Origin of the sequence: Nitratireductor alexandrii, assembly GCF_004000215.1 — a bacterium.
Classification (GTDB): Bacteria; Pseudomonadota; Alphaproteobacteria; order Rhizobiales; family Rhizobiaceae; genus Mangrovimarina; species Mangrovimarina alexandrii.
In genome coordinates this window covers 57,672-114,618 of the sequence record NZ_RBVY01000007.1, presented here as the reverse complement: position 1 = coordinate 114,618, position 56,947 = coordinate 57,672, and the positions used below count along the sequence as shown (strand labels likewise).

Here is a 56,947-nt window from a genome sequence, read left to right as displayed (position 1 = left end):
ATCTCCGCCAATGGCGAGAAGGAAATCGGCGCGATGATCGCCGAAGCCATGCAGAAGGTCGGCAATGAGGGCGTGATCACGGTCGAGGAAGCCAAGACCGCCGAGACCGAGCTCGAAGTCGTCGAAGGCATGCAGTTCGACCGCGGTTATCTCTCGCCCTACTTCGTCACCAATCCGGACAAGATGGTGGCCGAGCTCGAGGATGCCTACATCCTCCTGCACGAGAAGAAGCTGTCCAACCTGCAGGCCATGCTCCCGGTTCTGGAATCGGTTGTGCAGTCGTCCAAGCCGCTGCTGATCATCGCCGAGGACGTGGAAGGCGAGGCGCTGGCGACCCTGGTCGTCAACAAGCTGCGCGGCGGCCTGAAGGTCGCGGCCGTCAAGGCGCCGGGCTTCGGCGATCGCCGCAAGGCCATGCTGGAGGACATCGCGATCCTCACCGGCGGCCAGGTGATCTCGGAAGATCTCGGCATCAAGCTTGAGAACGTCAACTTGAACATGCTCGGCCGCGCCAAGCGCGTGCGCATCGACAAGGAGAACACCACCATCGTCGACGGCGCCGGCAAGAAGGGCGAGATCCAGGGCCGCGTCGCCCAGATCAAGCAGCAGATCGAGGAGACCTCTTCGGACTACGACCGCGAAAAGCTGCAGGAGCGTCTGGCCAAGCTCGCCGGCGGCGTTGCCGTCATCCGCGTCGGCGGTGCGACCGAGGTCGAGGTCAAGGAAAAGAAGGACCGCGTTGACGACGCCCTCAACGCGACCCGCGCGGCCGTCGAGGAAGGCATCGTTCCGGGCGGCGGCGTGGCGCTGCTGCGCGCTTCGGCCTCCATCAAGGCCAAGGGCGAAAACGCCGACCAGGACGCCGGCATCAACATCGTGCGCCGTGCGCTCCAGTCTCCGGCCCGCCAGATCGCCGAGAACGCAGGCGACGAAGCCTCCATCGTCGCCGGCAAGATCCTCGAGAACAAGTCGGTGACCTTCGGCTACAACGCCCAGACCGGCGAGTATGGCGACCTGATCGCCATGGGCATCGTCGATCCGGTCAAGGTGGTGCGCACGGCCCTGCAGGACGCGGCCTCCGTCGCCGGCCTGCTGGTCACCACCGAAGCCATGATCGCCGAGAAGCCGCAGAAGGAAGCGGCCGCTCCGGCCATGCCCGGCGGCGGCATGGGTGGCATGGGCGGCATGGGTGGCATGGACTTCTAAGTCCGGCCCAACGCCGAAACAGTCTGAAAGGGCGGCAGCGATGCCGCCCTTTTTGTTGCTTCAGCCTTCGTTGCCAGACCGCAGCTTGCCCAGCAAATCCACTGCAGCCTTATAGTGACGATGGTTCTCGCCGCGCTTGGCGAGGATGAGCGGCGCAATGTCTTCCAATTCAGAGACTGCGCCTTCCTTGTCGACGTGCGCACATATCTTGGCCCTTAGCAACCGCGCACGAAGAGTATCCGGATGCTTTGATCCATTGACGCGCTCCAGGATGGCCAACAGCATCTCGACTTCTTGGAGGGCCGCGGCGGTGTCGCCCAAATCGTGACGCAACGACGCGCGCAATTGTCGCGACGCCAGCGTGCTGGGATGTTCGGGACCGTTGAGACGCTCCAGGATCGGCAGAATTGCCGCGACTTCCGCGAGCGCTTTCTTGGGCTCGCCGCTATCTTTCAGCAGCCAAGCGTGCAGTTGGCGCGTCGCCAGCGTGTCGGGGCGATCTTTTCCCTCGACACGTTCCGTAGCGGGCAACAGCACCGCGATCTCCGACAGCGCCTTCTCCGTCTCGCCAATCTCGCTCAGCAAAAGCGTACGCAGATGGCGATTGGCCAGGGTTTCGCGATCATCGCTCCCCCGCAATCGCGTCCATGCCTCGATATTCAGGTTGACGATCTCGAGCGCTTCGGAAAAGCGCCCGAGCGAATGCAGCGCCCGCGCTCGGTAAAAGTCTGCGGCGGCCCTCAAGACCGTCCCCGCCTGCAACCGACGGGAGAGGCTCGTGCTGAGGTCCAAGGTCTGATTGGCGAGATTCAAGACATCGAGGGCCTGCAGCCACGGCCAGGCAGCGCGAAGTGTTCGTTCGTCAAGTTCACCGTAGAGCCTCGCCCCGATCCGGCAGGCCCGTCTCAAGATGCGCTCGCCGCGCCGATGGTGGCCCGCCTCGTTGGCGGCAATCCCCTTAGCCAGCAATGCCTCGAAAACCGGGGCCGCTTCGTCCGTGGACCCTGAATACATAAAAAATCGCGCATCGTCCCATTTGGGATCGAGCGGGTCATACGCGCCGGCATTTTGTGCGGTTTCAGCATCGATTTCGACAAGTTGGTCGCGAATGTCGGCCGCTTCCGCATCACCGGGCGTAAGCAGCAGTGCGATGTCGGCCAGGCGGACGGCCTCGGCAAGATGATGATTGCCGAAATCTGCCGCAATCGACGCGTGGTGAAGGGAGAGATCCGCGCACACGCGTGTGAGGTCCGGTCGAACGGTCTCGAAGCTGTCGCGCAGCTTGGCTATCGCGCGCTCCTCGTTGCCGTCTCTGCGCTCTGCTTCGGCAAGCTTGCGCGCTTCCGACAGGACCGCAAAGGACAGCTCACGCAGCCTGGCGTCTCGTTCGGCTATTTCGGCCTTGTCCCGCTTGTTGGCAGATTCAAGCGCAAGATTTTGTATCTTCAATCCTTCTATCTGTTCTTCCAGATCCTGCTTCGCGCTTCGTAGGAACCGCCGCACGGTAAAGCCCCAGAGGACGGACACCGGCGCGAGAAGAGCCAATGCGTTGGTCAATTTCTCGACATCTGAAAGCTGCCAGAAACTTGCCCATACGCCTGGCCAGAAGCCGAAAAATTCAGACAGAAAGCTTGCCGAATCCTCCAAATGCCCTCCCCCCATAAGTCGAGACGACGTCATGTCCTTCGCCTACGCATGATAGGCCAGACCCAAACCAATACAACTGCTGGGAGAGATTTGCCCTTCGGGCCACCGGGCAAGAATTCGTCGAGGCAAGAAAGCATACCGCATGCCCAACGATACGCTGCAGTTAGACAGCGGCAGGGTTGCGCGACATGGCGCAAGCCGTAGCCCCCCCTACGTCCCGCTAGGCCTCGCGACTGGCCAACACCTTGTCGATGCGGCGGCCGTCGAGGTCCACGACCTCGAAGCGCCAGCCCTGAAGCTCCATGATCTCGCCGACCTCGGGAATCCGCTTCAGCCCGTGGAGTATGAATCCCGCCACGGTGTCGTAACCCGGCCGTTCCGGCAGTTCGAGATAAAGCAGTGCGGCCATTTCGTCGGCCGGCATTGCCCCGCTCAGCAGCCAGGAGCCATCCGCTCTTTGCTTTGCCTCCGGCTCGCCGCTGTCGAGGTCGGAGCGGAAGGCACCCGCAATGGCGTCGAGAATGTCGGCCGGCGTGACGACGCCCTCGAAATGACCGAACTCGTCATGCACCAACGCCATCGGCACATCGGCGTCGCGTAGGACGCGCAGGACGCCGAGCGCGCCGAGCGTGTCGGGGATCACCGGCGCGGCGAGCATGTGTTTTTTCAGGTCGAACTTGCGCTTCGAACTGATCGGTCCGACCAGGTCGCGCAGCCGAACCACGCCGACAGGCTGGTCGGTATCGCCTTCGTGAACCGGCATGATCGAGTGGGTCGCCGCCGAGGCCACAGCCTTGCGCAGCGCCGCTTCGCCCATCGCAACATTCAGCATCTCGACCTCGGTGCGCGGCGTCATCAGGGCGCGCACATTGCGGTCGCCGAGCCGCATCACGCCGGCGATCATCGCCTGCTCGGCGCTGTCGATCACGCCGGCGCTCTCGGCCTCCGCGACCAAGGTCTGGATTTCCTCGTCGGTGATGGCGCTCTGGGTCTCCGCCGACATGCCGAGCACGAACAGCACCCCCTTGGTGCATTTGTCGAGCAGCCATACCAGCGGCGCCGCGATCTTGGACAGAAGCGTCATCGCCGGCGCCATCGTGCAGGCGAAAGCCTCGGCATTCTTGAGCGCGAGATGCTTGGGAACGAGTTCGCCGATCAACAGCGAAAAGAAGGTGATGGCGGCGATCACGATCGCGTAGCCGGCAAGCCCCGCGCTGCTGGCCGGAACCCCCGCCTCCACCAGGATGACGCTCAGCCGCTCGCCGAGTGCGGCGCCGGAAAACGCGCCCGCAAGAATGCCGACCAGGGTGATGCCGATCTGGACGGTCGACAAGAACTTGCCCGGATCCTGCGAAAGCCTGAGCGCCGCCTTGGCGCCGCGCCGCCCCCGTGCCTCCAGGAGCTGCAGACGCGGCCGGCGCGCCGACACCACGGCCAGTTCCGACAGGGCGAAGACACCGTTGAGGACGATCAGGACGGCGGCGATGACGAGCTCGAGCATGCGGTCTCGACTAGCCCGGCATCGACGCACGGTCAATGTAAATGCCGCCCGGCACGCGCCGGCGGCGTTGACAGCGGCCCGGCAAGCCGCTACCTGCGCCGTCGGTCGAGGCACCTGCCGCTCGCTGGCCACTGGCCACGGTGAAGCCTCCTTCGGGCATGTGATCGATTTCCGACGCGCCGCCGACATGGCAATGCGAGCCCCATTCGTCGTCCTCCGGCGCCAGGAGACCGACTTATGACCACGCCCCCGACGTCCCAAAGCAATATGTTCCTGGACGGACCGCTGCCGGCGCTGTTCGTTCGCACCACGGCGCCGATCGTGCTGATCATGGCGATGAACGGCCTGCAGACGGTGATCGACGCCTATTTCTTGGGCGAATTCGTCGGCGCCGCCGCGCTATCGGCCGTCACGCTGATGTTTCCCGTCTATATGCTGCTCGTCGCGCTGGCCACGCTTGTCGCCGGCGGCATGGCGAGCGTTCTCGCGCGCCGCCTCGGCGCGGCCGATTTCGACGGCGCGCGCGCCGCCTTCGTCGGTGCGCACGCGCTCGCGCTGTTGGTCTGTGCGGGGCTCGTTGCCGGCTTCGCAGCCGGCGGCGCCGCCCTGGCCGGCTGGCTCGCCAACGGTTCGGCCGACCTGGCGCGCGACGGCTATCGCTACATCTCCATCCTGATCTGGTTCTCTCCGGTGCTGTTCGTGTTGTCGATCAATTCCGACGCGCTGCGCTGCGAGGGGCGCATGGGTCTGATGGCGGCGGTCAGCCTGGTGACCTCGAGCGCCAATATCGTCTTCAACTACCTGCTGATCGTCGTTTTCGAGTTCGGCGTCGCCGGCTCGGCCGCCGGCACGGTCGCGGCCATGGTGCTGGCCTTCGCCGCCGTGCTCGTCTTCCGGCTGCGCGCGGCAACGCCGCTGAAGCTGTCGCTTCTCCCGCTCGGGGCCTGGCGCCATGGCTGGCGTGCGTTCCTGGCGCTGGGCACGCCGCAGAGCCTGACATTTCTCGGCATTTCGCTGGGCTCCGGCGCGACGATCGCCATGATCCAGGCCTGGGGCGGCAACGGGTATGCCGAGACAGTCGCCGCCTACGGCATCGCCACCCGCGTGCTCACCTTCACCTATCTGCCGCTGCTCGGGTTGAGCATGGCCCTGCAGACGGTCGCCGGCAACAATTTCGGCGCCGGGCTGTGGCAGCGCTCCGACACGAGCCTGCGGCTGGCGGTGGTCGTGGCCTTCGCCTATTGCGCGAGCGTGCAGGTGAGCCTGCTCTTGGCACGCAGCACGATCGGCACGGTCTTCGTCGACGATCCGGCAACGGTGGCCGAACTGGCCCGTATCCTGCCGGTCGTCACCGCGGCCTATGCCGTCGCCGGCCCGCTGATGATGCTGGCGGGCTATTTCCAGGCGATCGGCGACGCGACCAGGACGGCGGTGCTCAACCTGTCGCGCACCTATCTGTTCGCGATCCCGCTGACCCTCGCCCTGCCGCCGCTGCTCGGCGAACCGGGCATATGGCTCGGCGCGCCGCTATCGGAACTGTTGGCATTGAGCCTGGCCGTCATGGTGCTCGCGCATCGCCAGGCCACGACGGGTCGGCGCTGGGGCGTCTTCCACCAGCAGGCCTGACGGAGGCGGCGCTCGCCCCTGTCGCACCTGGCTTTCAAAGCCGCGCGACGGGGGCAGCGCGCACCCGAACCCCGCCGCCGGCGGGACTACGCTACGCGCCGGAACGTGCTGAACTGGAATTTCTGCACCGCGCCCCAGGGCGTCTTGTGCGCGTGGCGACGGCTGTCGACCACGACATAGCCGGGACCGAAAAGGCGCGACAGGCTGTCGGCGTCGTGCCGGACGACCGGCAGTCCGCTGCATTTTTCCGGACCGTCGGGCGCAAATGTGCCGACGATCGCGTGGCCTCCGACTGCAAGGCCGCGATTGAGCCGCTCGACATAGGCCTGCTGATCGCCCGCGTCGGTCAGGAAATGGAAAGCGGCCCGGTCGTGCCAGATATCGTAGCTCTCGGGCGGCTCCCAGCTTCGCGCGTCGGCCGCGATCCAGTTTGCCGCCTTGGCCCGTTCGCCCAGGCGTGCCTGGGCGGCCGCCAGGGCCGCAGCCGACAGGTCGAGCACGCTGACACGGGTGAACCCCTTGTCCAGCAGACAATCGACCAGTCGCGACGCGCCGCCGCCAATATCAACGATCGCATCGTCGGGACGAGCGCCGACAAGTTCGAGCAGAGACAACGAGACCTCCGGTTCCTCCTGGAACCAGCTCACCTCGGCCTCGGCCTTACTGGTATAAACGTCGTCCCAATGCGTCTGGTCGCTGCCGCTCACGCCTGTCTCCATGGCTCGGAAATCTTGACCCCCATATCGGGTGCCGCGCTCGCGCCTGCAAGGTCTGCAAAACCATCCGCTCGGCCGCTACGGGTCGATGCCTCAGCGCGCCGGGCGCTCGCCGCGGGCGCAGGCTTGCGCGCGTTCGGTGAGAAGCGCCTTTTCCCGTTGATTGCGCGTCAGCGCGGCAGCCTGCTCGAATTCGGCCCGCGCCTCGGCGAAACGGTCGAGCTTGGCCAGAAAATCCCCGCGCACGCTCGGCAGAAGATGATAGGTCTTGAGCGCGTTTTCCGCGACCAGGCGGTCGACGATCTCCAGGCCCGCCGCCGGCCCCTGCGCCATCGACACCGCCACGGCCCGGTTGAGTTCGACCACCGGCGAGGGCGCCAACCGGGCGAGGTCGGCGTAAAGCCCGGCGATGCGGTCCCAATCGGTCTCGTCCGCTATCGCCGCGCGCGCGTGGCAGGCCGCGATCGCCGCCTGCAGCACATAGGCACCGCGCCCGCCGAGCGCCTCGGCGCGGTCGAGCCCGGCAAGGCCGCGCCGGATCAACAGCCGGTTCCAGCGGCCGCGATCCTGGTCGAGCAGCAGCACCGGCTCGCCCTTGTCGTCGGTGCGCGCGCCGATGCGCGAGGCCTGGATTTCCATCAGCGCCACCAGCCCGTGGACTTCCGGCTCGTCCGGCGCCAGTTCCGCCAGGATGCGTCCAAGCCGCATCGCCTCCTCGCAAAGCTGCGGCCGGGTCCAGTCATTGCCGGCGGTCGCCGAGTACCCTTCGTTGAAGATCAGATAGATCACCGCCAGCACCGAACCCAGCCGTTCCGCCATCTGCGCGCCGCGCGGCACCTCGAAGGCGACATCGGCTTCGGCCAGCGCCTTCTTGGCGCGCACGATGCGCTGCGCGACCGTCGGTTCGGGAACCAGAAAGGCGCGTGCGATCTCGGCGGTGGTCAGCCCGCCCACCAGCCGCAAGGTGAGCGCCGCGCGCGCCTCGGCCGACAGAACCGGATGGCACGCGACGAAGATCAGGCTCAGGAGATCGTCGCCGACCGGATCGTCCATCGTCGCCTCGATGTCGGCCGACGGGTCAAGCCCAACCTCCAGGTCACGGCCGATTTCGGCATGTTTGCGCGCGATCAGCTTGTTGCGACGAAAATGATCGATGGCACGGCGCTTGGCGGTGGCCATCAGCCAGGCCCCGGGCCGGTCGGGCACACCCATCTGCGGCCAGCTCTTCAGAGCGGCGACCAGCGCTTCCTGCGCGAACTCCTCCGCCAGGCCGACATCGCGCACCTGCCTTGTAAGGCCGGCGATCAGCTTGGCCTGTTCGATCCGCCAGACCGCCTCGATGGCGCGATGTGTGTCCGTGGCCGTCACGCTTCCCGAATAGATCGAGGGTCCCGACGACGCAAGTCACGCTTTGCACCCACGCCGACTGGTTTGCCGCCGACCGCTGAACGAACCACGATCCAATACCTTGGGGGTAATCGCAGCCGTAACGAACGCGGGCTCAGCGGTTCTGCATGTCGGCGAAGTCGGTGAGCGAACCCTGCATGTCTTCGGGAAAATCGTCCGTTTCCATCACCTGCCTGACCTCGATCATCTCGTCGGGCGCACCTGGGCAGCGCCTGGCCCATTCGATCGCCGCATCGCGCGAGGCGACGTCGATCACCCAGTAACCGCCCAGCACCTCCTTGGCCTCGGTGAAAGGTCCATCGGTAACCACCGGACGTCCGGTGTCGAAGCGCACCCGCGCGCCCATCGAGGGCGGATGAAGACCGTCGCATGCGACCAGCACGCCGGCCTGCTGCATCGCGCGATTATAGTTCATCATCGCGTCGAGCTGGTCCTTGTTGTCGGGCATGGTTCCCGGCGCGGCACTCTCGTAGCCGGCCGGGATCATCAGCATCATAAATCTCATCTGGTTCTCCTCAGGCGGTGAAGACGTACAAGTCGCTTTCGCCCTAAAATCAATTCCGACCCTCGATCCGCTCGCGCAGGCGCTGCTCGCGCTCGCGAACCTCCGGCGTGGCGGCGTCGCCGAAATCCTCCAGCTCGAAGATCGGCCTGATCTCGACCTGGCCGTCCCGGAACGGGGACCGCTTCAGCCATTCGACCGCCTCCTCCAGCGATTTGACCTGCAGGATCCAGAAACCGGCGACCAGTTCCTTCGTCTCGGCAAACGGCCCGTCGACGACCATGCGCTGTTCGCCGGAAAAGTCGATCCGCACCGCCTTTTTGGACGGATGCAGCCCCTCGCCGGCGAGCAGCACGCCCGCCTTCACCAATTCCTCGTTGAACCGGCCCATCTCGGTCAAAAGCTCCGTGCTCGGCATCGCGCCGGCTTCCGACTCCGCCGACGCCTTGACCAGAACCATCACGCGCATCGCGTTCTCCTTCGTTTCCCAGCCTTACCGGCCCGCTGTGGGACGGTTTCGTCAACACGACGTACGACCCCGCGCAAGATCGACACGGGGAGCGTTATTTCCTGCGGAAAAGTCCTGCATGGTGGCGAGGGCGGCCGCGCGCGCCTATCTTCGCCGGCATGCAGCAGCCAGGACGAGACGCCATGACCGACACACGCACCGAAACCGACACGTTCGGCCCGACCGAGGTTCCCGCAGACCGCTACTGGGGCGCGCAGGCACAACGCTCGCTGGAGAATTTCGCCATCGGTTGGGAAAAGCAGCCTTTGTCGATCGTGCGCGCGCTCGGCATCGTCAAGCGCGCCGCCGCCGAGACCAATCAGGCGCTCGGGCGCCTCGACGCCGAACGCGCCGACGCAATCGCGGCCGCCGCGCAGGAAGTGATCGACGGCCGCCTCGACGACCATTTTCCGCTTTCCGTGTGGCAGACCGGGTCCGGCACCCAGTCCAACATGAACGCCAACGAGGTGATCGCCAATCGGGCGATCGAGATACTCGGCGGCACCGTCGGATCGAAGGACCCGGTCCATCCCAACGACCACGTCAATATGAGCCAGTCGTCCAACGACACCTATCCCACCGCCATGCACATCGCCTGCGCGGAGCGTATCGTGCACGACCTTTTGCCGGCGCTCGCCCGTCTGCACACGGCGCTCGACGCCAAGGCAAAAACGTTCGCAGACATCGTCAAGATCGGCCGCACCCACACCCAGGACGCCACGCCCCTGACGCTCGGCCAGGAATTTTCGGGCTACGCCGCGCAGGTCGCCTCGGCGATCGCCCGCATCGAAACCACCCTGCCCGGCCTGATGGAACTCGCCCAGGGCGGCACCGCGGTCGGCACCGGGCTCAACGCGCCGGTCGGTTTCGCAGAAAAGATCGCCGAGCGGATCGCGGCCCTCACCGGCCTGCCCTTTACCACCGCGCCGAACAAGTTCGAAGCGCTCGCCGCGCACGACGCGATGGTGTTCGCGCACGGCGCGATCAACGCCGCCGCCGCCGCGCTCTACAAGATCGCCAACGACATACGCTTTCTCGGCTCGGGCCCGCGTTCCGGCCTCGGCGAACTTGCCCTGCCGGAAAACGAACCCGGGTCCTCGATCATGCCCGGCAAGGTCAACCCGACCCAGTGCGAGGCGCTGACCCAGGTCTGCGTCCAGGTTTTCGGCAACAACGGAGCACTGACCTTCGCCGGCAGCCAGGGCCATTTCGAGCTCAATGTCTACAACCCGGTGATGGCCTATAATTTCCTGCAATCGGTGCAATTGATGGCCGACGCGGCGCGCTCCTTCACCGACCGCTGCGTGGTCGGCATCGAGGCGCGCGAGGACAATATCAAGGCCGCGCTGGAACGCTCGCTGATGCTGGTCACCGCGCTCGCGCCGACGATCGGCTACGACAACGCCGCCAAGATCGCCAAGAGCGCCCACAAGAACGGCACCACCTTGCGCGAGGAGGCACTGGCGACGGGGCTGGTGGATGAAAAGGACTACGACCGTCTCGTGCGGCCCCGGGAAATGACGAAGCCGGGATAGGATGGAGGCGTTACCGTCTGCCGTTCAACGATTGTGAACGAACAGTCCCGCGACAGATGTCTTTTTGTCGTGAAGACATGGCCTTAACTGTGCGCCATTGAAAAACCCTGCGGAGAACACCCTTATGTCCACCAGCGTCATCCTGCTCATCGCGCGCATTCTGCTCTCGGTGATGTTCATCATGGCCGGCCTGCAGAAATTCGGCACGATCGACGGCACCGCCGGCTACATCACCTCGGTCGGCCTGCCGGCCGGCACGCTTCTGGCCTGGCTCGCCGCCATTTTCGAAACGCTGGCCGGCATCGCCCTTCTGGTCGGCTTCCAGACCGGGCTGACGGCGCTCGCGCTCGCCGCCTTCTGCGTCTTCACCGGCTTCGTCTTCCACTACGCGCCGGCCGACCAGATGCAGATGATCCTGTTCATGAAGAACGTCACAATCGCCGGCGGCATGCTCGCCCTGTTCGTGGCCGGCCCCGGCGCGCTGTCGATCGATGCCCGCACGGGCAAGACGGTCAACGCCTGACCGATACGCAACGGTCGCACTGCAGGCGGCCCGGGCAGCGCCCGGGCCGTCGCCACGTCGAGATGCGTCTATGCCGTCTCGTCGACCGCCAGGCCGAGTTCCGCGACCATCGCCTCGCGCATGATGAATTTCTGCGGCTTGCCGGTAACCGTCATCGGCAGGTCTTCCTTGACCCGCACATAGCGCGGGATCTTGAAATGGGCGATCTGTCCCTGGCAGAAGGCGCGGATCTCGTCCTCGCTCGGCGCCTCGCCCGCCGCCACCACCCAGGCGCAGATCTCCTCGCCGTAGCGCGGATCCGGCACGCCGAACACCTGGACCTCGCGCACCTTGGGATGACGGTATAAAAACTCCTCGATCTCGCGCGGATAGACGTTCTCGCCGCCGCGGATGATCATGTCCTTCACCCGCCCGACAATGTTGCAATAGCCTTGCGCGTCGATCGTGGCGAGATCGCCCGTATGCATCCAGCCGTCGGCGTCGATGGCCTCGGCGGTTCTTTCCGGCTCGTCCCAATAGCCCTTCATCACCGAATAGCCGCGCGTGCACAACTCGCCCGAGACCCCCACCGGCACCGTCGCGCCATCCGCGTCGACAACCTTGACCTCGACATGCGGATGTACCCGCCCCACCGTCGAGACGCGTTTTTCCAGCGGATCGTCCACATGGCTTTGGAAGGAGACCGGGCTGGTCTCCGTCATGCCGTAGGCGATCGTCACCTCGCTCATGTTCATGTCGCGCTGCACCCGCTTCATCACCTCGACCGGACAGGGCGCGCCGGCCATGATGCCGGTGCGCAGGCTGGACAGGTCGAAGCCGGCGAAACCGGGATGATCGAGCATGGCCACGAACATGGTCGGTACGCCGTAAAGACCCGTGCAGCGTTCGCCGGCCACCGCCGCCAGCGTCGCCTCCGGGTCGAAACCCTCGCCGGGAAAGATCATCGCCGCGCCCTTGGTGACGCAGCCCAGCGTGCCCATGACCATGCCGAAGCAATGGTAGAGCGGCACCGGGATCGCCAGCCGGTCGGCCTCGGTGAAATTCATCGTCTGGGTGACGAAATGGGCATTGTTGAGGATGTTGCGATGGCTGAGCGTCGCGCCTTTCGGCGCGCCGGTGGTACCGCTGGTGAATTGGATATTGATCGCGTCGTCCGGATCGAGGCCGGCGCTCACCGCATCGAGCCGCGCGCGCTCCTCGGCCCCGCCGAGTTCCATCACCTCCTGGAAGCCGAACATGCCGGGCGAGCGCCCGTCTCCCATGCGGATGACGGTGGTGAGCGCGGGCAGGCGCGCCGCCTTCAGGCCACCCGGCATGGCCTCGTCCAGTTCCGGGGCAAGCTCGCGGATCATGCCGAGATAGTCGGACGATTTGAACACGGCCGCGGTGATCAGCGCCCGGCAGCCCACCTTGTTGAGCGCGTATTCCAGCTCGTAGAGCCGGTAGGACGGATTGATGTTGACCAGCACGACACCGATGCGGGCGGTCGCGAACTGCGTCAGCAGCCATTCGCGCCGGTTGGGCGACCAGATGCCGACCCGGTCGCCGCGCCCGATGCCAAGCGCCAGCAGCCCCGCGGCGAGCCGGTCGATCTCGTCGGCAAATTCCCGCCAGGTCAGCCGGGTCCCCTCGGCGCAGAACACGGCGGCCTCGCGCGCACCGAAGCGCGCCACCGTCTCAGCGAGGCGGGCGGGTATGGTCTGCTCCAGCAGAGGTCGCGTGCGATCCCCCACAACATGCGAAAGCCCGTCGACCGGCGTCAATACCGGTTCCCCGGCCGGGTGAATGGTCATGTCTGTCCTCCCTGACGCCGCCGACCTGCCATGCGCGGCTTTGGGAGGAGTTTAGCACCCGGCATTGCGGCCGCAATGCGCCGGCGTCGCTTCGAGGCGACGGGTCAAAGAGCTGGGAACCGGCGGCTCCGGCAAAGCGATGGAAAACCAGCGGACAATGGGAGGTTGAAGCCGAGTTCGACCCGGTGCCTAAAGCGCCCGTGCAACCTTGTCGCCGATCTCGGCAACCAGCGCCGCGTCGGCTGCCGGGCGCGCCTTCAGCGCCGTCACCAGGCACGCCTGCGATTTCAGGATGATGCCGTCGTCGAGCACGCGCAGATGATTGGCCTTCAAGGTCGAGCCAGTGGAGGTGATGTCGACGATCACGTCGGCCTGGCCGGCCGCCGGCGCGCCTTCCGTTGCGCCGAGGCTTTCCACGATCCGGTAGACCTGGATGCCGTGCATCTGGGAAAAGAACTGCTGCGTCAGTCGCCAGTACTTGGTCGCGATCCTGAGCCGGCGACCGTGACGCTGGCGGAAATCCGCCGCCACGTCGTCGAGATCGGCCATGGTGGCCACGTCGAGCCAGATATCGGGCACCGCGACCACGACGTCGGCACGGCCGAAGCCCAGCCGCGCGGCGATCGCGACCCGGGCCTGCCAGTCGGCCAGGCTCTCGCGCACCAGATCCTCGCCGGTCACGCCCAGATCGACGGCGCCGCGCCCGAGCTCGCTGGCAATCTCCGAGGCCGACAGGAAGGCGACCTCGATGTCGTCGCGGCCGTCGATACGGGCGCGGTAGCGACGCGTATCTTCCGGTTCGACGACCGGCAGGCCGGCGCGCGCGAACACCGCCATCGCCTCCTCGCGCAGGCGCCCCTTGGACGGCAGGGCGAGCGTGACGGTCATGGCGCGGCCTCCCGCAGGCTCTCGATCCGGTCGAGCCAGACCGAAAAGCCGACGCCGGGTATCGGGTCTTGCGCGCCCAGAAGCGTCAGCAGCCGGTCGTAACGGCCGCCGCCGACAAGCGGCCGCTCGCCGCCTGCGGCCGAGATCTCGAAGACGAGCCCGGTATAATAGTCGAGCGGCCGGCCGAAGGCGGCGTCGTAATGGACACTCGCGCCGGTCAGGCCGTAACCCGCGATCGCCTCGGCGCGGGCGGAGAAATTGTCGAGCGCGGTTCCCAGGGAGATGCCGGCATCGCCACCGAACGCCTCGAGCGCGGCGGCCGCGTCGCCAAGTGGCACGTGGATCGCCAGAAAACGCTTCAGCGCCGCGAACGCCTCGGCCGACAGCCTGACGCTTCTCAGTTCGGCTTTTTCGATCAGCCGGCGCGCGATCTCGCCCGGCGTGCGCCCGAGCGCCGCCGACAGGTCGGCCTCCTCCATCCCGGCTGCGATATGCGCCGCCAGCCCGTCATGGTCGCCATCGGCGACGAAGGCGGCGACCGGCGCCGGCAGGGCGACGTTTTTCGGCGGATCGGCGAGGTCGGCGAGTGCCGCCTCGAGCTGGTCCGGCGCGCCGAAGGCGCGGGCAAGCCGCATGCGCCAGCCGCGCGGCAGGCCGAGCGCGGCGAGCACGGCCTCGAAGATCGTCTGGTCGCCGAGCGTGACCGAAAGCGCATGTCCGGGCAGCGTTCGCTCAAGCAGCGCATGCGCGTCGGCCAGCGAACGCGCGTCGGCGGTTGCCATGTCGGCCTCGCCCAGATCCTCGATGCCGGCCTGGAAGAACTCGCTGCCGCCCTCGCGGCGCTGGCGGAAAACCTCGCCGAGATAGGCATAGCGGCGCGGCGTGCCGGCGCGGCTTTCGATATGGTCGAGACAGACGGGAATGGTGAATTCGGGCCTGAGGCACAGCGTCTCGCCGGTTTCGCTCTCCGTCAGGTAGATGCGCCGGCGCAGATCCTCGCCGGCCATGTCCAGAAACGGCTCGGCCGGCTGCAGCATCGCCACCTCGACCATCGCCGCGCCGCGCTCGGCAAACACGGCCGAAATATCCTCGGCAAAGGGCGGACGCGCCGTCATGACCGCCCGGCTCCGGCCGCGCGCGAAAAGACACAAGCCCGCATCACCGGCCGTCCCGCTCCTTGGCCTGTGCGTCGAGAATGCGCGCAACCGTGGCGACAAGCTCGGCTTCGGGCACCGAGACCTGCGCCACGCGCGCCTCGCGCCATTCCTCGTTGCTGTCGATTTCGGCCGAAAGCCGGGCGCCCTCGAGCAGGTCCTTGACCTGCACCTCGCCCCGGTCGCGCTCGTCCGCGCCCTGGATGACGGCGACCGGACAACCGCGCCGGTCGGCATATTTGAGCTGGTTGCCGAATTTCTTCCAGTTGCCCTGATACATCTCCGCGCGGATGCCGGCGGCGCGCAGCGCCTGGGTGAATTGCTGGTATTTCGCCATCGCCGCCGTGTCGCCGTCCATGACGGTGACCAGAACCGGCGGCCGCACCGGATCCTGGCCGAGCTTGCCCAGATTCTTCAGCGCGGTGGCGAGCCGCGACACGCCGATCGAAAACCCGGTCGCCGGCACCGGCTGGCCGCGAAACCGCGACACCAGCCCGTCATAACGCCCGCCGCCGCCGACCGAGCCGAAGCGTACGATCTCGCCCTTTTCGTTGGGGATCTCGGCGGTGAGCTCGGCCTCGTAGACCGGACCGGTGTAATATTCGAGCCCGCGCACGACCGAGGGGTCGATGCGAATCCGATCCGGGCCGTAGCCGGCGGCTTCCACAAGAGATGCTATCTGCTCCAGTTCGGAAGCACCCTCGCGCGTCATCGCTTGCAGCGCTTCGAAATTGACCGGCGTGCGATCGGGGTTTTCGCTTCTCAACGGACTGCGATAGCGGCCTTCTCTGACTTCCTGGAGAAAGCCCTCCTTCCCGACGAAATCGATGATGATCGCGGCCTGCGTCTCATCCAGCCCGGCGCCTTTGGTGAAATCGCCCTCGCCCTCGCGCCCGCCGTCCCAGCGGCCGGGACCGAGCAGAAGCTTGACGCCTTCCGGTCCGAATTTGTCGAGCTTATCGATCGCCCGCAGCACGGTCAGCCGGCGGCTGGCATTTTCCGCGCCGCCGAGCCCGATCGCCTCCATAACCCCGTCGAGCACCTTGCGGTTGTTGACGCGGATGACGTAGTCGCCGCGGGCGATGCCGAGCGCCTCCATCACGTCGGCCATCATCATCGCCATTTCGGCGTCCGCCGCCACCGAGGGCGCGCCGACCGTGTCGGCGTCGAACTGCATGAACTGGCGGAAGCGGCCCGGGCCTGGCTTTTCGTTGCGAAACACCCAGCCGGCGCGATAGGTGCGGTAGGGAAGCTGGATGTCGTTGAAATTCTCCGCCACGTGGCGCGCCAGCGGCGCGGTCAGGTCGTAGCGCAGCGACAGCCACTGCTCGTCGTCGTCCTGAAACGAAAACACGCCCTCATTCGGCCGGTCCTGGTCGGGCAGGAACTTGCCGAGCGCGTCGGTATATTCGATCAGCGGCGTTTCCACCGGCTCGAAGCCGTAGAGCTCGTAGACTTCGCGGATCCTGCCGCACATTTCCTCCACCGCGCGGATATCGGCCGGTGCGCGGTCGACGAGGCCGCGCGGCAGCCGCGCTTTCATTTTCTGGGGTTTGCCGCTCATGTCGTGCTGCGTCCAGGCGATGGAGTGAACCGTATGGCGTGAAATGTTTCTTCAACAAAGAAACGACAGCCGGCGTGTAACCGATGCGGCAGGGAGCGGCAAGGGTCGGGCCGGTCAGCCCGGCCGGGCGAACTGCTCGCGTTCGAGCTCCACCACCTTCCGGCACACGCAGCCTTCGATATGGTCGTTGACCAGCCCCATCGCCTGCATGAAGGCGTAGACCGTGGTCGGGCCGACAAACGACCAGCCGCGCCGCTTCAGCTCCTTGGAGATGCGCGTCGAGGTCGCCGTCTTCGGATTGGCGAGAAGCGTGGCATAGTCGACGACGGCCGGCCGCTCCTCCGCTCCCGGCTCGAACGACCAGAACCAGGCCGCGAGCGAGCCGGCCTCGTCGGCCAGTTCGCGCGCCCGGCGGGCATTGTTGATGGTGGATTCGATCTTGCCGCGGTGGCGCACGATGCCGGCATTGGTCAACAGCCGCTCCACGTCGCGCTCGGTATAGAGCGCCAGCCGGTCGATGTGGAAATTCTCGAAAGCCTCGCGAAAATTCTCCCGTTTTCTCAAGATGGTGATCCAGGAAAGCCCGGCCTGAAATCCTTCCAGGCAGATTTTTTCGAACAGGCGCCGGTCGTCGGCGACCGGGCGCCCCCATTCATGGTCGTGATAGTGCTGGTAGAACGGGTCGTTGCCGTGCCAGAAACAGCGCAGCGCCCCGTCCTCACCCGCGATCAATCCGCTTTTCTGCTCGTCCATGCACTCGAAATCCGTCCGTTAACGCGCCTGGGGCCGGCTTTAAGCGCGCCTTTACCAGATTCCTGAACCGGCCGGTAACCACACCGGACTCTTTCCTGACAGATCGGCATTTTAACGAACCGGATTCACCATTCCGACTCTCCGCGCCGCCACAATCGCCGTTGCTTCCGGGCGTCCCCTCGTTACGCGCCCGGTCATCAGACGAAATGTGGAGAGTACGTCCGATGCGAATCCTGTCCTTGTTTGCCGGCGCCGCCGCCGTCGCCCTTTTGGTTTCGGGTGCGGCGGCCGGCGAGCGCTACGGAAAACGCCCGCCGCTGACGGTCAGTCCCGATCTGAGCGCGCCCTGGGTGATGCAGTTGCAGAGAAAACCGACCCTCGACCGGTCGAACACGGCACGCCGCATCGGCAATGCCGAGGCGATTGCGCGCGCCCGCCGGACGATGGACCAGCAGCGCCCGGCCTATGTGCGGCGCGGCGGGGTCGTTTACGACCGCGGCGCGCAGGTCCGTTTCGCCGAGCCGCGCGCGACGCGCGCCCATCGCAATCGGCCGCTGGAGACGGCTGCCGTCGCCCGGCCGGCGCAAAAGCCGGCGCAGCCGCAGATGAACCCGATCTATCTGCCGCAGACGGTCGATTATGGCGGGCCGGAAAAACCCGGCACCATCGTCATCGATACCACCCAGAACTTTCTCTATCTCGTCCAGCCGAACGGCAAGGCACGCCGCTACGGCGTCGGCACCGGCAAGCCCGGCTTCGAATGGGCGGGCACGCACAAGGTTACCCGCAAGCGCGAATGGCCGGACTGGCGCCCGCCGGCCGAGATGATCGCCCGCGAGCGCAAGAAGGGCCGCGTCCTGCCCGCGCACATGAAGGGCGGGCCGGCCAATCCGCTTGGCGCGCGCGCGCTTTATCTCGGCTCCACGCTCTACCGCATCCACGGCACCAACCAGCCCTGGACGATCGGCCAGGCGGTGTCCTCGGGCTGCATCCGCATGCGCAACCAGGATGTGATCGAGCTTTACGAGCGCGTCGGCGTCGGCACCCAGGTCAAGGTGATCTGACACCGACATAACGAGACTCGATTTTCGCGGCGGGGGCAGCCGGTCGCAGCGCGACCGGCGACGACGCGGCGAAGGGGCGGTGTGCCGAGGGGGCGCACCGCCCCTGTTTTTTGGCCTGGCGCCTCTCTTCAAATATTAGCTTTCCCTCATTCAGAAATCTGATGTAGGCAGGTCGCGGGAGAGAAACGGCGACGATTCGCCGGCCCGCGCATGGCTAGGCCCAGGCGCGGGGATGTTGAACAGGCATGCGATGCCCGACCGCCGGGCGGGCGCGTGCCGCAGGGAGGGAACCCATGGACATCATCCTGTCCGTCTTCTTGCCGTTGGCGCTCGCCATCATCATGTTTTCGCTCGGGCTCGGCCTCACGCTCGCGGATTTCGCGCGCGTGGCGCGCGAGCCGAAAGCGTTCGCGCTCGGCGCCGTCGCACAGCTTTTGCTGCTGCCGCTGATCGCCTACCTGACCGTGATCGGCTTCGGGATTTCGGGCGAGCTGGCGGTCGGCCTGATGATCCTCTCCTTCTGCCCGGGCGGCGTGACGTCCAACATCCTGACCCGCTTCGCCAAAGGCGACCTCGCCCTGTCGATCTCGCTGACCGGTGTCATCAGCCTGGTCTCGGTGGTCACCGTGCCGGTGCTCGTCGGCCTGACGGCCGGCCATTTCCTGGGTGTCGACGCCCCGCCGGTCGATGTCACCGCGCTCGGCGTCGCCATGTTCGCCATCACCGCCGTGCCGGTGGCGATCGGCATGCTGGTCCGGCGCTTCGCCGCCGGCTTCGCCGATGCCGTCGAAACGCCGGTCTCTCACCTTGCGACGGGGTTATTTTGCATCGTCGTCGTGGGCGCGCTGGCCTCCAACTGGACGGTGTTCGTCGACAATCTGCCGGTGCTCGGCCCCGCCGTCGTCGCCCTCAACGTGGTCATGCTGGCCATCGGCACGGCGCTGGCGCGCGGCGGCGGGCTCAATCGCGGCCAGTCCTCGGCGATCGCCATCGAGACCGGCATCCAGAACGCCACGCTCGGCATCACCGTCGGCTCGCTGATCAGCGAGCAGGCGACCGGCCTGCCGCCCTTTTCGCTGCCGTCCGGCGTCTACGGCATCACCATGTATCTGGTGTCGATCCCGTTCGTGCTGTGGCGGCGGCGGCTCGCCCCGGCCTGAAGCCGGTCAGGCGGCCGGCAGGCCGGCGGGTTTCGGCCCGCCATAGGCCCAGTCGAGCAGTTCGACCGTGTGCACCACCGGCAGGTCGGACCCGGCCCCGATCTGGGTCATGCAGCCAATATTGCCGGTCGCCACCAGCGCCGCGCCCGTCGCCTCGATGTTTTTCACCTTGCGCTCGCCCAGCCGGGCCGCGATCTCGGGCTGGAGGATGTTGTAGGTGCCGGCCGAGCCGCAGCACAAATGGCCCTCGCGCGGCTCCTTCACGGCGAAGCCGGCCCGGCTTAGGAGCGCCTTCGGCTCCCTAACGATCTTCTGGCCGTGCTGCATCGAGCAGGCCGCATGATAGGCGACCGTCAGGCCGCACGGCGCGTCGGGTTCGGGCAGGTCGAGGCTCGCCAGATATTCGGTGACGTCCTTGGCCAGAGCCGACACGCGCGCCGCCTTATCCGCATAGGCCGGGTCGAGCCGCAGCATGAACCCGTAATCCTTGATCGTCGTGCCGCAGCCCGACGCGGTGATGACGATCGCGTCGAGGCCGCCTTTGTCGAGTTCGGCCGTCCAGGCGTCGACATTGCGCCGGGCCGCGTCCAGCGCGTCCGCCTCGCGGCCCATATGGTGCACCAGCGCGCCGCAACATCCCTCGCCTGCGGTGACCACCACCTCGACCCCGAGCCGCGTCAGAAGCCGGATCGCCGCATCGTTGATGCCGGGATCGAGCACCGGCTGCGCGCAGCCCGAAAGCAGCGCCACCCGCCCCTTGCGCTCTCCCCGCGCGCCGCGCACGCCCGGCTTCGCCGAGGCGGACTTTTTCGGCACGCGTGCCGGGGCGAGCGCCAGCATGGCGCCGAGCGGCTTCAACGGCCCGATCCGCCGGAAAAACCCGGCGAACGGGCGGCCGAGGCCGGCCAGCGACAGCGCGGCGCGAAACCGCGCCGGATAGGGCAGCACCATGGCGAGCAGGCGCCGCGTCAGGCGGTCGGTCAACGGCCGGCGATAGGTCTTTTCGATATGGGCGCGGGCGTGATCGACAAGGTGCATGTAATTGACGCCGGACGGACAGGTCGTCATGCAGGCCAGGCACGACAGGCAGCGATCGACATGGGTGACGATCTCCTTGTCCGCCGGACGGCCGTTTTCCAGCATGTCCTTGATCAGGTAGATGCGCCCGCGCGGACTGTCGAGTTCGTTGCCGAGCGTCACATAGGTCGGGCATGTCGCGGTGCAGAAGCCGCAATGCACGCATTTGCGCAAAATGGCCTCGGATTCGGCGATATGGGGGTCGGCGAGCTGTTCGGGGGTGAAGGCGGTCTGCACGTCAGGTCCTGGATCGGGGAAGAAAAATAGCGGCGGCGGGCACGGCGACATCCGTCTCGCCCGGCGGCGGCGATGCCGCCGATGCGGGCAGGTCCGCGCCCCTTCCCCCGACGGCCATCAAATCAACCAGCTTTCCGGATTGTCGATCGGCTCCTCGCGGGCGGATTTCTGCAGGCCGATGACGATGCGCACGATCGCCCACACCGCGACCGCGATCATCAAGAGGAAGCCGATGCCGATCACCGCCAGCACCACGCAGATCACGCCGTAAAGCACGCCGATCCAGAAGGTGCGGATCGCCCAGGTATAGTGCGTTTCCACCCAGCCGCCGGCCTTGCCGCGGTTCATGTGGGCGAGCACGATGCCGATCAGCGCCGTCACGCCGATGGCCAGGCTGACCAGGTAAAGCACGTAGATGATCTGGATGTTGGTCTTGCCGGCCTCGAGCCAGCGATCGGTCTGCCGCGGCTCGTTCGGACCGGAATTCATGTCGCTCATCGTTTGTCTCCTCAATCTTGCGCTTCGAGGCTAGCAGAACTGCCGGCGGGATACATCCGCCCCGGATTGAGAACGTTGTGCGGATCGAATTGGTTCTTCAACCGCGACGAAAGCGCGGCCAACGGCGCCGGCTGCGGCTGAAACACGGGCACGGACGACCGCCAGGCCGGCCCCGCCCGCACCAGGGTGGCGTGGCCGCCGCCATGCGCGGCAACCAGCGCGCGCACGATGTCGGCCTCGGGCTCGCTGTCCATGCGCAGCCATACCAGCCCACCCTGCCAGTCGTAGAACGCATCGGCCGCCGCCTGCATCCGGAGCGCCATCACCAGCGCGTGCCCGCGCGTCGGCGGCACGGAAACGCGCCAGACCGGACGCTCGGTGCCGTCGCAAAACGGCGCCGCATCGCGGATTTCGCGCCAGAGCGTCCGCGAGACCTGATCCTCGAGCGTCTCGATCTCGCCGCCCTCGAACAGGCTCGCCAGCACGTCGCGGCGATAGGCGACCGACGGGCCGAACCCTTCCAGGCGCAGCAGCGTCGATGCCGCGCCGGCAAGCGCGCCGGCGATCACGGATCCGGTCACGCTCTCGGGCAGATGCGCGGCGCCGGACACCTCGCCGGCCGAGCCCATGGCCGCCGCCATCGCCATCGCCGCGTCCGCATCGCTCAACCCGCGCAGGACAAGCGTGGTCTCGGTCTCGGCCGCCGGCAACACCTTGAAGGTGACGTCGGTAACGACGGCGAGCGTGCCCCAGGACCCGGCCATCGCCTTGGACAAATCGTAGCCGGTGACGTTCTTGACCACGCGCCCGCCCGATTTAAAAGCCTCGCCGCGTCCCGACACGGCATGAATGCCGAGCACGTGGTCGCGCGCCGCCCCGGCCTTGATGCGGCGCGGGCCGGCAAGATTGCCGGCCAGCACGCCGCCGATCGTGCCGCGCCCGGCCGGGGCGCCGAAAAGCGGCCCGTAATCGAGCGGTTCGAAGGCAAGTTGCTGGCGCTTTTCGGCCAGCAAGGCCTCGATCTCGGCAACCGGCGTTCCGGCCCTGGCCGACAGGACCAGTTCCTCGGGCTCGTAGAGGGTGACGCCCGACAGGGCTGACAGGTCGAGCGCGTGCTCGGTCTGCGCCGGCCGGCCGATGCCGCGCTTTGTGCCGTGGCCGAGGATTTCCAATGGCGCGTCCTCGCCGACGGCCCATTGCACGGCGGCAAGGACGTCCTCGGCGCGGGAGGGGGAAAATACGGTCATCGGATCGCGTCCACCAATCGTGCATCGATTCCAGATCTTGCCAACAAGCTTACGGCCTTCCGGTCGAACGACACGAACGTCTCCCCACCCATCGATGCGCCAGCCAGCGCGATCGCGCCATCGGCGAAATCGCCACCGGCCTCGAGCAACACCAGCCCGGCGGCCACAGCCGCATCATCGACCGAAACATTGGCCCGGTCGCAAACCATCCGGATCGACCGCGCGACCTTGTTCGGCGGGATGGCATATGTCGCCAGGAGAACCCACGCGAATTCGCACAGACAGGGCAACGGGATCACAACTGTTTCCGCCGCCTCGAGCAATTCTAGCGCCCTGTCTGCCTGAGAGACGTCGTCCCGAACGACAAGCCGCACCAGAATATTGGTGTCGACCGTGATCCTCACTTCGACAGTCCCGCCCAGCCCTTCGCGATTGCCTCATTCATCTCTTCGATCGTTGCGACGTTCCCGGTCTCCTCGGCCAGCATTCCATAGATATCAGCCCACGGGCCTTTCGGCCGCGCAGCCCTGATCGACAGCGCGCCATCGGGCAATTGATAAACCTCGATTTTCTGCCCCGGTGCGACACCGAGATGTTTCAACAGTTCCTTTTTCAAAGTCACTTGGCCCTTGGCGGTCACCGTAAGCATCGTCATCGCATCACCTCTCGGCTAAAGTAAGGCGAAATTGCCTTACTTTCAAGCAAGAGCCAGTGCCCGGCCCTTTGCCGGATATTTTGCTTGAGCAGCATCGCTGTCAAAACCGCGGAATGTCGGGAAACGGGATTTGGCCGCGATGGATGTGCATGCGACCGAGTTCGGCGCAGCGCCGCAATTGTGGAAACACCTTTCCCGGATTGAGCAGGTGCTGCGGGTCGAAGGCGCATTTGACGCGCATCTGCTGGTCGAGATCGATTTTGGAGAACATTTCGCCCATCAGGTCGCGTTTTTCCACGCCGACGCCGTGCTCGCCGGTCAGGACGCCGCCGACCTTCACGCACAGCCGCAAAATGTCGGCACCGAACTCCTCCGCCTTTTCCAGCTCGCCCGGATTGTTGGCGTCGTAGAGAATCAGCGGATGCAGATTGCCGTCGCCGGCATGAAACACGTTGGCGACGCCGAGCCCGTATTTTTGCGACAGCGCGCGCATGCCGGCCAGCACCGTCGGCAGCGCCTTGCGCGGAATGGTGCCGTCCATGCAGTAATAGTCGGGCGAGATGCGCCCGACGGCCGGAAACGCCGCCTTGCGTCCGGCCCAGAACGACAGCCGCTCCTCCTCCGAGGTCGAGATGCGGCTGGTCACCGCGCCGTTCTTGGCCGCGATCGCCTCCACCTGGTCGATCAGATGGTCGATCTCGGGGCCCGGCCCGTCGAGCTCGACGATCAGCAGCGCCTCCACGTCGAGGGGATAGCCGGCCTGGACGAAATCCTCCGCCGCGCGGATCGCCGGCCCGTCCATCATTTCCATGCCGCCCGGCACGATACCCGCGCCGATAATGTCGGCCACGCACTGCCCGGCCGCCTCGCTGGAGGAAAAGCCGACCAGCATGGCGCGCGCGGCCTCCGGCTTTTTCAGGATGCGCACGGTGATCTCGGTGACGACGCCGAGCAGCCCTTCGGATCCGGTCATCAGGCCGAGCAGGTCGTAGCCCTCCGCGTCGAGATGGCTGCCGCCGAGCCGCACCACCTCGCCCGACATCAGCACCATTTCGACACCCAGCACATTGTTGGCCGTCAGGCCGTATTTCAGGCAGTGGACGCCGCCGGCGTTCTCCGCGACATTGCCGCCGATCGAACAGGCGATCTGCGAAGACGGGTCCGGCGCGTAATAAAACCCGTCCTGTTCGACGGCATGGGTGATGGCGAGATTGGTCACTCCCGGCTGCGCGGTGACCGCACGGTTGGCGTAATCGATGTCGAGAACACGGTTGAAACGGCTCATCACCAAAAGCACCGCGTCTTCCAAAGGCAGCGCCCCGCCCGACAGCGACGTGCCGGAGCCGCGCGGCACCACGCGGATGTTGCGTTCATCGCAATATTTGAGGATCCGCGCCACCTGCGCCGTGGTCTCCGGCAGCACAACCACCAGGGGAAGCTGGCGGTAGGCCGTCAACCCGTCGGTCTCGAAGGCGCGCATCGCGTTGACCGTGTCGACGACCCCCTCGCCGGGAACGATGATTCGCATGTCGGCAACGATTTCGGCGCGCCGCGCCAGCGTCGCGGCGTCCGCTTCGGGCATCACAAGGCCGGACATGATCTCACCTCCAACTGGTCAAAAGTGTTTACCAGTTTTGCGGAGCGACGCAAACCATCTGTCTAAATCTCGCCTGGAAATGAGTTTGTTCACAGACGGTTCATGTCACAACCGCTCTTGATAACGGTTCAACGCCGGTCGCCACCATGGGTCCGGCAAGCGAAATACGGTGTGGCAGGACAAAACACCCAAAACACGGGATCGTGAACCACTGATCGATTTCACCGTATTAGCATCAGTCAGACAAACCATGATGTTCCATGACAAATATTGCCGATCTTGAGATTTTTTCACGTGTGGTTTCAGCCGGCAGCCTGTCGGGAGCGGGACGCGAACTGGGGCTGTCGCCGGCGGTCGTGTCCAAAAGACTGCGCAAGCTGGAAGACCGGCTTGGCACAAGGCTCTTGCAGCGCACCACGCGCCAGGTCGCGCTGACGGAGGCCGGCCAGGGGTTTTACGAGCGCGTCGTCGCCATCATTGCCGGCATCGAGGAGGCAGAGGCGTTCGTGACGCGACGTTCCACGCAGCCGCGCGGCACCTTGAAGATTTCCGCACCGACCTCGTTCGCACGCATGCACATCGCTCCGCATCTCGGCGCCTTCATGCGCGAAAATCCCGACCTGTCGATCAATCTCGTCTTGTCGGACGATTTCGTCGACATTGTCGGCGACGGCTTCGACCTTGCCATCCGCATCGCCGAACTGTCGGATTCCAGCCTCGTGGCGCGCCGGCTCGCGCCGGTCGAGCGGGTGCTGGTCGCCGCCCCGTCCTACCTGTCGGAGCATGGGTTGCCGCAATCGATCGAGGATCTGGAACGGCATGTCTGCCTGCCCCAGCACAACAACGAGGCCTGGCGGCTCGAAGGTCCGCACGGTCCGGTCGTCTACCGGGCCGAAGGGCCGCTGCAGACCAATTCCAGCGAAGTCCTGCGCGAAGCGGTGATCGCGGGAATGGGCCTCGCCCTGCGCTCGACCTGGGATATCGGCGCCGAGATCGCCTCGGGCCGGCTGGTGCGGGTCATGCCGGAATTCGCCGCCTCCAAGAGCGTGGCCATCCACGCCGTCTATCCCTCGCGCCGCTTCCTGCCGGCCAAGGTGCGGCTTTTCATCGACTATCTGGCCGGCCTCTACGGCCCCGTGCCCTATTGGGAAACGACCCCGGACGGCGCCGGGTCGACGCCGGTCGACGGCGAAGCCCTCGCGCACACGCCGAGGCCGAACGGCAGCGCAGGACGCCCCAACGGCGCGCGGCCCTGATCGCGGAACCCTCAAGAACACCGGTTCCAGGCCGACCGGCCTGAAGATGTCTTGTCGAAACCGAGCGTCGGTCTCGCAGTTCAAAAACGCGTCAAAACAATAAGGTGGAGCCGGTCTGCGAGTCCGCGAAAAGCAAAACGGCTCTAGTCGACGTGACGGCGGCGGATACGCCGCACCAGCCACCACACCGCAAGCACCACCGGCACGACGGCGAGCGCGGTCGTCTGCTCGGGCTTGAGCGGCAGGCCGAGATCGACCGCGCCCTTGGCCAGGTAGCCGGCAAGCCCGACCACGTAATAGGACACGGCCGCCACCGACAGTCCCTCCACGGTCTGCTGCAATCTGAGCTGGAGCTTGGCGCGTCGGTTCATCGAGCCGAGAAGATCCCGGTTCTGGCGTTCCACCTCGACGTCGACCCAGGTTCTGAGCAAATTCGCCGCGCGCGCCAGCTTGCGCGACAGATTGGCCTGCCGTTCCTCGATCGAACGACACGTGCGCATCGCCGGCGCAACCCGTCTTTGCAGAAACCCCGACCAGGTGTCGTAGCCGGGCACGGCCTCCTCGGCGAGCGCGGCCAGCCGCTCCTCCACAATGCCGTGATAGGCGCGGCTGGCGCCGAACCGGTAGAGGCTGGCCGCCGCGTCCGCCTCCAGCTCGGCGGCAAGCTCGGTCAGTTCGTTCAACTGTCCCTCGCTGTCGCGGCGTTCGCCCGAGCGCATTTCGCCTGTGAGTTGCGCCAGCCTGTCCTCGATACGGCGTATGCGCGGCGACAGCGACTGTGCCAGCGGCAGGCCGAGCATGGCCAGCGTGCGATAGGTCTCGATGTCGAGAAGCCGTTGCGCCAGCGCCCCCACCCGCGCCGAGGTCAGCCCGCCGTCGAGCAGCAGGATACGCGTCAGGCCGTCGCCGTCCTGACGGAAATCGGTGGCGACCGCCGCCTTGCCGCCCTCGACGAGCGAATAGCACAGGCTCGCCGGATCGAAGTTTTCGATCAACCGCTCGGCGCGCGCGTCCCAGGGGCGAATATCGATCCGCACGCCCGAAATCACCGTTCCCGGCGCCGAAAATCCGTGTCCGAACGGTCCGGCGTCCCCCTGGTCATCGCCGCCGTTCGGCGGCCCCTCCCAGAAATAGGTGGAGAACTCGGTATGGCGCTCCCAGCGCAGCGTGCCACGGCCCCATTTCATCGCATGGTGGCGGGCCTGGCGATCCGGCGGCGCGACGCCGAGCCGCCGCGACAGCTCGGCAAGGACGGCTTGGTCGAGCGTGCTGCCGCCCTCTGTCATGAAGGCGAGCTGGACAAGCCGGCGCGGCGTTTCGATCGGCGGATGCGGGCGCGCATGCACCTCGCCGAGCGCCCCGGCCCGGCCGCCATAGGCCGGCAATCCCATCACGCTGCCGGAAAGCGAGCTCTCTTGCTGGGTTCCGGTCTCGTCGTCACGCATCGGTGTTTCCGCCTCCCAACGGCAAGACCAGCTTAATCGATTGACACCACCCGTCCATGCGGCATGGCGCCTCCGCCGCGCCTGCTTGTCCCGCAAAGTGGATAAAAAAATTGACCAGTGCGGCGAGTGTTTCTAAGACTGGGGCGATTGTCACTTGCCGGACGGTACTCTTGCACGAGGTCTACACCCGAATCCAGCATGCCCGCACCGCCGACGAGGTCGTGCGCCGCATCGAGGATCTCATCCTCGAGGGCGTCCTGCGGCCGGGCGACCGTCTGCCGGGCGAACGCGATCTGTCGAGCCGGCTCGATGTCTCGCGGCCGATCCTGCGCGATGCGCTCAAACAACTCGAGACGCGCGGGCTGGTCGTCTCGCGCCACGGCGACGGCACCCGGGTCGCGGACCTCATCGGCGAAGTGTTCACGGCGCCGGTGATGGATCTCGTCGCCACCCACGGCAAGGCGATCGCCGACTATCTGGAATATCGACGCGAGATCGAGGGCATCGCCGCCGGCTTCGCCGCCGCCCGCGCCACCGAAGACGACCGCGCCCTCTTGTCCGACATTCTTGCGCGCATGCGCCAAGCGCACGGTCACGCCGATTTCGAGCGGGAGGCGGCACTCGACGTCGAGTTCCACAACACCGTCGGCGAATGCGCCCACAACATCATCCTCCTGCACACGCTGCGTTCGTGCTACCGGCTCCTGGCCGACGGGGTCTTTTTTAACCGCGGGCTGATCTATGCGCTGCCCGACGCGCGCGATACGCTGCTTCAACAACATGTCGCCATCGGAGAGGCGGTCCTAGTGGGCGACCCGGACAGGGCCGGCCGGGCCGCGCGCGACCATATCGATTTCGTGGAGAAGGCGATGAGCGAAGCCGAACGCACCCAAAACTGGCAGAAAATCTCGCGTCTGCGCTCGTTGCAGCGCGCGGCCGGGCAGAAGCCCGCGCAAGGAGGCGAGCGTTGAGCGATTCTGGTCAAGCACGGCCGAAGGTCGGCCTGTTCGTCACCTGTCTGGTCGACCTGTTCCGACCCCAGGTCGGCTTCGCCGCCGTCAAACTGATCGAGGAGGCGGGCTGCGACGTCGACGTGCCGATGGCCCAGACCTGCTGCGGACAGCCGGCCTATAATTCCGGCGACAGCGCGGACGCGCGCGACATCGCGCAAGCCACCATCCGCGCCTTCGAGGGGTTCGACTATGTCGTGGCGCCGTCCGGCTCCTGCGCCGGCATGCTGAAAAAGCACTATCCGCAGCTTTTCGCCGACGACCCGGACTGGCGCGCGCGCGCCGAGGCGTTTTCTGTCCGGGTGCACGAGCTGGTGAGCTTCCTGACCGACATCATGGGCCTGGACGCGGTCGCGGCCGCCCACCCGGCCACCGCCACCTATCACGATTCCTGCTCGGGCCTGCGCGAACTCGGCATCGCCGCCCAGCCGCGCGCGCTGCTCGCCTCGGTCGAGGGGCTGACGCTGAAGGAAATGCGCGATCCCGACGTGTGCTGCGGTTTCGGCGGCACGTTCTGCGTCAAATATTCCGACATCTCCAACGCGATCGTGGAGAAAAAAACCCAGACCATCGAGGCGAGCGGGGCCGAGCTGCTTCTGGCCGGCGATCTCGGCTGCCTGATGAACATGGCCGGCAAGCTGAAACGGCAAGGCTCGGCGATCGAGGCGCGCCATGTCGCCGAGGTCCTCGCCGGCATGACGGACACCGCACCGATCGGCGGCAAAGGTTAATCCATCCACGGGGCCGAACGCCATGGAAGTCACTTCACCGACATTCAAGCAGAACGCGGTCCACGCGCTCCACGACGCCCAGCTTCAAAAGGCGCTCGGCAATGTGCGCGCCGGCTTCATCGACAAACGCCGCAAAGCCGCCGATGCGCTGCCCGAGTTCGACGCGCTGCGCGACGCCGCACGCGACATCAAGGACCACACGCTCGCCCATCTCGACCTCTATCTGGAGGCCTACGAACAGAAGGTGACGGACTCGGGCGGCCATGTGCACTGGGCCGAAACGGCGGAGGACGCGCGCCGCATCGTTCTCGACATCTGCCGCATGCAAAACGCCCGCACGGTCACCAAGGGCAAATCGATGATCACCGAGGAGATCGCGCTCAACGATTTCCTGCAGCTCGCCGGCATCAAGGCGGTGGAAACCGATCTCGGCGAATACATCATTCAGTTGCGCAACGAGCATCCCAGCCACATCATCGCCCCGGCCGTGCATGTGAACAAGGATCAGGTGGAAGCCGATTTCCGCCGCGTCCACGACTACCTGCCCGACGATCGCGACCTGACCGAACCCGAAACCCTGCTCGACGAGGCGCGCCGCGTACTGCGCGCCCAATATTTCGAGGCCGAGGTCGGCATTACCGGCGCCAATTTCCTCGTCGCCGAAACCGGCAGCTCGGTGATCGTCACCAATGAGGGCAATGGCGACCTGACCCAATTGCTGCCGCGCGTGCACATCGTAATCGCCTCGATCGAGAAAATCGTGCCGACGCTCAACGATGTCAGCCAGATCCTGCGCGTGCTGGCGCGTTCGGCGACCGGCCAGGACATGAGCGTCTACACCACCTTGTCGACCGGACCGCGCCGCAAGGGCGATCCGGACGGACCGGAGCAATATCACGTAATCCTGCTCGACAATGGCCGCACCTCGATGCTCGGCACCGAGTTCCAGGACATGCTGCGCTGCATACGCTGCGGCGCCTGCATGAACCATTGCCCAGTCTACCACGCCGTCGGCGGCCACGCCTATGGCTGGGTCTATCCCGGTCCGATGGGCGCGGTTCTCACCCCCTCGCTGATCGGCGTCGACAAGGGCGGACATCTGCCCAACGCCTCGACCTTCTGCGGCCGCTGCGAAAGCGTGTGCCCGATGCGCATCCCCCTGCCCAAGATGATGCGGCATTGGCGCGAGCGCGAATTCGAGCGCGGCCTCAACCCGGCCACCCAGCGCTACGGCCTGAAAATCTGGGCCGCCTTCGCCAAGCGTCCGCGGCTCTATAATTTTGTCACCTCGATGGCGATCCCGCTGCTTGCCTTGTTCGGCGGGCGCAAGAAGCGGTTCTCGTTTCTGCCTCTGGCCGGCGGCTGGACCAGGCACCGCGACCTGCCAGCTCCGGAGTCGCGAACCTTCATGCAGCAATGGCGCGAACGCGAAAGCGGCAAGCAGAGGGCGGCGGCATGAGTGCGCGCGATGCGATCATGGGCAAGCTGCGCAAGACGCTCGGCGCCGGGGCCGACGATGCAACCCGGCGCGAGACGGTCGCGAAGCGGCTGGCGAAACCGCCGAAAGGCATCGTGCCCGAGCGCGGCCAGGGCAGCGACGCCCACAAGGTCAAGCTGTTCTGCCAGATGGCCGAGGCGGTGGCGGCCAGCGTGACGCGCGTACGCTCGCCCGAGCGCGTGCCGAAAACGGTCTCGGACTATCTGCGCGCCAAAAACCTGCCCGCCTCCGTGCGCATGGGCGCCGACCGCCGGCTGAAGGCGATGCCTTGGGACAAGCTGAAATCGTTGGAGCTGAAATATGGACCGTCGGACGGTTTCGACGAGGTCGGCGTCAGCCATGCCTTCGCCGGCATCGCGGAAACCGGAACGGTGGCGCTGCTGTCGGGCAAAGACAATCCGTCCACGGTGAATTTCCTGCCCGAGCATCATATCGTGGTGGTGGACGCCAAGGACATTGCCGGCGACCTGGAAACCGTGCTTTCCGGCCTGCGGCGCAAATTCGGCAAGGGCGGCATGCCGCGCACCCTCAATTTCGTCACCGGCCCGTCACGCTCCGGCGACATCGAGCAGAAGATCATTCTCGGCGCGCACGGCCCGCGCGCGCTGCACCTGATCGTCGTCGGCTGAGGCCGCCGTCGTGACCGGCGTGCATTTCCTCGACGCCGCCGCGCCGGACGGCATCCGGCTCTACGCGATCGGCGACGTGCACGGCCGGCTCGACCTGCTGCGCGCCATGCACGGCCAGATCCGCGCCGAACTGATGCGCGACAAGCCGGCCGACTGGCGCATCGTCCATCTCGGCGACTATGTCGACAGGGGCCCCGACTCCAAGGGCGTTCTCGCCTTTCTCGCCGAGCGCATGGCGGAGGACCCGCGTATCGTCGCCCTCGCCGGCAATCACGACACGAATTTCCGCACGTTTCTCGACGATGGCGACACGAGCGGCCTGTTTAGTCGCTATGGCGGCATCGACACGGCGCGCTCCTACGGGATCGCAGCCGATTTCTCGAACCCGGCCGCGGCCGAGAAAAGCCGCGCTGCGCTCGCAGTCGCGGTCCCGTCAGCCCACAGGAACTTTGTCGACGGCCTGCCGCGCTCGGTCGCGTTCGGCGACTTCTTTTTCTGCCATGCCGGCATCAGGCCCGGGGTGTCGCTTGCCGACCAGGATCCGCATGACCTGATCTGGATCCGCGAGCCGTTCCTGAGCCATGCCGGCCTGCACGAAAAAGTGGTGGTGCACGGCCACACGCCGCAGGACGAGGCCGAAATCATGCCCAACCGCGTCAATGTCGACACGCTCGCCTATGCCAGCGGGCGCCTGACGGCCTTTGTCGTGGACGGGCACGAAAAGCGCCTTCTGGAAGCCCGCACGGATTAAAAGATCAGTTCCGGCCAGCGCCGACGCCGTAGCCGTCGGTGACGAGATGGCCCGAATGGGCGTCGGCCGAATAGATGCCGATCCCCCAGATCGCGATTCCGGAGAGCATGAGGAAGGAAAGGAGCGCAGCTTTCACGGGCGTCATCGTCTCTGTTGTCTTTCTTCGTATTAAAAATGATCGTGGTTACGATTCGGTTGCAGAAAATCAGAAATATGTAACAGGCCTTTGTCTCCACCCTCGCGACGCCGCCCTCCGGCGGGGTCCCGGCAGGAGAGCCATGCCCTTAATGCGCTAACCCGTCCGGGGCTAGTCTTCTGTGAAGCGTTCCACATGCGGGTGAAGAAGGCGTATCAAAAATGCCACGCAACGCGTCCGCCCAGCGGCAGCTTCGATGACGTGTCAGATCACGCTCGCCCAGGCCCGTGCCAGGGCAAGCCCCGCCGCGTCGGCCGCCGGCCCATGGCGTTCGGCTTCGCGCTCGAACCGGGCCGGCCAGTCCGGTTGCCTTTCGGCGAGATCCTCGCGAAACACCGCGTTCCAGCGCCGCACCAGCGCCCTGTCGGCCTCGAAATGAAACTGGATGCCGTAGCCGGCGCGACCGACGCGGAAGGCCTGGTTTTCGGCCGCGCTGTTCCTGGCCAGCCTGAGCGCACCCGGCGGCAGGGTGAACGTGTCGTCGTGCCATTCGAAGACCGGGAACCGGACCGGCGCGACACGCAACACGGGGTCGCTGTCGCCATCCCGCGTCCGGTCCACAACCCGCCAGCCAAATTCGGTCGCCGCACCAATCAGGTTGCGCCCGCCCATCGCCCGGGCAAGCACCTGCGCCCCAAGGCAGATGCCGAGCACGGCCCGATCGGCAACCACGAAATCGTGCATCAGACGGGCAAGCTGCGGCAGATAGGGATGGTTTTCATCGTCGAGCGCGTTCTGGGCACCGCCGAGAACGACGAGCCCGTCATGCCCGCGTTCCGTTCCGGGCAGGCGGTCGCCGGCGAAGGTTCGGCAAACCTCGATTTCCGCCCCGGCTTCCGCGAGGGCGCGCGCGACCAGTCCCAGGCTGGTTTCATCGAAATTCTGGACGACGAGAACGCGCATCGGACGGGATAGAACCGAATTCGGGTGGCAGCGACGTCGCCCAGCGATACCATGCCCCGGCTCAGACGCAAACGCCGGATCGCGATCGGGGAAACGAAGACATGCCGCTGCAGAACCGCGTCGATCCTTTCGGCCAAATCCGGGCCACGGCCGCGCGCGGGCTTTTTACCGGCAATCGCGGCATCCTGCACGACCCCGAGACCAGGACGCTGACGGCCAAACGCTGGACCACCAAGGCTTGGATCGTGTGTTCATGCGCGTTTGGCGGCCGCCGGCGCGTGGTGATGGGGCGCAACGCGCCGTCCGGCAATGCCGGCTGGACCGAACTGTTTTTTCTCGACGAGGCGACCGCGCTGGCCGCCGGCCACCGACCGTGCTTCTTTTGCCGCCGCGAGGAGGCCACAACGTTCGCTTCCTGCTTCGCCGCCGGAAACGGCCTCGACGCGGCGCGTGCGCCGGCAATCGACGCCCTCCTCCACCGCGAGCGCCTGACCCCGCCGCACGAACGTCTATCCGTCTGGGGCGACGCCGTCCGCACCCTGCCCGACGGCGCCATGGTGGCGCACGACAAGCAGGCCCTGCTGGTTGTCGGCGGCGCGTTGCGGCGCTGGAGCTTCACCGGATATGGCCCCGCGCCGGCTTTTTCGAGCCGTCCGGATACACGGCTGCGCCTGGTAACGCCGCCGGCCACGCTCGCCGCGCTCAAGGCCGGCTACAAACCGGTCCTGCACGAAACCGCCCGCACGGGGTCTTCGGCAGCACCCACCGCTTAACGGCCGCGAAACCATGCCGCGTAACGTGACGGTAGGGCGGACCGCGTAAATCTGCTGCATCCGGACGAACAGATACGCATTTTACGGAGGGCATGGTGGGGCTGGACAGTTTTACGCTTTTCGCCGCCAATGCCGTCGTGCTCGCCTTGATGGCTGTCGCCTTCCATTTCGCCAGGCGCAGCAATCCCGACCAGGCCTATTGGCACTCCTGGTGTGCCGGCAATCTGCTGCTGGCCGCGGCGCTGGTGTTCTTCATGATCCCCGCGCGCCTGCCCGAGACACTGTCGATGATCGTACCCAACGGGCTGCTGCTTGCCGGCTTCGGCCTGCGCTGGCGCGCCGCGCGCGAGTTCAGCGGGCGCGCCAGCCCCGCGCGCAGCACCTGGGCGCCGACCGTCCTGTTCCTGGTCCTGTGCGCCATTCCGCCGGTCGCCGGTTCCTATGCCACCATCTACAGCATCGTGAACATCCTTCTGGCCACGCTCGCCGGCGCGGCCGCCTGGGAGTTCTGGCGCGACCGCGCCGACCAGCTGCCGTCGCGCTACGGGCTGGTCGCCGCCTACGCGCTCTTGTCCTTGTCCTTCGCCGCACGGGTGGTGCAGGGCCTGTTCGTGGGCGACGGTTTCGACGCCTATCTTCCCTACGACGCCATGCTCACGCTGCACCTGATGATCGCGCTGCTGCACACGCCGGCAAGCGGCGCCTTCGCCCTGTCGATCGCCTATGAACGGACCACGGCGAAACTGCGTCACGCCGCCGCGCATGATTCGCTGACCGAACTGCTCAATCGCGGCGCCTTCGAGCGCGAAGTCGCCGCGCGGATGCGCCGCGACGGCAATGCCGGCCAGGCCGTGCTCCTGCTCGACATCGACCGCTTCAAGCGCGTCAACGACCGCTACGGCCATGCCGCCGGCGACGCCGTCCTGCGCGCCTGCGCCCGCGTGGTGGAGGAGGTGGCGGGTCGGAACGCGCTGGTGGCGCGCATCGGCGGCGAGGAATTCGCGGTTCATCTGCACGGCGCCACCGCGCACGAGGCCGAGCAGGCGGCCGAGCGCGTTCGCATCGCCGTCCAGGCGGAACCCGTCACCACCGGCGAGCACACGCTCACCATCACCGTGAGCGTCGGCTGGTTCTGGCACGACGATGCCGGGCTCGGCCTGGAGACGATGCTGCGCCGGGCCGACGTCGCGCTCTATCGCGCCAAGCAGACCGGCCGCAACCGCGTCGAGCGCCTCGCCGCGTAGCCGGTCGCAGCCGCAGCGCGCGCGTCTTTACCGGGCAGAACCGCTCTTGACCGCCGCGGCCGGCACGCGCATTGCTCGCCCATGCGTGCCAACTATACGATGCAGCGGCTGTTCCTCGACGCCGATCTGACGCCTGAGGCGACCGTCGCGGTGAGCCCGAACCAGGCCCATTATCTGCTCAATGTTCTGCGCATGCGCGAGGGCGCCGAACTGCTGGTCTTCAACGGACGCGACGGCGAATGGCGGGGCCGGCTTGCCGCAAGCGGCAAGAAATCCGCCAGCCTGTCCCTGATCGAGCAGACGCGGCCGCAACCCGCGCCTACAGATCTCCTTTATTGTTTCGCGCCGCTGAAAAAGGGCCGGCTCGACTACCTGGTGCAAAAGGCGGTGGAAATGGGCGCCGGCGCGCTCGCCCCGGTCATCACCCAGCACTGCCAGATGCACAAGCCGGGTATCGAGCGGCTCAGGGCCAACGCGCTCGAAGCGGCCGAGCAATGCGGCATCCTTGCCGTGCCCCCCGTTCACGCCCCCGTCAAGTTCGACCGGCTTATTGCCGACTGGGACCCCGGACGGCGGCTGATCTTCTGCGACGAGAGCGCTGAAACCAACAACCCGCTGACCGCCCTGCAGGCGCTTGAGACCGAGCGGATTGGGCTGATCGTGGGTCCCGAAGGCGGTTTTTCCGACGCCGAACGCCGCACCCTGCACGCCCTGCCTTTCGTTACCGCCATCCCGCTCGGTCCGCGCATCCTGCGCGCCGACACCGCCGCCGTGGCGGCGCTGGCCGTCATTCAGGCAACGATCGGCGACTGGCGCTAAGCCATGGCCTGCCGAAGGGGCGCTCGGCCTGGCGATCGGCACATGCCCACCGCCGCAAAGCTGACGCGCCCCGACGCAATCTGAGCGGACGCGACAGCCGGACGGCAGGTTCAGCAAGCCGGAATTCTCCTCCGGCACGCTTGCCAACCGCCCGCCGGCCGTGCGACCAGAACCCTCTCCTGGCAGGTGGGCGCGCATCGTGTCCGCCGCGTCGCTTCAACCTCACTCCAGACAGGACTGACGCCGGCCATGGCACGCGCGCTCGGGCTCGATTTCGGCACGACCAACTCCGTCCTTGCGGTCGCAGACCCGTCCGGCACCGCCACGCACTCGCTGCCGTTTCGCTCCAGCGCCGGCACGACCGACGCCATGCGCACCGCGCTTGCCTTCATGAAGGAGGGGCGCAGCACGCAGTCGCTGCGCATCGAGGCGGGCGAGGCCGCGATCGGGCTGTTCATCGAACATCCGGGCGACTGCCGCTTCCTGCAATCGATCAAGACATTCGCGGCCAGTACGGTCTTTCAGGCCACCACCATCTTCGCCAAGCGCCATTCCTTCGAGGATTTGATGGAGGCTTTCCTGCGTCGGCTGGAAGCCTATGCGGGCGACGCCTGGCCCGCCGAGATTGCCCGGCTGGTGGTCGGCCGGCCGGTGCGTTTTGCCGGTTCGAACCCTGACGAGCGCCTGGCTCTCGAGCGTTATCAGGCCGCCCTCGCCCGGTTCGGCTTTCCCGATATCCACTTTATCTACGAGCCGGTCGCCGCCGCCTACTGGTTCGCCCAGCAGCTAACGCGCGATGCCACCGTGCTGGTCGCCGATTTCGGCGGCGGCACGACCGACTATTCGCTGATCCGCTTCGAACATCATGCCGGCGCCGTGCGCGCCGTGCCGCTCGGTCATGCCGGGGTCGGCGTTGCGGGCGATCATTTCGACTACCGCCTGATCGACAGGCTGGTCGCCCCGGAAATCGGCAAAGGCAGCCAGTTTCGCAGTTTCGGCAAATTGCTCGACCTGCCGGCCAGCTATTTCGCCAATTTCGGGCGCTGGAACCAGCTCTCGATCTTCAAGACCACGCGCGAATTCGCCGAGTTGAAATCGTTGCTGCGCCACGCGACCGAACCGGAAAAACTCCAGCTTTTCGTCGACCTGATCGATTATGACGAAGGCTATCCGCTCTACCAGGCGATCGCGGCAACCAAGATGGCGCTGTCGGAGGCGACGGAGGCCGAATTCCATTTCCCCCCGCTCGGCCCGGCCGGCCGCAAGACCGTCCGTCGCGCCGACTTCGAGACCTGGATCGCCGACGACCTGGCGCGCATGGAAGGTGCGCTCGACGACGTGCTGACTGCCACCAACACCCCGGCCGACGCGGTCGACAAGGTCTTCCTCACCGGCGGCAGCTCCTTCGTCCCGGCCGTGCGCGCCATTTTTTCGCGCCGCTTCGACGCCGCGCGCGTCGAAAGCGGGGGCGAGTTGCTCTCGATCGCCCACGGTCTGGCGCTGATCGGCGAAAGCGACGATATCGGGCAATGGACGCGCTAAGCGTCCCGACGATCAAGCGCCTTTGAACCACCGGTCAGGTTTTTTTGCTTGATTGCGCCTGCCGGCTCGGCCATCACTCGCCCGCCGGCGCGAATTCGGCCACATCCTTGCCTGGGAAGCTTTCATGGCGCGTGACACGACCGATATTCGCTCGATCGAAACCGTCGACGAGCTCGTCGACTACCTTGCCGCGGGCAACAAGCCGCGCGCCGACTGGCGCATCGGCACCGAACACGAGAAATTTCCCTTCTACGCCGACGGCAACAGCCCGGTGCCCTATGGCGGCGAGAACGGCATCAAGGCGCTTCTGGAAGGCATGCAGCGGGTGCTCGGCTGGGAGCCGATCGTCGACGCCGGCAATATTATCGGCCTGGTGGAGCCGACCGGCAGCGGCGCGATCTCGCTCGAGCCCGGAGGCCAGTTCGAACTCTCCGGCGCACCGCTGGAGACGCTGCACCAGACCTGCCGGGAAGGAAACGCCCACCTGGCCCAGCTGCGCCAGATCGCCGAGCCGCTCGGCATCCGCTTCCTCGGTCTCGGCGGCAGCCCGAAATGGACGCTGGCCGAAACGCCGAAAATGCCGAAATCGCGCTACGACATCATGACGGCCTACATGCCCAAGGTCGGCCGCCACGGCCTCGACATGATGTACCGGACCTGCACCATCCAGGTGAATCTCGATTTTTCCAGCGAAGCCGATATGCGCCGCAAGATGCAGGTGTCGCTGAAGCTGCAGCCGCTGTCGACGGCGCTGTTTGCCAACTCGCCCTTCACCGAAGGCAAGCCCAACGGGCTTAAATCCTGGCGCGGCGAGATCTGGCGCGACACCGACAATCAGCGCTCCGGCCTGCTGCCGTTCTGTTTTTCGCCCGAGTTCGGTTTTGCCGACTATGTCGAATGGGCGCTCGACGTGCCGATGTATTTCATCATCCGCGACGGCCGCTACCACGACTGCACCCACGTCACCTTCCGCCAGTTCATGGACGGCGCGCTCAGGAATTCCGTTCCCGACGGCGTGCCCACCATGGGCGACTGGGCCAACCATTTGTCGACGCTTTTTCCCGATGTGCGCCTGAAGCGTTTTCTGGAAATGCGCGGCGCCGATGGCGGACCGTGGCGACGCATCTGCGCACTGCCCGCCTTCTGGGTGGGCCTGCTCTACGACGAGGCGGCGCTGGACGCCGCCGAGGCGCTCACCGCGAACTGGTCGTTCGAGGAGGTCGGCGCGATGCGGGACGCCGTCCCGCGCGAGGGGATCGACGCCAGTTTCCGCGGCCACAGCCTGCGCGAGATGGCGCGCGAAGTGCTGGCGATCGCGCATATGGGGCTGAAAAACCGCAATCTGCGCAACCATGACGGCTATGACGAGACCAGCTTCCTGTCGCCGCTCGACGAGGTGGTGGCGCGCGGCACCACGTCCGCCGACGAAATGATCGACGCCTTCCACACCCGCTGGGGCGGCTCGATCGAGCCGGTCTTCCTCGAATACGCTTACTGAGCGCCGGTCGCCCGCGCCGGCCCTTGATCGGCCCGCCGCCGAGACCGTTTGCGCGTCACCCATATTGGGATAGGCTCCGAGGGCCAAGAACGCTCCGGAGACCGCCATGCTGCCGCTCTACGACATGATCGCCAACGCCCAGAACGGGCGGGCCATGGATCTGCTGGCCCGTCAGTTCAACTTGAGCCAGCAGCAGACCCAACTTGCGCTCGAGGCGCTGCTGCCGGCCTTCAGCCAGGGCCTGAAGCGCAACGCCGCCGATCCCTACGGCGTCGGCGCGTTTTTGTCCGCGCTCTCCTCCGGTCGCCACGCGCCTTATTTCGACGACGCCGCCAACGCCTTCTCCGCGCAGGGCGTCGCGGAAGGAAACGGCATTCTCGGCCATCTGTTCGGCTCCAAGGAGCTGTCGCGCGCCGTCGCCGCCCAGGCCGCCCAGGCGACCGGCCTCGGCCAGGACGTTCTCAGGCAGATGTTGCCCGTCATCGCCGCCATGGTGATGGGGGGCCTGTTCAAGCAGTCGACCGGCCAGTTGGACGGCGACGTCCGCGCCCAGTCGGTGCAGCCCAATTTCGGCGCCGCCGGGTTCGGCGGTTCCGGCAATCCGCTCGGCGAGATCATCGCCGAAATGATGCGCCAGGGCGCCGGCAACGGCGGCACCGCCCCCCGCCAGCCGCCGCACCCGCAGGCCGCGCCCTCTCCCTTCGACAACCCGTTCGGCAAGGTGCTGCAAGACATGTTCGGCGGCGCCATGCAGCAACAGCCCCCGTCTCGACCGCAGACGCGCGAAGACGGGCGGGAGGCACAGGCCGACAATCCGCTCGGGCGCATCTTCGAGGAGATGATGCGCGGTGCGCAGCCGCGCAGGACCGAGGCGCCGGAGCCGGCCAGGCGCCGCCCGCGCGCCAATCCGAGCGGCCGGCCGCGCACGCCCTATGACGATCTTTTCGGCGACATGTTCGAAACCGGCCGTCAGACGCGCGACGACTATCAAAAAAGCATGGAATCGGTATTCGACCAGTTCCTGCGCGGCATGGACCGGCATCGCTGAGGCCGGCGCGCCGCCCCGCCTGCCCGCAACCGGCCTGCGGGAGGGCAAGAAAAAGCCCGGCCTCCGCGGGGTGAGAGGCCGGGCAGTGGGCAGGCAAGGGCCGGGGGGAAAGCCGGCGGGAGTGTCTAGCCTGCGGGAAACGGTTCGAGTCGGTCAGGAAACCAGCCGCGCACCGCGTTCGATCTCGCGGCGGCGCGCCTGCGCCATGGTGCCGAGAACCGAGGTCGGATCGACGCCGCCCGACACCTGATAGGCGACGTGAAGATCGCCGCGCACCAGGCCGATATCGGCAAGCTGGGCATCCGTCATCTCGCCGAGACGGTAGATTTCGCGACGGTTCTTCCAGGCGCGGAACTGCCGTCCTACCCAACCGGCAAAACGATTGAGCGCTGCCGCCACGACCCGCGGTCGGGTGGTGGCTGAGGCAAAGGACATCGTCTCGTGGTCGGTCGTGGTCATGGCGGTTCTCCTGCGCGCCGAACGTGCGCATCCGCTCGCGCGGTGATCGTTCACCGCCACTTGCAAAAGCGTCGCACCGTTCAACGGGACGCGGCATGTCTCGCACGCGGCAATTGATTAGTCGAACGAATGTTTCTAATCTTTAGGATCAAAACATCTGATGGGTAACATCATGGCCGCCCCGCTCGACCTCGACCAGCTTCAGACCTTCATCGCCATTGCCGACACCGGCAGCTTCACCCGCGCCGCCGAGGAGGTCCACCGCACCCAGTCGGCGGTGTCGATGCAGATGCGGCGCCTCGAGGAGCGGATCGGCAGGCCGCTGTTCGAAAAGAACGGTCGCGTCAACCGACTTTCGGAAGACGGCGAAAGGCTGCTGGCCTATGCCCGGCGCATGCTGCGCCTCAGCCGCGAGACGATCGCCGCCTTCGACGAGCGCAGCCTTGAAGGCCAAGTGCGCATCGGCACGCCGGACGACTACGCCGATCGCTTCCTGCCCGAGATCATGGCCCGCTTCGCCCGCTCCAACCCGCGCGTGGAGCTGTCGGTCGTCTGCGAACCGACGGTCAATCTGATCGAACAGGTCAGGCGCGGCACGCTCGACATCGCCCTGGTAACGCACGACGATGAAAAGGGCGTCGGCCAGGTCGTGCGGCGCGAGCCGCTTTTGTGGGTCGCTTCATCGAACCATTGCGTGCACGAACAGGATATTTTGCCGCTGGCGGTCGGACGGCCGTCCTGCCTGTGGCGCCGCGCCGCCATCGACGTGCTCGACCGCATGGAGCGCGACTACCGCATCCTGTTCACGAGCTGGTCCGCGACCGTCATCATCGCCTCCGTGCTGAGCGGACTGGCGGTGTCGGTGCTGCCCGAATGCGCGCTGCGGCCGGGTATGCGGATTCTGAGCGAAAATGACGGGTTCGGCGCCCTGCCCGACTGCCGCATCGGCCTGATTCGCGGCCAGACCGCGCAACCGGCGATCGTTGAGGCGCTGGCTCGCCACGTCTCCGAAAGCCTCGACAACATCTCGCTGCCGGCCGCCGGGGACGACGCGGGCTTCGATTTCGCCGCGCCGGCGCCCGGTCGCACGCGCCGCCAACGGCCCGGCGCACTGCCGGTCTGGTAAGACCGGAGCGCTATTTTTCCTGGTCGACCAGACCGCGCACGAACCAGCGCTGCAAAAGCACCACCACCAAAACGGGAGGCGCCATAGCCAGCAGCGTCGTCGCCATGGTCAAATTCCAGCGCGTGTCGGCATTGTCGGTCGGCAGGGTACGCGCGACCCCGATCACCACCGTGGTCATGTCGGCCTGCGTCGTCACCAGCAGCGGCCACAAATACTGGTTCCAGCCATAGATGAACAGGATCACGAACAGCGCCGCGATCGAGGTGATCGACATCGGCAGCAGGATGTCGAAGAAGAACCGCATCGGGCTCGCCCCGTCGACCTTCGCCGCCTCGCACAGCCCGTCGGGCACGACCAGAAAGAACTGGCGAAACAGGAAAGTGGCCGTCGCCGAGGCGATCAGCGGCAGGATCAGGCCGGAATAGGTGTCGAGCATGGAAAAGTTGAGCCCGATATCGATGCCCGCCAGCGAGATGATCGACGTCAACGGCCGGGCGACATTGGCCACCACCTCGAAGGTCGGTACGATCCGCACCTCCACCGGCAGCATCAGCGTGATGAAGATCGCCCAGAACGCGACCATGCGGAAGCGAAAGCGGAAATAGGTGATGGCGAAGGCCGAAAGCAGCGAGATCGCCAGCTTGCCGGCGGTGATGCCGAGCGCCATCACCGTCGAGTTCAGCAATTGGCGCTGCAGATCGTCCTTGGTCCAGGCCGCGCGCAGATTCTCCCACAAATAGCCGCCCGGCGGGGTCATGAGGTCGAGGCTTTGCGCGCTGTCGGGCTGCGACGCGATGACGAAGGCGTAGTAGACCGGCAAGAAGATCGCCACCAACCCGATCGCGAGGATCAGCCAGCAGACGGCGTCGAAACGGGGTGTATGTTCGATCATGATCCCATCAGGCGTAGTTGACGCGACGTTCGACGTAGCGGAATTGCAGGAATGTCAGCACGATTACGATCGCCATCAGCACGATGGACTGCGCGGCCGACGAGCCGTAGTCCTGGGCCTGAAAACCGTCCTTGTAGACCTTGTAGACCAGGATGCGGGTGGCGCCGCCGGGACCGCCCTCGGTGACCGCGTCGACGATGCCGAACGTGTCGAAAAAGGCGTAGATCACGTTCATGACCAGCAGGAAGAAGGTGGTCGCGCTCAACAGCGGCAGCACGATATCGCGCAGCCGCCGCATCGGCCCGGCGCCGTCGATCGCCGCCGCCTCGATCAGGCTGCGCGGGATCATCTGCAGGCCCGCGAAGAAGAAGACGAAATTGTAGGAAACCTGTTTCCAGGCTGCCGCGGCGACGATCAGGACCATCGCGTCGGTGCCGTCGAGCAACGGATCCCAGTCGATGCCGAGCCCCCTGAGCGCCAGGGCGAGCACGCCGAACGCCGGGTGAAACAGAAACAGCCACAGCATGCCGGCGATCGCCGGCGCCACCGCATACGGCCAGATGACCAGCGAGCGCAGCACCATCGAGCCGTGCAAAACACGGTCGGCCGCGACCGCCAGCGCGAACGCCATGATCATCGCGGTTGCGGTTGTGGCGAGCGAAAAGACCAGCGTGACGCGGATGGAATCCCAGTATTCCGGCGATGTCAGAAGATCGCGGAAATTGTCGAACCCGACGAAAATCATCGTGTTGAAGAACGGATCGGACAGGAAAAACGCCTGCACGATCCCCTCGCCCGCCGGCCAGAAGAAAAACACCGCAAGCACCACAAGCTGCGGCGCCAGCAGCAGCCAGGGCAGCACGCGTCCCTTGAAGACGACCTTTTTGTCACGACCCGACATGGATATTTCCAAATACAAAGGAGGAACCGCCGCCGGCCGGAAGCGGCGCGGCGGCGGCGTGAGGACGGCGAGGCCGCTGTGGTTATTCGATGGTCTTGGCGAACCGGTTGAGCAGCGGATTGCCGCGGCGCACCATGTCGTCGGCGGCCTCCTGGGCGCTCTTCTTCATCGACCAGACGTTTTCGAGTTCTTCGTTGATGATCTCGTCGACCTGGACCATGTAGCCGAGACGAATGCCGCGCGTATTGTCGCTCGGCTCGCGCATCAGCTGCTTGATGGCGAGTTCCTGATGCGGAAACTCGTCATAATAGCCCTTCTCCTTGGCCAGTTCGTAGGCGTCGACGGTGATCGGCACGTAACCGGAATTCCGGTGCCAGTCGAATTGCATCTCGGGGCTGGCGAGGAAGTTGAAGAAGGCGGCCGCGCCGTCGTAGACGGGCTTGTCGAGCCCTTTCATCAAGAACAGGCCGGCACCGCCGATGAAGGAGTTGCGCGGCGTGTCGTTGTCGGCTTCGACCGGCAGCAGCGTGGCGGAAAAATCGAACTTGGCGTTCTGCGAGATGCCGCCATACCCGGCCGAGCTTTCCAGAAGCACCGCGCAGCGCTGATTGTAGAAAGCCTGGTGCGCGCCGGTCCACTGACGGCCCTGATATTCGTAGAGCCCGTCCTTGATCCAGCCCTGGATACGGTCCAGGTGATCGACGAAACGGGTCTTGTTGAAGGTGAGTTCGGCGTCGGGGCCCTGCATGCCGTTGGCCTTGCTGGCGAACGGCTGGTCTTCGATGAACGTATAGTTTTTCAGGACGATCCATTCCTGCCACGACGAGGTCACCGGGCACTCGTAGCCGGCATCCTTGAGCTTGCGCGCGGCAGCATCCAGATCGTCCCAGCTCGCCGGCACCTCGGCGATGCCGGCCTTCTCGAACGCGTCGGCATTGTACCACATCAGCGGCGTGGACGTGTTGAAGGGCATCGCCATCTGGTTGCCCTCGAACTGGTACATCGCCATCACCGGTTCGATGAAGCGTTCCCAATCGATCGTGTAGCCGGCATCGGCCATCACGGTGTCGACCGGCACCACCGCGTCGGAGAAGATAAGCGTCGGCACGGCCGGGCCATGGACCTGGGCGATGGCGGGCTGCTTGCCCGCACGCACGGCCGCGATGGTGGCGTTGATGGTATCGTCATAGGTGCCCTTGTAGGTCAGCACGATCTCGTAATCGTCCTGGCTGGCGTTGAATTCCTGGGCATAGCGCGCAAGCACCTTGCCGAGTTTGATGTCGGGCGAGAACGCGTGCCAGAAATGCACCTGGGTGGTGGCGAGCGCCGTGGTGGACGACAGCGCGACCATCGCACCGGCGGCGAAAAGGCCGATAAATCCGTTTTTCATGATTGGCTTGCTCCAGTTGAGAGGACAAAGGCGCGGGTCGCGCGCTCCTGTCGAAAAAGGCACCTTGCGGGGAAGGCGTGATAATGGTTAGTAAATTGCGATGACCGTTTTATGAAATTCGTTTATGACAAACAGGTAACGGCCCCGATGAATTTCACCCAGTTGCGCGCCTTCCATGCCGTCGCCCAGACCGGCAGCTTTTCCCAGGCCGCCCAGCACCTGGGCGTCAGCCAGCCGGCCGTCACGGTGCAGATCAAGGGGCTTGAGGAGGCGCTGGGGGCGCTGTTGTTCCTGCGCGGCGGCACGCGCGTGGAATTGACGGCGGAAGGCCAGCACCTGCTCGGCCTGGTGCCGCGCGTCCTGCATCTGCTCGAAGAGATGCAGCACAGCGTCGCCGCCACCCGCACCTTGATGCGCGGCCAGTTGCGGGTCGGCGTTTCGACGCCGGCGACGATCCTCGGCCTGCTTGCGCTCTATTCAAGCCGCTATCCGGGCATCGACCTGACGCTGCAGGACGGCAACACCAGTGAATTGATGGACGATCTCGACGGCAACCGGGTCGACGTCATCGTCACCTCGCAGCTCGCCTGCCGCAAACAGCTTTTCAATCTGCCGCTCGGACGCCAGGACCTCGTCCTCGTCGCCCGCTCCGATCACCCTCTGGCCGGAGAGGGCGAAATCGAGCCGCGAATGCTCGAGCGATGGCCGGTTTTGGTTCGCGAGGAACGGTCGGTCACCCGCGCCGTCTTCATGAACGCCATGCGCAAGGCCGGTATCAAGCCGCGCATTGCCGCCAGCCTCGGCAGCCGCGAAATGGTCAAGGAGGCGGCCGCGGCCGGCCTTGGCCTCGGCGTGGTCTTCGATGGAGAGGTCGGCCGGGACACCCGGCTGTCGACCCTGCGCCTGAAGGTCGACGCCGATCTCGGAGCCGAGGTCTATCTGAGCTGCCGTCCCGAACTCGCGGAGCTGGGATCGGTCGGCGCGCTCGTCCAACTCGCCCGCGATGAGGATGCCGGCAAGGCGTGACGCGACCTCACGACCCGCGCGCGAACAATTTGTGCGCCATCACGCCGACGCCCGCCTCGACCGCCTCGCAGGCGTCCAGCACCATATCCTCGCGGAAGCGCCGCCCGACGATCTGCACGCCGATGGGCAGGCCGTCATGGAAGCCGGCGGCGATATTACCGGCCGGCAGGCCCATGAAATTCATCGCGAAGGAATAATGCGCCTTGCCGAGCACCTCCATCGCGCCGTCGACGCCTTCGGCGTCGCGGTTCCAGCCGAACACCGGCCCGGTCAGGAACGGGGTCAGCACCAGCGGATAATCTTGCATGAACACCAGCCATTCGCGCGTGAAATGGGCCCGCTTGGCCATCGCCGCCAGCAGTTCCGTGCCTTCGAACGGCGCAAACAACGAAAAATAGTCCTCGAAGATGCGTTTGATCGTGTCGCTGCCATATTTGTCGATATCCGGCCCCAACAACGCGCGCACCTCGCCCATCAGCGCGCGGTAGCCGATTTCGCCGCATTCGCGCACCAGCGGCGGGTCGATCTCCACGATCTCGTAGCCGGCATCGGCCAGGCAGTCGGCCGCCTTGGTGATGGCCTGTTCGACGGCGGGATGCAGATCGAACTCGAACGTGTCGCGTGTGACCGCCACGCGCAGCGGGCCGGTCTCGACCGGCCCCTCGAACGGCATTGGCACCATCCACGGATCGTGCGGATCGTAGGCGATCAGCGCCTTCAGCCCGGCGCGCACGTCGCGCACTTCGCGCGCGATCACGCCCTGCACGGACATGATCTGCGCCAGAAGCCCGCGCTCGGCCTTGGCCGACGGATTGTAGGCCGGCACCCGGCCGAGACCGGGCTTGACCGTGGTCGCGCCGGTGGCCGCGCTGGGGAACCGCAGCGATCCGCCAATATCGTTGCCATGGGCGAGCGCGCCCATGCCCGACATCACCGCCGCCGAGGCGCCGCCGGACGAACCGCCCGGCGAGGCCCAGTCCGCCCAGGGGTTGAGCGTCCGCCCGTGCAGCTCGTTGTCGGTGGTGGCGCGGAAGGAGAATTCGGGCGTGTTGGTGCGCCCGATCACGATCGCGCCCGCCTTTTTCAGGTTTTTGACCACCGGCGCGTCGTCCGGCGCAATGATGTTCCTGAACGCGGTCACCCCGTTCGGGGTCGCGCGGCCCTTCTGGTCGACGTTTTCCTTGATCGTCACCGGCACGCCGTGCAGCGGGCCGACCGGCGCGCCCGACGCCGCCATCGTCGCATCGAGCCGGCGCGCCTCGTCGATCGCCGCCTCGCCGAGATCGTCGACCACGGCATTGATCGCGCCGTTGCGCGCGCGCATGCGTTCGACATTGGCGGTCACGGCTTCCTCGGCCGAAATCCGCCTGGCCGCGATTTCTTCGGCCAGTTCACAGGCGCTCAACTGCCACAGGGCGCGTTCGCTCATGCCGGTGCCCTCCTTTGCTCGGTGACGGCCGCGTCGGCGCGGCCCCTCCACCACCGGTAACGCGCGGTTGTCGGCTGGGCAAGCAGCACCGGCAAGGACCAGCAAAACCCCGGCAATGCGGCCAGCCGCGGCCGTTCGACCACACCGCACCGCTCACACGGTCTTGACTTGGCCACGGCCGATCCCGCGAATGGGGTCATGAACGATTCCCCGACCAATGCGGCCGAATTCACTGTTTCGGAGATTTCCGTCGCGCTGAAGCGCACCGTCGAAGACGCTTTCGGCCATGTGCGCGTGCGCGGCGAGATTTCCGGCTATCGCGGCCCGCATTCCTCCGGCCACGCCTATTTCGCGCTCAAGGACGAGCGCGCCCGCATCGAGGCCGTTGTCTGGCGCGGCACGTTCTCGCGCCTCAAGATCAAGCCCGAAGAAGGCATGGAGGTGATCGCCCAGGGCAAGCTCACCACCTATCCAGGCTCGTCCAAATACCAGATCGTCATCGACAGTCTCGAACCGGCCGGCGCCGGCGCGCTGATGGCGCTTCTGGAGGAACGCAAGCGCAAACTCGCCGCCGAGGGCCTGTTCGACGAAATGCGCAAGGCGCCGCTGCCCTATCTGCCGCGCGTCATCGGCGTCGTCACCTCGCCAACCGGTGCGGTGATCCGCGACATCCTGCATCGCATTTCCGATCGCTATCCGCTCCATATCGTCGTCTGGCCGGTGCGCGTGCAGGGCGAAACCGCCGGACCCGAGGTCGCGAACGCCGTTTCCGGCTTCAATGGGCTCCCGCCCGGGGCCGGCCGGCCCGACATCATCATCGTGGCGCGCGGCGGCGGCAGCCTGGAAGATCTTTGGGGCTTCAACGACGAGGCGGTGGTGCGCGCGGTCGCCGCCTCGCAGATCCCGGTCATCTCGGCCGTGGGCCACGAAACCGACTGGACCCTGATCGACCTCGCCGCGGACCGGCGCGCGCCCACCCCGACGGGGGCGGCCGAGATGGCGGTGCCGGTCAAGGCCGAGCTGGAAGCCACGCTCGCCAGCCTGGCCGCCCGGCATGCCGGTGCGATCTCGCGCGCGGGCGAGCGCAAGCGCCAGGCGCTCAGGGCCGCCGCCCGCGCCCTGCCCTCGGCCGACCAGCTTCTCGCCCTGCCGCGGCGACGCTTCGACGAGGCGGCCGCCAGGCTGGGGCGCGGCCTTCAGGTCAATGTCGACAGCAAGCGGCTACGCCTGCGCGGACTGCGCCTGACGACGGTCGCGCTCGAAAGGCGGCTTGGCGAGGCCCGCCGGGCCGTGGCGCTGGCCGCCACGCGCATGCCAGGTGCCCAGGACGCGCTGTTGCGCGAACGCCGCACAGGGCTGGCCGCCGCCTTTGCCCGGCTCGGGCTCGATCCGCTTCTGCGCCGGGTCAAAACCGCCCGCGAGAACCTGTCGGGCCTTGCGCGCCGCCGCGACCGTGCGCTGGCGCTGACCATCGAGCAGCGCAGGAACAGCCTCGCCCACACCGAGCGCCTGCTGGTGAGCATGTCCTACAAATCCGTGCTCGATCGCGGTTTCGCCCTGGTCAGCGACGCGAAGGGCCGGCCGGTCAAACGCGCCGCCGGGCTTGCGTCGGGCGATCAGGTGTCGCTGCGCTTCGCCGATGCAGCCGCCGACGCCGTGATCGTCGGCGGCGAGCGGCCGAAAGCCCGCAAGCCGCACCCGCCGCGTGAAAAACCGGGCCCGGCCGGCCAGGGGTCTCTGTTCGAATAGAGCCGACAAAACCTGCCGCGCCAACGCCGGCACCGGTCCATGTGCCAGGCGCGATATTTTGCACGGCAAGTCCGGCTTGCACGGCGCGCAATCCTGCCATGCACAAACGGGGCTTTTGTTTGTGCAGCGCACACCTATCTCCCGGCTATCAGATTTGAGACGCAGAAAGGTCAATCGCCGTGAGCCTGATCCACAATTATCGCAATTGGCGCCGTTACCGGCATGCGGTGAACGAGCTCAATCGCCTCAGCGACCGCGAACTGCACGATATCGGCCTCAACCGCGCCGAGATCCCGGTGGTGGCGCGCAGAACCCTTTAGATCCGAAATTCCGGTGGGCCTCCTCCTCCCTGCCCGCCGGTAGCGGACGGCGCGATCCTCCTCCTCCCATACCGCGCCGTCCGACGTTAGAAGGCCCGCCGATCCTCCCCGGCGGGCCTTTTCTTTATGGCGGCGCCGAATACGGGCGCGCGCCGAAGCCCGGGAGACGGCGCGCCGGACCGGTCAGGCCAAAAATCCTTTCGGCCTGAAAGTGTTAGCAATGTCGTCGCGATGAAATGGACCCCCATGCGTCCGGAACGGACCGGGGAAAAATGGTACGGTTGGGTGGATTCGAACCACCGACCTCAGGAGCCACAATCCTGCGCTCTAACCAACTGAGCTACAACCGCACGGCGCCTCTTGCGAAAGGCTGGTGTGCAATACGGTCAAATTCCGGCGAATGCAAGGGCGGGCATGCCGTTTGGACGCATGAAAAAGGCCGGCTGAACCGGCCTTTTTCGACAATGCGCCCGCAAAGGGATCTGCGGCGCGGCGCGCCGGCCGGTTTTCCCGGTCAGGCCGCCTTGATGTCCTTCATGGTCTTCTCAAACGCGGTCTTGACCGGCTTGGCGATATCCTCGGCGGCCTTGGACGACACGGCCTGCATGTCCTTGGCCTGATCGACCATCATCTCGACATTTTTGCGCATGAAACTGGTCTGCAGTTCGACAAGCTCCGAGATGGTCTTGGCGCCGACCAGCGCCTCCAGATGACCGAACCCGGCCTCGGCATTGGCGCGCATGGCGGAGATCGCCTTCAGCGACACTTCGTCGCCGGCCTGCTTCATGGTCTCGAAGCTGGTTTCCAGCGTCTTCTGCGCGTCTTCGGCGCCGGCCTTGAACTTGGCATAGGCTTCCTTCGACTGCTCGAGGCTCTTTTCGGCGAACGAGCGGAGTTGATCGGTCGCCTTCTCGGCGTCGAAGGTGGGGAATTCGATGGTTTCTGCGGTTTTCGCGGCTTTCGACATGAGGGACTCCTCTTCGATTGATTGCGGCCCACGACAAACCGAGCGACCGCTTGCGATCCACATAACAATTTTCATTGTGCATTGCAACATAATTGCTGCGACGCAATATGAAACTATTTCGGGTTAACCAACCAGCCAGATTCCGCTCGCCACCGGCCCCCGAATTGTGGACCTTCGCGAAGGTCTCTTTTATTAACGAACTCTTAACACCGGGGCGGGTTCCAGCGAATTCGGATTGATGCGTATGGCGTCCAGCGACTACTCGTTCATCGACATTGCAGTATTGGACGAGGTCCGTTCCCGTTTCGCCGCCGGCGACGCGCTGGCTATTCTTTCCGCCGATATCGGCGAGGTGATCTGGGCCAACGGTCCCGGCGCGAAACTGTTCGGCTATCCCGACATCGAAGCGATCATGGGCGCCGAAACCGGGCTGACGGTCGCGCAGCGTCGCCAGATCGCGGCCACGCCCGGCTTTCCCGAGATCGGCCGCGACCGGCCGCTTGCGCTGCGCCTGTCGAGCGGCAGCACGAGCCGGGCGGTCACATTCCTGGCGACCGGCCTCGACCTGCCGGACGGCGAACTGGCGATTCTGCTTGCCGCCGCCGCGCCGGTCGCCGCCGCACACGACTCCGAGACGCTGCAGCGGCGTGCCATATCGGGCTTCACCGAAGCGGGCTATTTCGCCGCCCTGCTCGATCAGAGCGGCACCGTGCTCGCCGCCGCGCCCGGTTTCGACACGCTGGGAATAACCCCGGCAACGCTTTCGGACCTGGTGCGCGAGGTCGCCGATGAGCGGGACCGGCTCGTCAAGCGCCGGGTCGCCGCACGGAACGGCAATATTCCAGCCGGTATCGCCCGGCTGACGGACGCGCCCGCTTTGCATCTGCTGATCGCCGTCGACGACGCCGAACCGCAGGCCGGCGATCCGCCGGCGCTGGCAGAGCGGGAGCCCGACGGCCCACGCGAAGCTCCGCCCGCCGACGCGCCAAGGGCTGGAGCGCCCGTCACCGCCACACCGCCGTCGGGCGACGACGGCCCCGGAGACCTTTTCGCCGCAACCGGCGACACCGGCGCAGTCGACGCGGCCGCGGCAACGGACGGGAGCGCGATGTCGGAAGATCGGCGCGGCGGCAGCAACGGCCGCGGCCAGGTCGACCGGTGGTATTTCGACGCGGATCGCCCCGCGCAAACGCCGGGCGAAACCGGCGAAAACAGCGAACCCGACACGCCGGACGACCCCGAACCGCCGCAAGCGGCGGCCGATCACGACATGGCCGAACTGTCGCCGTCCGAGACCACCGCATTGCTGGATACGCTGCACGCGTCCGCTCCGCTGCGCTTCGTCTGGCGCACCGACGCCGAGGGGCGCATCAGCGTGATCGCCGAGGAATTCGCCAAGGCCGTGCGCATGCCCGTCGACACCATAACGGGCCGCAGCTTCTCCGAGCTGACCGAACGCTACGGGCTCGACCCCGACGGCGAGATCGCCGGCCTGTTGGCGCGGCGCGACACCTGGTCCGGCAAGACGGTGCTGTGGCCGGTCGATGGCGCGGCGCTGCACATTCCCGTCGATCTGGCGGCCTTGCCGATCTACGGACGCGAGCGCCAATTCGAGGGATTTCGCGGCTTCGGCATCGCCCGCACGGCCGACGCGGCGGTCGATCCGCAGGCGCGCGGTCTCGCACCCGCAGACCCGGCGCCCGCCGAAGACGAGCCGCAGCAGCAGGCCGGCCCACCCGACACCGCTTTCGACGCCGACAAGGCGGACCGACCGGCGGCCGAGACCGGCACGGAGGTGCCCGCATCCGACGGCCAGGAAAAGGTCGTTCATCTTGAAACGCGGCGCGCCGGTCCGCCAGCGCGCGCCCTGTCGTCGAGCGAGCACGACGCATTCCGCGAGATCGGCAACCGCCTCAAGGACGTGACCGGCGAGAGCGCGGCAACGGAGACCGACGACGACGGTCTTGCGGCCGAAGCCAGACCTCCCGCCGACAATGACGATCGCAAGACAGCCGAGGAACGGCCTCAGGACGACAGCACGCGAACGGACGATCCGCGTCGCGACGACCGGGCCGGCGATGCGACCGCGTCCGGCTCGCAGACGACGGCTGCCGGGCCGGAAACCGCCGGCGAAACCGCGCCCGCTGACCACGAAACCCTTGCGCCCGACGACGCCGGAACCGCGCCGCCGGCAGACGATGCGGTCAGGCTCGAGCATCAGGATGCGCCCGCAGGCGTCGATAAGGTCCCTTCCGACGGTTCCCTCCCCCACGACGCCGACAGCCCGGCCGCCGACGAGGCCGCTTCGCCCGAGGACGGGCCGGCACACGCGGCCTCGGCGACGGAACCGGCAAACGAGGCGGCCGGCGACCGGCCGGCGACCGTAATCCTGCCGTCCGCTTTCGCCGCGGCCGACACCGGCGGCCAAGGGCGCCAGTTCGGCGTGTCGGTGTTTGCCAAGTTGCCGATCGCGCTGCTGGTCCATTCCGGCGACGTTCTGCATTTCGGCAATCCGGCCTTCTGGGACATGACCGGCTACGCCTCGCTGGACGATCTCGACGAGGCCGGCGGCCTCGGCGCGCTGTTCGTCGAGCCCTACGAGACGCAGGACGGTGACAAGGACGGCGCCGCCATGCTGCGCGCCAAGGACGGCCGCGAGTTTCCCGTCCGGGCGCATCTCCAGTCGGTGCCCTGGCACGAGCGCAAGGCGCTGCTTTTGGCGATTACGCCGCTCGCGCCGCCGGCCGAGCGGGATCCGGCAGCGGATATCGCGCTGTCCGACGCGCGCGTCGCCGAAATGGGCACAATCCTCGATACGGCGACCGACGGCATCGTCTTGATCGACGACGACGGCACGATCCGCTCGCTCAACCGCCCGGCCGAAGCGCTGTTCGGCTACGATGCCGCCGACATGACGGGAAAACCCTTCGTGTCGCTGTTCGCCGTCGAGAGCCAGAAGGCGGCCCGCGACTATCTGCAGGGCCTGTCGGACAACGGCGTGGCCAGCGTCCTCAATGACGGCCGCGAAGTGATCGGCCGCGAGGCGCAGGGCCGTTTCATTCCGCTGTTCATGACCATCGGCCGGCTCCCCGCCGGCGGCTTCTGCGCCGTGATGCGCGACATCACGCAATGGAAACGCGCCGAGGAAGAGTTGACCAAGGCGCGCGCGCTGGCCGAAACGGCATCCTCCCAGAAGACCGACTTTCTGGCGCGCGTCAGCCACGAGATCCGTACGCCGCTCAACGCCATTATCGGCTTTTCGGAACTGATTCTCGATGAAAAATTCGGGCCGATCGGCAATGAGCGCTATCGAGACTATCTGCGCGACATCAACCGGTCCGGCAATCACGTCCTCGACCTGGTCAACGACCTGCTCGACATCTCCAAGATCGAGGCGGGCGAGCAGGAGCTCGCCTACGAGGCCGTAGCGCTCAACGAGACGCTCGCCGAGGTCGTGGCGATGATGCAGCCGCAGGCCAATCGCGAACGCGTCATCATCCGCTCCAGCTATCCCGCCCACCTTCCCGACGTCGTGGCCGACCTGCGCAGCATTCGCCAGATCGCGCTCAACCTTCTGTCGAACGCGGTCCGCTTCACCCCGCCCGGAGGCCAGGTGATCGTCTCCACCGCCTACGAGGCGACCGGCGACGTCGTCATGCGCGTGCGCGATACCGGCGTGGGCATGTCGCGCGCCGAGATCGATCAGGCGCTCAAGCCCTTCAAGCAGATCAATTCGCTGAAGCGCAAACGCAGCGACGGCACCGGGCTGGGCCTGCCGCTGACCAAGGCGATGGTGGAGGCCAACCGGGCCCATTTCTCCATCCACTCGACCCCGGGCGACGGCACGCTTGTCGAGGTCAGCTTCCCCTCCACCCGCGTCCTGGCCGACTGAGCCCGAGACGCTTTCGGCTGCAACCGCCCGCGCCTGCGATGCCAGGCGCGGGTTTTTTGTCGGCGCCGTAAAGACGGATGCAGGAACGCCACGATTCCCAATACTTGACAATTCCAGTTTAGAATAATTCTAAAGTATTGATTTTTATTGGTTTTTTCTTGACGGCGCCGTCTCTTTGTCTCAAGAGAGGGAAACTGGCGGTTGGACTGCGCTGTCTTGCCGTGCCACCGAACAATCCACCATCAGGAGGAGCCTGATTTCGATGACCCATGCGATCGACCGTTTTCGCCGCGCCGGCATCGCCGCGTTCTCCCTGACCTTCCTGGCCGGCCCGGCGCTGGCGGAGGGTGAGGTCAACATCTATTCCTATCGCCAGCCGGACCTGATCGAGCCGCTGCTCGACGCCTTCACCGAACAGACCGGGATCGCCACCAACGTGCTGTTCCTGAACAAGGGTCTGGAGGAAAAGATCGAGGCCGAGGGGGTCAACTCGCCGGCCGATCTGATCTTCACCGTCGATATCGGCCGCCTGTCCAACGCCAAGGCCAAGGGCATCACCCAGCCGGTCTCCGAGGAGGCGATCAACGCCAACATCCCCGAGCAGTTTCGCGATCCCGACGGCCACTGGTTCGGTCTGACGACGCGCGGCCGCGTGGTCTACGCCTCCAAGGAACGCGTCGGGCAGGACACCATCACCTACGAGGAACTCGCCGATCCGAAATGGAAGGGCAAGATCTGCATTCGCAGCGGCCAGCACGCTTACAATCTGGCGCTGTTCGCCTCCATGATCGCCCATCACGGTGAGGACTATACCAAGACCTGGCTGACGGGCCTGAAGAACAACCTCGCCCGCAAGCCGGACGGCAATGACCGGGCCCAGGCCAAGGCGATCTATGCCGGCGAATGCGATCTCGGCATCGGCAACACCTATTATGTCGGCCTGATGCAGACCAATGAGAAAGAGCCGGAACAGAAGGACTGGGCCGAATCGATCAAGGTCCTGTTTCCGAACGCCGAGGATCGCGGCACCCATGTCAACATTTCCGGCATGGCGCTGGCCAAGCATGCGCCCAACAAGGACAACGCCGTGAAGCTTATGGAATTCCTGGCGAGCCCCCAGGGCCAGGAGATCTATGCCGAACAGGTCTTCGAATATCCGATCGGCCCCGACACGGAGCCCTCCGACATCGTCAAGGGGTTCGGCGACATCAAGCCCGACTCGCTGCCGCTCGACGAGATCGCCAACAACCGCAAGACCGCTTCCGAACTGGTCGACACGACCGGATTTCAGGATGGACCGGCAAGCTGAGCGCCACAACGCCCCTGACGCGGCAGGGCCGGATCGCCGATCCGGCCCTTTCTGCGTGACATTTGGGACCGGCCGCGGGAGACGAGGCGAACCATGACGGCGCAAACGGTCCCGCAGGATGTGGTCGCCGCCGCCCCGGTCGCCCGCCGCGACAGGCATATCGGCGCGCTTTTGCCCGCCATCGTCATAGCCGGGCTCGCCGTCCTGCCGATCGCGATCGTGGTCGCGATCGCGCTGACAGGCTCCGGCGAGGACTGGCCGCACCTGGTCAGGAACGTGCTGCCGGGCGCCACGGCGACCACGTTGGCGCTGCTCGCCATGGTCGCCGCCGGCACCGCGACGATCGGCGTCGCCTGCGCCTGGCTGGTCATCGCCTACGACTTTCCCCTGCGCCGGCTGCTGGCCTGGGCCCTCGTTCTCCCGCTTGCCGTGCCGCCCTATCTCGCCGCCTATGCCTTCGGCGAGTTTTTCCTGTTCACCGGTCCGATACAGACGGCCCTGCGCGCCCTGTTCGGCTTCCAGTCGGCGCGCGACTACTGGTTTCCCGACATCCGTTCCACGACCGGCACCGCGATCGTCCTGTCGTCGGTGCTGTTTCCTTATGTCTACCTCACCGTTCGCGTGGTCTTTCTCATGCAGGGCCGCAACATCGCCGACGTCGCCCGCACATTGGGCGCAGCGCCGGCGCGCGTGTTCTTCCGCATTCTCCTGCCCGTCGCCCGGCCGGCCATCATCGCCGGCTGCGCGCTGGTCCTGATGGAAACGCTCAACGATATCGGCGCGGCCGAATATCTCGGCGCCGACACGCTGACCATCGCCGTCTTCACCACCTGGCTCAACCGCGGCAGCCTCGAGGGAGCGGCCCAGATATCGACCGTCATGCTGTTCCTGGTACTGGCGCTGCTTTATGCTGAGCGCGTGGCGCGGCGCAATCAGCGCTTTCACGGCGCAAGGGCGACACACATGAAGGCCCGACCGCCCCGGGTGCAACTGCGCGGCGCACGCAAATGGTTCGCCACCATGGCGGTGCTTTTTCCCGTCCTGTCCGGTTTCGGCATCCCGACCTATGTGTTTTGCGGCTATGCGGCCCGGCGCCTGGACCAACTCGCCGATCCCGCGCTCCAGCAGGCCTTCGTCACCAGCGTGTTCACCGCCGGTTGCACCGCGCTGGTCACGGTCGCCATCGCACTGGTTCTGGTCAATGCGACGCGGCTGTCGCGAACCGTCGCCGTGGGCGCGGTGGCGCGCCTGGCGGCCAGCGGCTACGCGCTTCCGGGAACCGTGCT

General features: G+C 66.3%; 51 protein-coding genes and 1 tRNA gene (2 of these 52 only partly in view). 25 read left to right on the top strand and 27 right to left on the bottom strand.

Annotated elements, in window-relative coordinates; genetic code table 11:
* Positions 1-1,206, top strand: the 3' portion of a protein-coding gene (gene groL / locus EP380_RS16360; protein WP_106570687.1) for a chaperonin GroEL. The gene continues 447 nt to the left of window position 1, outside the view; the window shows 1,206 of its 1,653 coding nt (coding positions 448-1,653); its start codon lies off the left edge, out of view; its stop codon occupies positions 1,204-1,206.
* Between the two features lie 60 nt (positions 1,207-1,266).
* On the opposite strand, the gene EP380_RS16355 is transcribed toward groL, so the two are convergent.
* Entirely contained in the window at positions 1,267-2,853 is a 1,587-nt protein-coding gene (locus EP380_RS16355) for a tetratricopeptide repeat protein (RefSeq protein ID WP_127599367.1), read from the bottom strand.
* A 220-nt stretch (positions 2,854-3,073) separates the two neighbouring features.
* On the bottom strand, positions 3,074-4,354 hold the full coding sequence (locus EP380_RS16350) for a hemolysin family protein (protein ID WP_106570689.1): 1,281 nt from the start codon (positions 4,352-4,354) through the stop codon (positions 3,074-3,076).
* Between the two features lie 237 nt (positions 4,355-4,591).
* Between EP380_RS16350 and EP380_RS16345 the strand changes: the two genes are divergently transcribed.
* Entirely contained in the window at positions 4,592-5,980 is a 1,389-nt protein-coding gene (locus EP380_RS16345; RefSeq protein ID WP_238719888.1) for an MATE family efflux transporter, read from the top strand.
* Between the two features lie 86 nt (positions 5,981-6,066).
* On the opposite strand, the gene EP380_RS16340 is transcribed toward EP380_RS16345, so the two are convergent.
* The 4 genes from EP380_RS16340 to EP380_RS16325 all read right to left on the bottom strand — a co-directional run bounded on the left by EP380_RS16340 (position 6,067) and on the right by EP380_RS16325 (position 9,074).
* Positions 6,067-6,699 (bottom strand): class I SAM-dependent methyltransferase, encoded by a 633-nt coding sequence (locus EP380_RS16340; RefSeq protein WP_420845872.1) that lies wholly within the window; start codon positions 6,697-6,699, stop codon positions 6,067-6,069.
* Between the two features lie 90 nt (positions 6,700-6,789).
* Positions 6,790-8,064, bottom strand: a complete 1,275-nt coding sequence (locus EP380_RS16335) for an RNA polymerase sigma factor (protein WP_127599366.1) — start codon at positions 8,062-8,064, stop codon at positions 6,790-6,792.
* 133 nt (positions 8,065-8,197) lie between these two features.
* Positions 8,198-8,608, bottom strand: a complete 411-nt coding sequence (locus EP380_RS16330) for a YciI family protein (protein ID WP_106570692.1) — start codon at positions 8,606-8,608, stop codon at positions 8,198-8,200.
* A gap of 49 nt (positions 8,609-8,657) precedes the next feature.
* Positions 8,658-9,074: a YciI family protein gene (locus EP380_RS16325; RefSeq protein WP_127599365.1), complete on the bottom strand. Its 417-nt coding sequence runs from the start codon at positions 9,072-9,074 to the stop codon at positions 8,658-8,660.
* A gap of 182 nt (positions 9,075-9,256) precedes the next feature.
* Here EP380_RS16325 and fumC point away from each other — a divergent pair, with 182 nt between their 5' ends.
* Complete coding sequence (gene fumC, locus EP380_RS16320) at positions 9,257-10,648, top strand: class II fumarate hydratase (RefSeq protein ID WP_127599364.1); 1,392 nt, start codon at positions 9,257-9,259, stop codon at positions 10,646-10,648.
* 124 nt (positions 10,649-10,772) lie between these two features.
* The gene (locus EP380_RS16315; RefSeq protein WP_106570695.1) at positions 10,773-11,171 is read left to right on the top strand and encodes a DoxX family protein; all 399 of its coding nucleotides are present in this window, start codon (positions 10,773-10,775) and stop codon (positions 11,169-11,171) included.
* A gap of 68 nt (positions 11,172-11,239) precedes the next feature.
* Here the strand turns inward: EP380_RS16315 and EP380_RS16310 are convergent, their stop codons facing one another.
* The 5 genes from EP380_RS16310 to EP380_RS16290 all read right to left on the bottom strand — a co-directional run bounded on the left by EP380_RS16310 (position 11,240) and on the right by EP380_RS16290 (position 17,323).
* On the bottom strand, positions 11,240-12,964 hold the full coding sequence (locus tag EP380_RS16310; RefSeq protein WP_106570696.1) for an AMP-binding protein: 1,725 nt from the start codon (positions 12,962-12,964) through the stop codon (positions 11,240-11,242).
* Between the two features lie 189 nt (positions 12,965-13,153).
* On the bottom strand, positions 13,154-13,852 hold the full coding sequence (gene hisG / locus EP380_RS16305; RefSeq protein WP_127599363.1) for an ATP phosphoribosyltransferase: 699 nt from the start codon (positions 13,850-13,852) through the stop codon (positions 13,154-13,156).
* Entirely contained in the window at positions 13,849-14,967 is a 1,119-nt protein-coding gene (locus tag EP380_RS16300; protein WP_127599362.1) for an ATP phosphoribosyltransferase regulatory subunit, read from the bottom strand. The genes hisG and EP380_RS16300 overlap by 4 nt, the downstream gene beginning before the upstream one ends.
* A 43-nt stretch (positions 14,968-15,010) precedes the next feature.
* Positions 15,011-16,570, bottom strand: coding sequence for a histidine--tRNA ligase (gene hisS, locus EP380_RS16295; RefSeq protein ID WP_127599361.1), 1,560 nt, complete (start codon positions 16,568-16,570; stop codon positions 15,011-15,013).
* Positions 16,571-16,684: 114 nt separating this feature from the next.
* Entirely contained in the window at positions 16,685-17,323 is a 639-nt protein-coding gene (locus EP380_RS16290; protein ID WP_106570700.1) for a DNA-3-methyladenine glycosylase I, read from the bottom strand.
* 224 nt (positions 17,324-17,547) lie between these two features.
* On the opposite strand from EP380_RS16290, the gene EP380_RS16285 reads away from it, so the two are divergent.
* Both EP380_RS16285 and EP380_RS16280 read left to right on the top strand, forming a co-directional pair.
* Positions 17,548-18,387 carry a L,D-transpeptidase gene (locus EP380_RS16285; RefSeq protein ID WP_127599360.1) on the top strand — a complete coding sequence of 280 codons (840 nt, stop codon included), beginning with the start codon at positions 17,548-17,550 and terminating at the stop codon, positions 18,385-18,387.
* Between the two features lie 293 nt (positions 18,388-18,680).
* Positions 18,681-19,547: a bile acid:sodium symporter family protein gene (locus EP380_RS16280; protein WP_127599359.1), complete on the top strand. Its 867-nt coding sequence runs from the start codon at positions 18,681-18,683 to the stop codon at positions 19,545-19,547.
* A gap of 6 nt (positions 19,548-19,553) precedes the next feature.
* Here the strand turns inward: EP380_RS16280 and glcF are convergent, their stop codons facing one another.
* From glcF to EP380_RS16250, 6 genes are all read right to left on the bottom strand, one after another.
* Positions 19,554-20,861, bottom strand: coding sequence for a glycolate oxidase subunit GlcF (gene glcF, locus EP380_RS16275; RefSeq protein WP_106570946.1), 1,308 nt, complete (start codon positions 20,859-20,861; stop codon positions 19,554-19,556).
* A gap of 117 nt (positions 20,862-20,978) precedes the next feature.
* Positions 20,979-21,359: a DUF4870 family protein gene (locus EP380_RS16270; RefSeq protein ID WP_106570703.1), complete on the bottom strand. Its 381-nt coding sequence runs from the start codon at positions 21,357-21,359 to the stop codon at positions 20,979-20,981.
* Positions 21,360-21,370: 11 nt separating this feature from the next.
* Complete coding sequence (glcE, locus tag EP380_RS16265) at positions 21,371-22,606, bottom strand: glycolate oxidase subunit GlcE (protein ID WP_127599358.1); 1,236 nt, start codon at positions 22,604-22,606, stop codon at positions 21,371-21,373.
* Complete coding sequence (locus EP380_RS16260; RefSeq protein ID WP_127599357.1) at positions 22,603-23,010, bottom strand: type II toxin-antitoxin system VapC family toxin; 408 nt, start codon at positions 23,008-23,010, stop codon at positions 22,603-22,605. The genes glcE and EP380_RS16260 overlap by 4 nt, the downstream gene beginning before the upstream one ends.
* Positions 23,007-23,261 (bottom strand): AbrB/MazE/SpoVT family DNA-binding domain-containing protein, encoded by a 255-nt coding sequence (locus tag EP380_RS16255; RefSeq protein ID WP_106570706.1) that lies wholly within the window; start codon positions 23,259-23,261, stop codon positions 23,007-23,009. Before EP380_RS16255 ends, EP380_RS16260 begins: the two co-directional genes overlap by 4 nt.
* 100 nt (positions 23,262-23,361) lie before the next feature.
* On the bottom strand, positions 23,362-24,858 hold the full coding sequence (locus tag EP380_RS16250; RefSeq protein ID WP_106570707.1) for an FAD-linked oxidase C-terminal domain-containing protein: 1,497 nt from the start codon (positions 24,856-24,858) through the stop codon (positions 23,362-23,364).
* Positions 24,859-25,118: 260 nt separating this feature from the next.
* Here EP380_RS16250 and EP380_RS16245 point away from each other — a divergent pair, with 260 nt between their 5' ends.
* On the top strand, positions 25,119-26,114 hold the full coding sequence (locus EP380_RS16245; protein ID WP_127599356.1) for a LysR family transcriptional regulator: 996 nt from the start codon (positions 25,119-25,121) through the stop codon (positions 26,112-26,114).
* A 143-nt stretch (positions 26,115-26,257) separates the two neighbouring features.
* On the opposite strand, the gene EP380_RS16240 is transcribed toward EP380_RS16245, so the two are convergent.
* Entirely contained in the window at positions 26,258-27,559 is a 1,302-nt protein-coding gene (locus EP380_RS16240; RefSeq protein WP_164749886.1) for a DUF3422 family protein, read from the bottom strand.
* Positions 27,560-27,729: 170 nt separating this feature from the next.
* On the opposite strand from EP380_RS16240, the gene EP380_RS16235 reads away from it, so the two are divergent.
* The 5 genes from EP380_RS16235 to EP380_RS16215 are packed head-to-tail and all read left to right on the top strand — an operon-like array spanning position 27,730 to position 32,178.
* Positions 27,730-28,530 (top strand): FadR/GntR family transcriptional regulator, encoded by an 801-nt coding sequence (locus EP380_RS16235; protein ID WP_127599355.1) that lies wholly within the window; start codon positions 27,730-27,732, stop codon positions 28,528-28,530.
* Complete coding sequence (locus tag EP380_RS16230) at positions 28,527-29,300, top strand: (Fe-S)-binding protein (RefSeq protein ID WP_127599354.1); 774 nt, start codon at positions 28,527-28,529, stop codon at positions 29,298-29,300. The genes EP380_RS16235 and EP380_RS16230 overlap by 4 nt, the downstream gene beginning before the upstream one ends.
* Positions 29,301-29,322: 22 nt before the next feature.
* Complete coding sequence (locus tag EP380_RS16225; protein WP_127599353.1) at positions 29,323-30,759, top strand: LutB/LldF family L-lactate oxidation iron-sulfur protein; 1,437 nt, start codon at positions 29,323-29,325, stop codon at positions 30,757-30,759.
* Positions 30,756-31,427: a LutC/YkgG family protein gene (locus EP380_RS16220; protein ID WP_127599352.1), complete on the top strand. Its 672-nt coding sequence runs from the start codon at positions 30,756-30,758 to the stop codon at positions 31,425-31,427. The genes EP380_RS16225 and EP380_RS16220 overlap by 4 nt, the downstream gene beginning before the upstream one ends.
* 10 nt (positions 31,428-31,437) lie before the next feature.
* Positions 31,438-32,178, top strand: a complete 741-nt coding sequence (locus EP380_RS16215; RefSeq protein WP_127599351.1) for a metallophosphoesterase — start codon at positions 31,438-31,440, stop codon at positions 32,176-32,178.
* Positions 32,179-32,182: 4 nt separating this feature from the next.
* Here the strand turns inward: EP380_RS16215 and EP380_RS23885 are convergent, their stop codons facing one another.
* Both EP380_RS23885 and EP380_RS16210 read right to left on the bottom strand, forming a co-directional pair.
* Positions 32,183-32,314 (bottom strand): hypothetical protein, encoded by a 132-nt coding sequence (locus tag EP380_RS23885; RefSeq protein ID WP_275069011.1) that lies wholly within the window; start codon positions 32,312-32,314, stop codon positions 32,183-32,185.
* Positions 32,315-32,578: 264 nt separating this feature from the next.
* Complete coding sequence (locus EP380_RS16210; protein ID WP_127599350.1) at positions 32,579-33,277, bottom strand: type 1 glutamine amidotransferase; 699 nt, start codon at positions 33,275-33,277, stop codon at positions 32,579-32,581.
* Between the two features lie 101 nt (positions 33,278-33,378).
* Between EP380_RS16210 and EP380_RS16205 the strand changes: the two genes are divergently transcribed.
* The 6 genes from EP380_RS16205 (at position 33,379) to EP380_RS16180 (ending at position 40,201) form a co-directional block, all read left to right on the top strand.
* A complete protein-coding gene (locus tag EP380_RS16205; RefSeq protein ID WP_127599349.1) occupies positions 33,379-34,050 on the top strand; it encodes a hypothetical protein in 672 nt (223 codons plus the stop codon).
* A 92-nt stretch (positions 34,051-34,142) separates the two neighbouring features.
* Positions 34,143-35,294, top strand: a complete 1,152-nt coding sequence (locus EP380_RS16200) for a GGDEF domain-containing protein (RefSeq protein WP_127599348.1) — start codon at positions 34,143-34,145, stop codon at positions 35,292-35,294.
* 81 nt (positions 35,295-35,375) lie between these two features.
* A complete protein-coding gene (locus EP380_RS16195; RefSeq protein WP_106570717.1) occupies positions 35,376-36,113 on the top strand; it encodes a 16S rRNA (uracil(1498)-N(3))-methyltransferase in 738 nt (245 codons plus the stop codon).
* A gap of 249 nt (positions 36,114-36,362) precedes the next feature.
* Entirely contained in the window at positions 36,363-37,655 is a 1,293-nt protein-coding gene (locus tag EP380_RS16190; protein ID WP_127599347.1) for an Hsp70 family protein, read from the top strand.
* Between the two features lie 124 nt (positions 37,656-37,779).
* The gene (locus EP380_RS16185) at positions 37,780-39,153 is read left to right on the top strand and encodes a glutamate--cysteine ligase (protein ID WP_127599346.1); all 1,374 of its coding nucleotides are present in this window, start codon (positions 37,780-37,782) and stop codon (positions 39,151-39,153) included.
* A gap of 106 nt (positions 39,154-39,259) precedes the next feature.
* Positions 39,260-40,201 (top strand): DUF937 domain-containing protein, encoded by a 942-nt coding sequence (locus EP380_RS16180; protein ID WP_127599345.1) that lies wholly within the window; start codon positions 39,260-39,262, stop codon positions 40,199-40,201.
* Positions 40,202-40,354: 153 nt separating this feature from the next.
* Here EP380_RS16180 and EP380_RS16175 read toward each other — a convergent pair whose 3' ends face one another.
* On the bottom strand, positions 40,355-40,660 hold the full coding sequence (locus EP380_RS16175) for a DUF1127 domain-containing protein (protein WP_106570721.1): 306 nt from the start codon (positions 40,658-40,660) through the stop codon (positions 40,355-40,357).
* A 172-nt stretch (positions 40,661-40,832) separates the two neighbouring features.
* Here EP380_RS16175 and EP380_RS16170 point away from each other — a divergent pair, with 172 nt between their 5' ends.
* Positions 40,833-41,786: a LysR substrate-binding domain-containing protein gene (locus tag EP380_RS16170; protein WP_106570948.1), complete on the top strand. Its 954-nt coding sequence runs from the start codon at positions 40,833-40,835 to the stop codon at positions 41,784-41,786.
* A 10-nt stretch (positions 41,787-41,796) separates the two neighbouring features.
* Here the strand turns inward: EP380_RS16170 and EP380_RS16165 are convergent, their stop codons facing one another.
* From EP380_RS16165 to ugpB, 3 genes are all read right to left on the bottom strand, one after another.
* Positions 41,797-42,678 carry an ABC transporter permease subunit gene (locus EP380_RS16165; RefSeq protein ID WP_106570722.1) on the bottom strand — a complete coding sequence of 294 codons (882 nt, stop codon included), beginning with the start codon at positions 42,676-42,678 and terminating at the stop codon, positions 41,797-41,799.
* 7 nt (positions 42,679-42,685) lie between these two features.
* Entirely contained in the window at positions 42,686-43,579 is an 894-nt protein-coding gene (gene ugpA / locus EP380_RS16160) for a sn-glycerol-3-phosphate ABC transporter permease UgpA (RefSeq protein ID WP_106570723.1), read from the bottom strand.
* A gap of 82 nt (positions 43,580-43,661) precedes the next feature.
* Entirely contained in the window at positions 43,662-44,969 is a 1,308-nt protein-coding gene (gene ugpB / locus EP380_RS16155) for a sn-glycerol-3-phosphate ABC transporter substrate-binding protein UgpB (protein ID WP_127599344.1), read from the bottom strand.
* Positions 44,970-45,080: 111 nt separating this feature from the next.
* Between ugpB and EP380_RS16150 the strand changes: the two genes are divergently transcribed.
* Positions 45,081-45,995: a LysR substrate-binding domain-containing protein gene (locus EP380_RS16150; RefSeq protein ID WP_106570725.1), complete on the top strand. Its 915-nt coding sequence runs from the start codon at positions 45,081-45,083 to the stop codon at positions 45,993-45,995.
* Positions 45,996-46,002: 7 nt separating this feature from the next.
* Here EP380_RS16150 and EP380_RS16145 read toward each other — a convergent pair whose 3' ends face one another.
* Positions 46,003-47,424: an amidase family protein gene (locus tag EP380_RS16145; RefSeq protein ID WP_106570726.1), complete on the bottom strand. Its 1,422-nt coding sequence runs from the start codon at positions 47,422-47,424 to the stop codon at positions 46,003-46,005.
* Between the two features lie 198 nt (positions 47,425-47,622).
* On the opposite strand from EP380_RS16145, the gene xseA reads away from it, so the two are divergent.
* Positions 47,623-49,173: an exodeoxyribonuclease VII large subunit gene (gene xseA / locus EP380_RS16140; RefSeq protein WP_127599343.1), complete on the top strand. Its 1,551-nt coding sequence runs from the start codon at positions 47,623-47,625 to the stop codon at positions 49,171-49,173.
* A 179-nt stretch (positions 49,174-49,352) separates the two neighbouring features.
* Positions 49,353-49,493: a DUF1127 domain-containing protein gene (locus EP380_RS16135; RefSeq protein WP_106570728.1), complete on the top strand. Its 141-nt coding sequence runs from the start codon at positions 49,353-49,355 to the stop codon at positions 49,491-49,493.
* A 273-nt stretch (positions 49,494-49,766) separates the two neighbouring features.
* Here the strand turns inward: EP380_RS16135 and EP380_RS16130 are convergent.
* Together EP380_RS16130 and EP380_RS16125 are read right to left on the bottom strand one after the other, a co-directional pair.
* Positions 49,767-49,843 (bottom strand) — tRNA-His (locus EP380_RS16130).
* A gap of 164 nt (positions 49,844-50,007) precedes the next feature.
* Positions 50,008-50,460, bottom strand: a complete 453-nt coding sequence (locus EP380_RS16125; protein ID WP_106570729.1) for a phasin — start codon at positions 50,458-50,460, stop codon at positions 50,008-50,010.
* 244 nt (positions 50,461-50,704) lie between these two features.
* Here EP380_RS16125 and EP380_RS16120 point away from each other — a divergent pair, with 244 nt between their 5' ends.
* The 3 genes from EP380_RS16120 to EP380_RS16110 form a co-directional block, all read left to right on the top strand.
* On the top strand, positions 50,705-54,352 hold the full coding sequence (locus EP380_RS16120) for a histidine kinase dimerization/phospho-acceptor domain-containing protein (protein WP_127599342.1): 3,648 nt from the start codon (positions 50,705-50,707) through the stop codon (positions 54,350-54,352).
* A gap of 262 nt (positions 54,353-54,614) precedes the next feature.
* Positions 54,615-55,661: a Fe(3+) ABC transporter substrate-binding protein gene (locus EP380_RS16115; protein WP_127599341.1), complete on the top strand. Its 1,047-nt coding sequence runs from the start codon at positions 54,615-54,617 to the stop codon at positions 55,659-55,661.
* A 93-nt stretch (positions 55,662-55,754) separates the two neighbouring features.
* A protein-coding gene (locus tag EP380_RS16110) for an ABC transporter permease (protein WP_127599340.1) crosses the window boundary here: on the top strand, positions 55,755-56,947 show its 5' portion. The gene runs 505 nt beyond the window's last position; only the first 1,193 of its 1,698 coding nucleotides appear in the window; it begins with the start codon at positions 55,755-55,757; its stop codon lies beyond the right edge, outside the window.

Bases quoted from the DNA above. Each gene is read 5' to 3' on its own strand.
- EP380_RS16350 (WP_106570689.1), bottom strand. From the start codon at position 4,354: ATGCTCGAGCTCGTCATCGCCGCCGTCCTGATCGTCCTCAACGGTGTC.
- EP380_RS16345 (WP_238719888.1), top strand. From the start codon at position 4,592: ATGACCACGCCCCCGACGTCCCAAAGCAATATGTTCCTGGACGGACCG.
- EP380_RS16340 (WP_420845872.1), bottom strand. From the start codon at position 6,699: ATGGAGACAGGCGTGAGCGGCAGCGACCAGACGCATTGGGACGACGTT.
- EP380_RS16330 (WP_106570692.1), bottom strand. From the start codon at position 8,608: ATGAGATTTATGATGCTGATGATCCCGGCCGGCTACGAGAGTGCCGCG.
- EP380_RS16325 (WP_127599365.1), bottom strand. From the start codon at position 9,074: ATGCGCGTGATGGTTCTGGTCAAGGCGTCGGCGGAGTCGGAAGCCGGC.
- fumC (WP_127599364.1), top strand. From the start codon at position 9,257: ATGACCGACACACGCACCGAAACCGACACGTTCGGCCCGACCGAGGTT.
- EP380_RS16315 (WP_106570695.1), top strand. From the start codon at position 10,773: ATGTCCACCAGCGTCATCCTGCTCATCGCGCGCATTCTGCTCTCGGTG.
- EP380_RS16310 (WP_106570696.1), bottom strand. From the start codon at position 12,964: ATGACCATTCACCCGGCCGGGGAACCGGTATTGACGCCGGTCGACGGG.
- hisG (WP_127599363.1), bottom strand. From the start codon at position 13,852: ATGACCGTCACGCTCGCCCTGCCGTCCAAGGGGCGCCTGCGCGAGGAG.
- EP380_RS16300 (WP_127599362.1), bottom strand. From the start codon at position 14,967: ATGACGGCGCGTCCGCCCTTTGCCGAGGATATTTCGGCCGTGTTTGCC.
- hisS (WP_127599361.1), bottom strand. From the start codon at position 16,570: ATGAGCGGCAAACCCCAGAAAATGAAAGCGCGGCTGCCGCGCGGCCTC.
- EP380_RS16290 (WP_106570700.1), bottom strand. From the start codon at position 17,323: ATGGACGAGCAGAAAAGCGGATTGATCGCGGGTGAGGACGGGGCGCTG.
- EP380_RS16285 (WP_127599360.1), top strand. From the start codon at position 17,548: ATGCGAATCCTGTCCTTGTTTGCCGGCGCCGCCGCCGTCGCCCTTTTG.
- EP380_RS16280 (WP_127599359.1), top strand. From the start codon at position 18,681: ATGGACATCATCCTGTCCGTCTTCTTGCCGTTGGCGCTCGCCATCATC.
- EP380_RS16270 (WP_106570703.1), bottom strand. From the start codon at position 21,359: ATGAGCGACATGAATTCCGGTCCGAACGAGCCGCGGCAGACCGATCGC.
- glcE (WP_127599358.1), bottom strand. From the start codon at position 22,606: ATGACCGTATTTTCCCCCTCCCGCGCCGAGGACGTCCTTGCCGCCGTG.
- EP380_RS16255 (WP_106570706.1), bottom strand. From the start codon at position 23,261: ATGACGATGCTTACGGTGACCGCCAAGGGCCAAGTGACTTTGAAAAAG.
- EP380_RS16250 (WP_106570707.1), bottom strand. From the start codon at position 24,858: ATGTCCGGCCTTGTGATGCCCGAAGCGGACGCCGCGACGCTGGCGCGG.
- EP380_RS16245 (WP_127599356.1), top strand. From the start codon at position 25,119: ATGACAAATATTGCCGATCTTGAGATTTTTTCACGTGTGGTTTCAGCC.
- EP380_RS16240 (WP_164749886.1), bottom strand. From the start codon at position 27,559: ATGCGTGACGACGAGACCGGAACCCAGCAAGAGAGCTCGCTTTCCGGC.
- EP380_RS16225 (WP_127599353.1), top strand. From the start codon at position 29,323: ATGGAAGTCACTTCACCGACATTCAAGCAGAACGCGGTCCACGCGCTC.
- EP380_RS16220 (WP_127599352.1), top strand. From the start codon at position 30,756: ATGAGTGCGCGCGATGCGATCATGGGCAAGCTGCGCAAGACGCTCGGC.
- EP380_RS16210 (WP_127599350.1), bottom strand. From the start codon at position 33,277: ATGCGCGTTCTCGTCGTCCAGAATTTCGATGAAACCAGCCTGGGACTG.
- EP380_RS16205 (WP_127599349.1), top strand. From the start codon at position 33,379: ATGCCGCTGCAGAACCGCGTCGATCCTTTCGGCCAAATCCGGGCCACG.
- EP380_RS16200 (WP_127599348.1), top strand. From the start codon at position 34,143: ATGGTGGGGCTGGACAGTTTTACGCTTTTCGCCGCCAATGCCGTCGTG.
- EP380_RS16195 (WP_106570717.1), top strand. From the start codon at position 35,376: ATGCGTGCCAACTATACGATGCAGCGGCTGTTCCTCGACGCCGATCTG.
- EP380_RS16190 (WP_127599347.1), top strand. From the start codon at position 36,363: ATGGCACGCGCGCTCGGGCTCGATTTCGGCACGACCAACTCCGTCCTT.
- EP380_RS16185 (WP_127599346.1), top strand. From the start codon at position 37,780: ATGGCGCGTGACACGACCGATATTCGCTCGATCGAAACCGTCGACGAG.
- EP380_RS16180 (WP_127599345.1), top strand. From the start codon at position 39,260: ATGCTGCCGCTCTACGACATGATCGCCAACGCCCAGAACGGGCGGGCC.
- EP380_RS16175 (WP_106570721.1), bottom strand. From the start codon at position 40,660: ATGACCACGACCGACCACGAGACGATGTCCTTTGCCTCAGCCACCACC.
- EP380_RS16170 (WP_106570948.1), top strand. From the start codon at position 40,833: ATGGCCGCCCCGCTCGACCTCGACCAGCTTCAGACCTTCATCGCCATT.
- EP380_RS16165 (WP_106570722.1), bottom strand. From the start codon at position 42,678: ATGATCGAACATACACCCCGTTTCGACGCCGTCTGCTGGCTGATCCTC.
- ugpA (WP_106570723.1), bottom strand. From the start codon at position 43,579: ATGTCGGGTCGTGACAAAAAGGTCGTCTTCAAGGGACGCGTGCTGCCC.
- ugpB (WP_127599344.1), bottom strand. From the start codon at position 44,969: ATGAAAAACGGATTTATCGGCCTTTTCGCCGCCGGTGCGATGGTCGCG.
- EP380_RS16150 (WP_106570725.1), top strand. From the start codon at position 45,081: ATGAAATTCGTTTATGACAAACAGGTAACGGCCCCGATGAATTTCACC.
- EP380_RS16145 (WP_106570726.1), bottom strand. From the start codon at position 47,424: ATGAGCGAACGCGCCCTGTGGCAGTTGAGCGCCTGTGAACTGGCCGAA.
- xseA (WP_127599343.1), top strand. From the start codon at position 47,623: ATGAACGATTCCCCGACCAATGCGGCCGAATTCACTGTTTCGGAGATT.
- EP380_RS16125 (WP_106570729.1), bottom strand. From the start codon at position 50,460: ATGTCGAAAGCCGCGAAAACCGCAGAAACCATCGAATTCCCCACCTTC.
- EP380_RS16120 (WP_127599342.1), top strand. From the start codon at position 50,705: ATGGCGTCCAGCGACTACTCGTTCATCGACATTGCAGTATTGGACGAG.
- EP380_RS16115 (WP_127599341.1), top strand. From the start codon at position 54,615: ATGACCCATGCGATCGACCGTTTTCGCCGCGCCGGCATCGCCGCGTTC.